This window comes from Phenylobacterium sp., assembly GCF_036495085.1.
Classification (GTDB): Bacteria; Pseudomonadota; Alphaproteobacteria; order Caulobacterales; family Caulobacteraceae; genus Phenylobacterium.
Window position 1 is genome coordinate 1 of the sequence record NZ_DASXNL010000087.1, and the last position, 55954, is coordinate 55954.

57 protein-coding genes (1 of these 57 cut by a window edge) are annotated in these 55954 nt (G+C 65.9%); 33 read left to right on the forward strand and 24 right to left on the reverse strand.

Features of this window, described 5'->3' with window-relative positions; all coding sequences use genetic code 11:
- The first annotated feature begins 24 nt into the window (after positions 1-24).
- The 3 genes from VGI62_RS10055 (at position 25) to clpA (ending at position 4108) form a co-directional block, all read left to right on the forward strand.
- Positions 25-1299, forward strand: a complete 1275-nt coding sequence (locus VGI62_RS10055; RefSeq protein WP_331504347.1) for a DNA polymerase IV — start codon at positions 25-27, stop codon at positions 1297-1299.
- A 148-nt stretch (positions 1300-1447) separates the two neighbouring features.
- The gene (clpS, locus tag VGI62_RS10060) at positions 1448-1777 is read left to right on the forward strand and encodes an ATP-dependent Clp protease adapter ClpS (RefSeq protein WP_331504348.1); all 330 of its coding nucleotides are present in this window, start codon (positions 1448-1450) and stop codon (positions 1775-1777) included.
- A 6-nt stretch (positions 1778-1783) separates the two neighbouring features.
- A complete protein-coding gene (gene clpA, locus VGI62_RS10065) occupies positions 1784-4108 on the forward strand; it encodes an ATP-dependent Clp protease ATP-binding subunit ClpA (protein WP_331504349.1) in 2325 nt (774 codons plus the stop codon).
- A gap of 172 nt (positions 4109-4280) precedes the next feature.
- Here the strand turns inward: clpA and VGI62_RS10070 are convergent, their stop codons facing one another.
- The gene (locus tag VGI62_RS10070) at positions 4281-4718 is read right to left on the reverse strand and encodes an HIT family protein (protein WP_331504350.1); all 438 of its coding nucleotides are present in this window, start codon (positions 4716-4718) and stop codon (positions 4281-4283) included.
- Positions 4719-4773: 55 nt separating this feature from the next.
- On the opposite strand from VGI62_RS10070, the gene VGI62_RS10075 reads away from it, so the two are divergent.
- The gene (locus VGI62_RS10075) at positions 4774-5373 is read left to right on the forward strand and encodes a DUF4287 domain-containing protein (RefSeq protein ID WP_331504351.1); all 600 of its coding nucleotides are present in this window, start codon (positions 4774-4776) and stop codon (positions 5371-5373) included.
- A 15-nt stretch (positions 5374-5388) separates the two neighbouring features.
- Here the strand turns inward: VGI62_RS10075 and VGI62_RS10080 are convergent, their stop codons facing one another.
- The 4 genes from VGI62_RS10080 to VGI62_RS10095 all read right to left on the reverse strand — a co-directional run bounded on the left by VGI62_RS10080 (position 5389) and on the right by VGI62_RS10095 (position 8379).
- On the reverse strand, positions 5389-6555 hold the full coding sequence (locus tag VGI62_RS10080; protein ID WP_331504352.1) for a GNAT family N-acetyltransferase: 1167 nt from the start codon (positions 6553-6555) through the stop codon (positions 5389-5391).
- A 14-nt stretch (positions 6556-6569) separates the two neighbouring features.
- Positions 6570-7322: a glycerophosphodiester phosphodiesterase family protein gene (locus VGI62_RS10085; protein WP_331504353.1), complete on the reverse strand. Its 753-nt coding sequence runs from the start codon at positions 7320-7322 to the stop codon at positions 6570-6572.
- Entirely contained in the window at positions 7319-7780 is a 462-nt protein-coding gene (locus VGI62_RS10090) for a RidA family protein (RefSeq protein ID WP_331504354.1), read from the reverse strand. Before VGI62_RS10090 ends, VGI62_RS10085 begins: the two co-directional genes overlap by 4 nt.
- A 161-nt stretch (positions 7781-7941) precedes the next feature.
- On the reverse strand, positions 7942-8379 hold the full coding sequence (locus VGI62_RS10095; protein ID WP_331504355.1) for a TIGR01841 family phasin: 438 nt from the start codon (positions 8377-8379) through the stop codon (positions 7942-7944).
- A gap of 275 nt (positions 8380-8654) precedes the next feature.
- On the opposite strand from VGI62_RS10095, the gene VGI62_RS10100 reads away from it, so the two are divergent.
- Positions 8655-9941: a D-alanyl-D-alanine carboxypeptidase gene (locus tag VGI62_RS10100; RefSeq protein WP_331504356.1), complete on the forward strand. Its 1287-nt coding sequence runs from the start codon at positions 8655-8657 to the stop codon at positions 9939-9941.
- 19 nt (positions 9942-9960) lie between these two features.
- Here the strand turns inward: VGI62_RS10100 and VGI62_RS10105 are convergent, their stop codons facing one another.
- From VGI62_RS10105 to VGI62_RS10120, 4 genes are all read right to left on the reverse strand, one after another.
- Positions 9961-10383, reverse strand: a complete 423-nt coding sequence (locus tag VGI62_RS10105) for a J domain-containing protein (protein WP_331504357.1) — start codon at positions 10381-10383, stop codon at positions 9961-9963.
- A 7-nt stretch (positions 10384-10390) separates the two neighbouring features.
- Positions 10391-11224 (reverse strand): division plane positioning ATPase MipZ, encoded by an 834-nt coding sequence (locus VGI62_RS10110; protein WP_331504358.1) that lies wholly within the window; start codon positions 11222-11224, stop codon positions 10391-10393.
- Between the two features lie 121 nt (positions 11225-11345).
- Entirely contained in the window at positions 11346-11753 is a 408-nt protein-coding gene (locus tag VGI62_RS10115) for a DUF1489 domain-containing protein (protein WP_331504359.1), read from the reverse strand.
- A 47-nt stretch (positions 11754-11800) separates the two neighbouring features.
- Positions 11801-12649, reverse strand: a complete 849-nt coding sequence (locus VGI62_RS10120) for an enoyl-CoA hydratase-related protein (RefSeq protein ID WP_331504360.1) — start codon at positions 12647-12649, stop codon at positions 11801-11803.
- A gap of 103 nt (positions 12650-12752) precedes the next feature.
- Here VGI62_RS10120 and VGI62_RS10125 point away from each other — a divergent pair, with 103 nt between their 5' ends.
- On the forward strand, positions 12753-14540 hold the full coding sequence (locus VGI62_RS10125) for a patatin-like phospholipase family protein (RefSeq protein ID WP_414695669.1): 1788 nt from the start codon (positions 12753-12755) through the stop codon (positions 14538-14540).
- Positions 14541-14991: 451 nt separating this feature from the next.
- Here the strand turns inward: VGI62_RS10125 and VGI62_RS10130 are convergent, their stop codons facing one another.
- A complete protein-coding gene (locus VGI62_RS10130; RefSeq protein WP_331504361.1) occupies positions 14992-15849 on the reverse strand; it encodes a CPBP family intramembrane glutamic endopeptidase in 858 nt (285 codons plus the stop codon).
- 95 nt (positions 15850-15944) lie between these two features.
- Positions 15945-16784: an SDR family NAD(P)-dependent oxidoreductase gene (locus VGI62_RS10135; RefSeq protein WP_331504362.1), complete on the reverse strand. Its 840-nt coding sequence runs from the start codon at positions 16782-16784 to the stop codon at positions 15945-15947.
- Between the two features lie 596 nt (positions 16785-17380).
- On the opposite strand from VGI62_RS10135, the gene VGI62_RS10140 reads away from it, so the two are divergent.
- Entirely contained in the window at positions 17381-17980 is a 600-nt protein-coding gene (locus tag VGI62_RS10140; protein ID WP_331504363.1) for a hypothetical protein, read from the forward strand.
- A 205-nt stretch (positions 17981-18185) separates the two neighbouring features.
- Complete coding sequence (locus VGI62_RS10145; RefSeq protein ID WP_331504364.1) at positions 18186-18713, forward strand: hypothetical protein; 528 nt, start codon at positions 18186-18188, stop codon at positions 18711-18713.
- Between the two features lie 42 nt (positions 18714-18755).
- Here VGI62_RS10145 and VGI62_RS10150 read toward each other — a convergent pair whose 3' ends face one another.
- On the reverse strand, positions 18756-19658 hold the full coding sequence (locus VGI62_RS10150; RefSeq protein WP_331504365.1) for an alpha/beta hydrolase: 903 nt from the start codon (positions 19656-19658) through the stop codon (positions 18756-18758).
- Between the two features lie 185 nt (positions 19659-19843).
- On the opposite strand from VGI62_RS10150, the gene VGI62_RS10155 reads away from it, so the two are divergent.
- Positions 19844-20572: a class I SAM-dependent methyltransferase gene (locus VGI62_RS10155; protein WP_331504366.1), complete on the forward strand. Its 729-nt coding sequence runs from the start codon at positions 19844-19846 to the stop codon at positions 20570-20572.
- A gap of 274 nt (positions 20573-20846) precedes the next feature.
- Here the strand turns inward: VGI62_RS10155 and VGI62_RS10160 are convergent, their stop codons facing one another.
- Positions 20847-21302 carry a hypothetical protein gene (locus tag VGI62_RS10160; protein ID WP_331504367.1) on the reverse strand — a complete coding sequence of 152 codons (456 nt, stop codon included), beginning with the start codon at positions 21300-21302 and terminating at the stop codon, positions 20847-20849.
- Positions 21303-21633: 331 nt separating this feature from the next.
- A complete protein-coding gene (locus VGI62_RS10165; protein WP_331504368.1) occupies positions 21634-22230 on the reverse strand; it encodes a YdeI/OmpD-associated family protein in 597 nt (198 codons plus the stop codon).
- Positions 22231-22478: 248 nt separating this feature from the next.
- On the opposite strand from VGI62_RS10165, the gene VGI62_RS10170 reads away from it, so the two are divergent.
- The 5 genes from VGI62_RS10170 to VGI62_RS10190 all read left to right on the forward strand — a co-directional run bounded on the left by VGI62_RS10170 (position 22479) and on the right by VGI62_RS10190 (position 29739).
- A complete protein-coding gene (locus VGI62_RS10170; protein ID WP_331504369.1) occupies positions 22479-23519 on the forward strand; it encodes an ATP-dependent DNA ligase in 1041 nt (346 codons plus the stop codon).
- Between the two features lie 209 nt (positions 23520-23728).
- Positions 23729-24682 carry a magnesium transporter CorA family protein gene (locus tag VGI62_RS10175; protein ID WP_331504370.1) on the forward strand — a complete coding sequence of 318 codons (954 nt, stop codon included), beginning with the start codon at positions 23729-23731 and terminating at the stop codon, positions 24680-24682.
- Positions 24683-24984: 302 nt separating this feature from the next.
- Positions 24985-27015, forward strand: coding sequence for a hypothetical protein (locus VGI62_RS10180; protein ID WP_331504371.1), 2031 nt, complete (start codon positions 24985-24987; stop codon positions 27013-27015).
- Between the two features lie 580 nt (positions 27016-27595).
- Complete coding sequence (locus VGI62_RS10185) at positions 27596-29194, forward strand: PASTA domain-containing protein (protein ID WP_331504372.1); 1599 nt, start codon at positions 27596-27598, stop codon at positions 29192-29194.
- Positions 29191-29739 carry a hypothetical protein gene (locus VGI62_RS10190; protein ID WP_331504373.1) on the forward strand — a complete coding sequence of 183 codons (549 nt, stop codon included), beginning with the start codon at positions 29191-29193 and terminating at the stop codon, positions 29737-29739. The genes VGI62_RS10185 and VGI62_RS10190 overlap by 4 nt, the downstream gene beginning before the upstream one ends.
- A gap of 276 nt (positions 29740-30015) precedes the next feature.
- On the opposite strand, the gene VGI62_RS10195 is transcribed toward VGI62_RS10190, so the two are convergent.
- The 6 genes from VGI62_RS10195 to VGI62_RS10220 all read right to left on the reverse strand — a co-directional run bounded on the left by VGI62_RS10195 (position 30016) and on the right by VGI62_RS10220 (position 35755).
- Positions 30016-30789, reverse strand: a complete 774-nt coding sequence (locus tag VGI62_RS10195; protein WP_331504374.1) for an SDR family NAD(P)-dependent oxidoreductase — start codon at positions 30787-30789, stop codon at positions 30016-30018.
- On the reverse strand, positions 30786-32045 hold the full coding sequence (locus VGI62_RS10200) for an acyl-CoA dehydrogenase (RefSeq protein ID WP_331504375.1): 1260 nt from the start codon (positions 32043-32045) through the stop codon (positions 30786-30788). The genes VGI62_RS10195 and VGI62_RS10200 overlap by 4 nt, the downstream gene beginning before the upstream one ends.
- A gap of 12 nt (positions 32046-32057) precedes the next feature.
- Positions 32058-33191 carry an acyl-CoA dehydrogenase family protein gene (locus VGI62_RS10205; RefSeq protein WP_331504376.1) on the reverse strand — a complete coding sequence of 378 codons (1134 nt, stop codon included), beginning with the start codon at positions 33189-33191 and terminating at the stop codon, positions 32058-32060.
- A 452-nt stretch (positions 33192-33643) separates the two neighbouring features.
- Positions 33644-33862 (reverse strand): hypothetical protein, encoded by a 219-nt coding sequence (locus VGI62_RS10210; RefSeq protein ID WP_331504377.1) that lies wholly within the window; start codon positions 33860-33862, stop codon positions 33644-33646.
- 75 nt (positions 33863-33937) lie between these two features.
- Positions 33938-34891 carry a S1/P1 nuclease gene (locus VGI62_RS10215; RefSeq protein ID WP_331504378.1) on the reverse strand — a complete coding sequence of 318 codons (954 nt, stop codon included), beginning with the start codon at positions 34889-34891 and terminating at the stop codon, positions 33938-33940.
- Positions 34892-35101: 210 nt separating this feature from the next.
- Complete coding sequence (locus VGI62_RS10220) at positions 35102-35755, reverse strand: glutathione S-transferase family protein (RefSeq protein ID WP_331504379.1); 654 nt, start codon at positions 35753-35755, stop codon at positions 35102-35104.
- Positions 35756-36125: 370 nt separating this feature from the next.
- On the opposite strand from VGI62_RS10220, the gene VGI62_RS10225 reads away from it, so the two are divergent.
- Entirely contained in the window at positions 36126-36545 is a 420-nt protein-coding gene (locus VGI62_RS10225) for a hypothetical protein (protein WP_331504380.1), read from the forward strand.
- Between the two features lie 635 nt (positions 36546-37180).
- Here the strand turns inward: VGI62_RS10225 and VGI62_RS10230 are convergent.
- Positions 37181-37777 carry a helix-turn-helix domain-containing protein gene (locus VGI62_RS10230; RefSeq protein WP_331504381.1) on the reverse strand — a complete coding sequence of 199 codons (597 nt, stop codon included), beginning with the start codon at positions 37775-37777 and terminating at the stop codon, positions 37181-37183.
- Between the two features lie 101 nt (positions 37778-37878).
- Here VGI62_RS10230 and VGI62_RS10235 point away from each other — a divergent pair, with 101 nt between their 5' ends.
- The 17 genes from VGI62_RS10235 to VGI62_RS10315 all read left to right on the forward strand — a co-directional run bounded on the left by VGI62_RS10235 (position 37879) and on the right by VGI62_RS10315 (position 53424).
- Positions 37879-38697 (forward strand): SDR family oxidoreductase, encoded by an 819-nt coding sequence (locus VGI62_RS10235; RefSeq protein WP_331504382.1) that lies wholly within the window; start codon positions 37879-37881, stop codon positions 38695-38697.
- Positions 38694-39452 (forward strand): VC0807 family protein, encoded by a 759-nt coding sequence (locus tag VGI62_RS10240; protein WP_331504383.1) that lies wholly within the window; start codon positions 38694-38696, stop codon positions 39450-39452. The genes VGI62_RS10235 and VGI62_RS10240 overlap by 4 nt, the downstream gene beginning before the upstream one ends.
- Positions 39453-39526: 74 nt before the next feature.
- A complete protein-coding gene (locus VGI62_RS10245; RefSeq protein WP_331504384.1) occupies positions 39527-39886 on the forward strand; it encodes a hypothetical protein in 360 nt (119 codons plus the stop codon).
- 175 nt (positions 39887-40061) lie between these two features.
- Positions 40062-40577, forward strand: a complete 516-nt coding sequence (locus VGI62_RS10250; protein WP_331504385.1) for a hemerythrin domain-containing protein — start codon at positions 40062-40064, stop codon at positions 40575-40577.
- A 5-nt stretch (positions 40578-40582) separates the two neighbouring features.
- The gene (locus VGI62_RS10255; protein ID WP_331504386.1) at positions 40583-41797 is read left to right on the forward strand and encodes a DUF2252 family protein; all 1215 of its coding nucleotides are present in this window, start codon (positions 40583-40585) and stop codon (positions 41795-41797) included.
- A gap of 625 nt (positions 41798-42422) precedes the next feature.
- The gene (gene ccoN, locus VGI62_RS10260) at positions 42423-43907 is read left to right on the forward strand and encodes a cytochrome-c oxidase, cbb3-type subunit I (protein ID WP_414695672.1); all 1485 of its coding nucleotides are present in this window, start codon (positions 42423-42425) and stop codon (positions 43905-43907) included.
- Positions 43908-43918: 11 nt separating this feature from the next.
- Positions 43919-44656, forward strand: coding sequence for a cytochrome-c oxidase, cbb3-type subunit II (ccoO, locus tag VGI62_RS10265; protein WP_331504387.1), 738 nt, complete (start codon positions 43919-43921; stop codon positions 44654-44656).
- Positions 44653-44829: a cbb3-type cytochrome c oxidase subunit 3 gene (locus VGI62_RS10270; RefSeq protein WP_331504388.1), complete on the forward strand. Its 177-nt coding sequence runs from the start codon at positions 44653-44655 to the stop codon at positions 44827-44829. Before ccoO ends, VGI62_RS10270 begins: the two co-directional genes overlap by 4 nt.
- Positions 44822-45688, forward strand: coding sequence for a cytochrome-c oxidase, cbb3-type subunit III (gene ccoP, locus VGI62_RS10275; protein ID WP_331504389.1), 867 nt, complete (start codon positions 44822-44824; stop codon positions 45686-45688). Before VGI62_RS10270 ends, ccoP begins: the two co-directional genes overlap by 8 nt.
- Positions 45689-45693: 5 nt before the next feature.
- A complete protein-coding gene (ccoG, locus tag VGI62_RS10280) occupies positions 45694-47190 on the forward strand; it encodes a cytochrome c oxidase accessory protein CcoG (RefSeq protein WP_331504390.1) in 1497 nt (498 codons plus the stop codon).
- On the forward strand, positions 47187-47675 hold the full coding sequence (locus tag VGI62_RS10285; RefSeq protein WP_331504391.1) for a FixH family protein: 489 nt from the start codon (positions 47187-47189) through the stop codon (positions 47673-47675). Before ccoG ends, VGI62_RS10285 begins: the two co-directional genes overlap by 4 nt.
- Positions 47672-49846 (forward strand): heavy metal translocating P-type ATPase, encoded by a 2175-nt coding sequence (locus VGI62_RS10290; RefSeq protein ID WP_414695673.1) that lies wholly within the window; start codon positions 47672-47674, stop codon positions 49844-49846. The genes VGI62_RS10285 and VGI62_RS10290 overlap by 4 nt, the downstream gene beginning before the upstream one ends.
- The gene (gene ccoS, locus VGI62_RS10295) at positions 49843-49998 is read left to right on the forward strand and encodes a cbb3-type cytochrome oxidase assembly protein CcoS (RefSeq protein WP_331504392.1); all 156 of its coding nucleotides are present in this window, start codon (positions 49843-49845) and stop codon (positions 49996-49998) included. The genes VGI62_RS10290 and ccoS overlap by 4 nt, the downstream gene beginning before the upstream one ends.
- Before the next feature lie 165 nt (positions 49999-50163).
- Entirely contained in the window at positions 50164-50817 is a 654-nt protein-coding gene (locus tag VGI62_RS10300; RefSeq protein ID WP_331504393.1) for a helix-turn-helix domain-containing protein, read from the forward strand.
- A gap of 123 nt (positions 50818-50940) precedes the next feature.
- Positions 50941-52389 (forward strand): PAS domain S-box protein, encoded by a 1449-nt coding sequence (locus tag VGI62_RS10305; protein WP_331504394.1) that lies wholly within the window; start codon positions 50941-50943, stop codon positions 52387-52389.
- Positions 52382-52996 carry a response regulator FixJ gene (gene fixJ, locus VGI62_RS10310; protein WP_331504395.1) on the forward strand — a complete coding sequence of 205 codons (615 nt, stop codon included), beginning with the start codon at positions 52382-52384 and terminating at the stop codon, positions 52994-52996. The genes VGI62_RS10305 and fixJ overlap by 8 nt, the downstream gene beginning before the upstream one ends.
- 44 nt (positions 52997-53040) lie before the next feature.
- Positions 53041-53424: a response regulator transcription factor gene (locus VGI62_RS10315; protein WP_331504396.1), complete on the forward strand. Its 384-nt coding sequence runs from the start codon at positions 53041-53043 to the stop codon at positions 53422-53424.
- A 27-nt stretch (positions 53425-53451) separates the two neighbouring features.
- Here VGI62_RS10315 and VGI62_RS10320 read toward each other — a convergent pair whose 3' ends face one another.
- The 3 genes from VGI62_RS10320 to VGI62_RS10330 all read right to left on the reverse strand — a co-directional run bounded on the left by VGI62_RS10320 (position 53452) and on the right by VGI62_RS10330 (position 54852).
- A complete protein-coding gene (locus VGI62_RS10320) occupies positions 53452-53769 on the reverse strand; it encodes a hypothetical protein (protein WP_331504397.1) in 318 nt (105 codons plus the stop codon).
- Positions 53770-53832: 63 nt separating this feature from the next.
- A complete protein-coding gene (locus tag VGI62_RS10325) occupies positions 53833-54663 on the reverse strand; it encodes an OmpA family protein (RefSeq protein ID WP_331504398.1) in 831 nt (276 codons plus the stop codon).
- A gap of 21 nt (positions 54664-54684) precedes the next feature.
- Positions 54685-54852 (reverse strand): hypothetical protein, encoded by a 168-nt coding sequence (locus tag VGI62_RS10330; protein WP_331504399.1) that lies wholly within the window; start codon positions 54850-54852, stop codon positions 54685-54687.
- 245 nt (positions 54853-55097) lie between these two features.
- Here VGI62_RS10330 and VGI62_RS10335 point away from each other — a divergent pair, with 245 nt between their 5' ends.
- Positions 55098-55954: the 5' portion of a penicillin acylase family protein gene (locus tag VGI62_RS10335; protein WP_331504400.1), read on the forward strand. 1318 nt of this gene lie beyond the right edge of the window; the window shows 857 of its 2175 coding nt (coding positions 1-857); its start codon is at positions 55098-55100; its stop codon lies off the right edge, out of view.

Here is a 55954-nt window from a genome sequence, read left to right on the forward strand (position 1 = left end):
TCCCCCCGGAGGGGGGAGATTCAAGTGACCGCGCTCTGCCGCGATTGCCTGGCGATGGGCGATCAGGCCGTCCGCCGCTGCCCGCGCTGCGCCTCGCCGCGGATCGTAAGCCACGACGAACTAGGCCGGCTGTCGATCGCCCACATGGATTGCGACGCCTTCTATGCCTCGGTCGAAAAGCGCGACCGGCCGCAATTGCGCGATCAGGCGGTGATCGTGGGCGGCGGCAAGCGTGGCGTGGTCACCACCTGCTGCTACATCGCCCGCATCAAGGGCGTGCGCTCGGCGATGCCGATGTTCAAGGCGCTCAAGCTCTGCCCTGAAGCTGTGGTCATCAAGCCGGACTTCTCGAAGTACCGGACCGAAAGCAAACGCATCCTGGGCATGGCGGGTGAACTCACCCCCCTGATCCAGAACCTTTCGCTCGACGAAGCCTGGATGGATCTGTCCGGGACGGAGCGCCTGCACGGGGCGCCGCCCGCCGTCACCCTGGCCAGGCTGCAGGCGCGGATAGAAGCCGAGACGGGACTCACCGTGTCCATTGGGCTCTCAACCAACAAGTTCCTGGCCAAGATCGCCTCGGACCTCGACAAGCCGCGCGGATTCTCGGTGATCGGCGGCGCCGAAGCCCAGGCCTTCCTGGCGCCGCGCCCGGTAGGCCTCCTTCCCGGCGTTGGCCCGGCGATGGTGGCGAGCCTCGCGACGGCGGGCTTTCGCACGGTGGGCGACCTGGCCCGCGCCGACCTCAAGGACCTGGCGGGACGATTCGGATCGCACGGCCTCCGGCTCTCGCGTCTCGCCCATGGCGAGGACCACCGGGCCGTCGACCCCGCTGAGGTGCGCAAAGGGATCAGCGCCGAGACGACCTTCAACAATGATCTGAGCGACCTGGGTGATCTCGAAGACGTGCTGGCTGAACTCTGCGAGAAGGTCGCCCGCCACGCCCGGGCAGATGGATTGGCCGGCCGCGTCGTGACGCTGAAGCTGCGCGCCACCGACTTCCGGATCCTTACGCGGCGCCGCACCATTGCGGTTCCCACCCAGACGGCAAAGACCCTGTTTGCGGTGGGGCGCGAGTTGCTCTCGCGCGAAGCCACAGGCAAGTCTTATCGGCTTATCGGGATCGGCATGGCCGAGCTTCTTGATGCAGGCTGCGTCGAGGACGATTTCTTCGCAGGCGAGGAGCGCCGGGCGCTGGCTGGCGAAAAGACCGTTGACGCGATCCGCGCGAGGTTCGGCGCCGGAGCCCTGACTTCGGGCCGCATCCTGCGCGCCAAAGCCGCCGGAAAGGGCGACTGACCCGTTCTGACTGCCACAGGCGCCTTTAATTTCACGCCATAGGGGGTTTCCCGGGTTGGCGTGACGATTTCAACCCTTTCAAATGGGTTTGGTTTGCATATCTAATCGAGTGGCGGCGATACGGCAGCGCCGCCAGGAGATGGTTTCGATGGCCGAACGTAAAATGGGCGATGAGGACACCGGCGTTCGGTCGGCGGTCGTCACCCAGACTAAGCCCAAGACGCAAAAGCCCTCGATGTATCGAGTGCTGATCTTGAACGACGATTATACCCCAATGGAATTCGTCGTTTATGTGCTTGAGCAATTCTTCAATAAGTCGCGCGAAGACGCGACTCGTATAATGCTCCATGTCCATCAACACGGCGTGGGAGTCTGTGGGGTGTTCACCTACGAGGTGGCGGAAACAAAAGTGGCCCAGGTCGTTGATACGGCGCGGCGGCATCAGCACCCGCTGCAGTGCACCATGGAAAAGGATTAAGGGCCTTTGCCTTCATTTTCGCGCCCCCTCGAAGAGTCGCTTCATCGCGCAGTTGCCTATGCCAACCAGCGCAAGCACGAATACGCGACCCTAGAGCATCTTCTGCTTTCGCTCGTCGATGACGAGGACGCCGCGGGCGTCATGCGCGCCTGCGACGTGGACCTCGGCGCCCTTCGCACGACGCTCACCAACTATGTCGACACGGAACTGCGTTCCCTGGTGGTCGACGACGGCGAAGACGCCAAACCCACCGCCGGGTTCCAGCGCGTGATCCAGCGCGCGGTGATCCACGTGCAGTCCTCCGGCCGCGAGGAAGTCACCGGCGCCAATGTGCTGGTCGCGATCTTCTCGGAACGCGAGAGCCACGCCGCCTACTTCCTGCAGGAGCAGGACATGACCCGCTATGACGCGGTGAATTACATCGCCCACGGCATCGCCAAGAAAGCCGGCGCCACGGAGTCCAAGCCGGTCAAGGGCACAGGCGAAGACGACGACAAGCCGACCGTCAAGACCGGCGGCGAGGCGCTCGAAGCCTACTGCGTGAACCTCAACGAGAAGGCCAAGCAAGGTAAGGTCGATCCGCTGATCGGCCGGTCCGCCGAGGTGGAGCGCTGCATCCAGATCCTGTGCCGCAGGACCAAGAACAACCCGCTCCTGGTCGGTGACCCCGGCGTCGGCAAGACCGCCATCGCAGAGGGCCTGGCGCGCAAGATCGTCAACCACCAGGTCCCCGAGGTGCTGGCCGGCTCGACGATCTTCTCGCTCGACATGGGCTCGCTTCTGGCCGGCACGCGCTACCGCGGCGACTTCGAAGAACGGGTGAAGCAGGTCGTCAAGGAACTTGAGAACCACGCCGACGCGATCCTCTTCATCGATGAGATCCATACCGTCATTGGCGCTGGTGCGACGTCGGGCGGGGCGATGGACGCCTCGAACCTGCTGAAGCCGGCGCTCGCCTCAGGCACGCTCAGGTGCATGGGCTCGACAACCTACAAGGAATTCCGCCAGCACTTCGAAAAGGACCGGGCGCTGGTCAGGCGGTTCCAAAAGATCGACATCAACGAGCCGACCGTCGACGACACGATCAAGATCCTCAAGGGGCTGAAGAGCTACTACGAGGAGTTCCACAAGCTGCGCTACACCAACGACGCCATCAAGGCGGCGGTGGAGCTCTCGGCCAAGTACATCAATGACCGGAAGCTGCCGGACAAGGCCATCGACATCATCGATGAGGCCGGCGCCAGCCAGATGCTGCTGCCGGAGAGCAAGCGGAAGAAGACCATCGGGCTGAAGGAGGTCGAGGCCGTCGTCGCCAAGATCGCCAGAATCCCGCCGAAGTCCGTCTCGAAGTCCGACACGGAGGCGCTGAAGCAACTGGAGACCGACCTTAAGCGGGCGGTCTACGGCCAGGACGACGCACTTGATCAGCTGTCTGCGGCCATGAAGATGGCCCGCGCCGGCCTGCGCGACGCCAACAAGCCGATCGGCTGCTATCTGTTCTCCGGCCCCACCGGCACCGGAAAGACCGAGACGGCGCGCCAGCTCGCCTCGACGCTGGGCATCGAACTGCTGCGCTTCGACATGAGCGAGTACATGGAGCGCCACACCGTGAGCCGCCTGATCGGCGCGCCTCCGGGGTATGTCGGGTTCGACCAGGGAGGCTTGCTGACCGACGCCGTCGACCAGCATCCCCACGCTGTCGTGCTGCTCGACGAAATCGAGAAGGCCCACCCGGACGTCTACAACATCCTCTTGCAGGTCATGGACCATGGGGCCCTCACGGACTCCAACGGCAAGAAGATCGACTTCCGAAACGTGGTCCTGATCATGACCACCAACGCCGGCGCCTCGGACGCCCAGCGAAACTCCATCGGCTTCGGGCGTGGCAAGGCTGACGACGAGGCGGAAGAGGCGATCAAGCGGGTGTTCACGCCGGAGTTCCGCAACCGCCTCGACGCGGTGGTCGCGTTCAAGGCGCTGACGCCGGAAATCATCCGCCAGGTGGTGCAGAAGTTCGTGATCCAGCTGGAAGCCCAGCTCGCCGACCGTCACGTGACCATCGAGACCTCGGACGAAGCCGCCGACTGGCTGGCCAAGAACGGTTTCGACGAGCTCTACGGCGCCCGGCCGCTGGCGCGGGTCATCCAGGAGAACATCAAGAAGCCGCTGGCCGACGAGATCCTGTTCGGCAAGCTGGTCAAGGGCGGCCACGTCAAGGTGGTGCTCAAGGATGGCAAGCTGGCCTTTGAGATCGAAGGCGACGACCGGGAGCCCGGCGCGCCAGTTATCGAGACCCCGGCTGAAGAGGCCGAGGTGGCGCCCGTCGATTAGGGTCAGCGAAACGACTGACTTCGGAAAGCCCCGGGTTCGCGCCCGGGGCTTTTCTTTTGGGCGTTCCTGAGGATATCGCCGCGGTTCACTGGAAATGACGCAACCTCGTCACATCCCTCGGACGAGGTCGCCGCCCTGATCGACGAGGCGGCGACGGCGCTTTCTGGGGGACCTAGCTTATCTGCGCCGAGATCTGCTCGGCGAGGGCCTTCAACTCGGCCGGATCGGCCATGGCCCCGCCGGCATGCCGGCCAAGCGCAACGCCTTCCCACCGGGGGATGATGTGGAAGTGCAGGTGAAAGACGGTCTGGCCGGACACCGCCCCATTGAACTGGGTGATGACCAGACCGTCGGGTTTCAGGGCCGCGCGAACGGCGCGCGCGACCCGCTGCACCCCAAGGATCAGCTCCGAGAGCACCTGCGGTTCCTCCTCCAGGAGATTTCGCGCGTGCGAATGCTTGGGGATCACCAGGGTATGGCCCTTGGCCTGCGGGAAGACGTCCATGAAGGCGAAGACGTGTTCATCCTCGAAGACGCGTGAACAGGGCATTTCGCCCCGTAGGATCTTGGCGAAGATGTTGCCGTCGTCGTAGGTCCCGTCCAAGCTCATGGCGCGCTCCTGATCTCAAGGAACCTCGTAGCAAATCGGTCTGAAGGGTGGAACGATGGGCGTCAGCGGATCCGACAGCCACGGTCGCACGGGACTGACACCGCGGCAGCAGAAATGGTTCGCCTCGGTCAAGGCGAGCCTGGAGCGCGACACCGGACGATCGATGGATGAGTGGGTGGAGATCGCCAGATCATGCCCGGAAACCAAACCCAAGGCGCAGGTGGGCTGGCTGCACGAAAACTATGGGCTCGGCGTCAACCGCGCGGCCCAGATCCTGTCGGCCGCCTTTCGCTCTCGCGGGTCCTGGGACGATGACCCCGACAAGCTGCGCGCGAGACTGTGGACCGATCGGGACGCGGCTGCGATTTTCCAAGCCGTGGAAAAGCTGGCGCTCGCCCTCCCCGACACCATCGTCGGCCAGCGAAAGGCCTTCACCGCATTCTCGCATGAGTTCCAGTTTGCATCGATCAAGCCGGTCAAGGGCGGAAAGGCGATCTTGGGGTTGGCGCTCACGCCGGATGCCGACTCGAGGCTTCAGGAGCCGAAGAACGAGGGCTGGTCAGAGCGGTTGAAATCCAAGCTGTTGTTGGAAAGCCCGCACCAGGTGGACGCTTCGGTGGCCGCGCTCTTGAAGGCCGCACGGGATCGGTCCTAGCGGCAAGGCAGGCTTCTACGAGCCTTGCTGGCGGAACGGGGAATACTCCTCCGCAAGCCACTCCATCTCATGCTCGACGCCCTCGCGTTCCTGGGCGACGAACCGCTCGACGGGCCCGCGCAACGCCGGGTCGGCGATGTAGTGGGCGGAATAGACGGGCTTTGGCAGATAGCCTCGTGCGATCTTGTGTTGTCCCTGCGCGCCAGCCTCGACACGCGACAAGCGCCGTCCGATCGCCCATTCAATGGCCTGATAGTAGCAGAGCTCGAAGTGCAGGAACGGCACGTCCTCAACGCAGCCCCAATTGCGCCCATAGAGGCAATCGTCGCCGATCAGGTTGAGCGCGCCTGCGATCCAGCGACCTCCCCGCCGCGCCATGATCAGCAGCACCCGGCTGGCCATTCGCTCGCTCAGCAGCGAGAAGAACGGCCGCGACAGGTAGGGTCGCCCCCACTTGCGCGAGCCGGTGTCCATGTAGAAGCGGAAGAAGGCGTCCCAGTGGGCTTCGGTAAGCTCATCGCCGGTCACGCAGGCGATTTCCAGGCCCTCGACGGCGTCACGGCGTTCGCGCCGGATGGTCTTGCGCCGGCCCGAGGACAGTGCGGCAAGGAAGTCCTCAAAGGTCGCGTAACCGCGGTTCTCCCAGTGGTACTGCTGGCCCTCGCGCAGGGCGAGGCCCTGGGCGCCCATCCAGCGCCACTCATCCTCGCTCGGAAAATTCACATGGAAGGACGAGGAGCCATATCGCTCGCAGAGCGTCAGCGCGCCACCCAGCAGAAAGCGCCGGGCCTCGCCGGCGTCCACGTCCGGCCGGGCCAATAACCGCGCACCGGTGGCCGGCGTGAACGGCGCCGCTGACAACAGCTTGGGATAATAATGGCCCCCTGCCCGCTCGTAGGCGTCGGCCCAGGCATGATCGAAGATGTATTCGCCCTGGCTGTGGGACTTTCGGTAGAGCGGCATGACCGCGGCCACCTGGCCCTGCTCGTCCTCGACCGCCAGGTGCTGTGGTCCCCAGCCGGTCCGTTCCACGGCGCTGTTCGACTGCTCGAGGGCGTCCAGGAAGTCATAGCGGATGAAGGGATTGCCGGCGTAGGCCGGATTGCTGGCGCAGGCGTCCCAGGCTTCGCGGCCAATCTCGGAGATCCGGCGGCTGACCCTGACCGCCGGCTTCAGGATCAAGGCTGCGCGTTCCTTCAAGGAATGAAGCCCTCGAAGATCAGGTTGTCGCAGCAGTCGCGGATAGCCGCCCATTGCTGGGGCTCGCGCACGGTCCAGGCGACGATGGGCAGGCCCTGGGCGCGAAGCTCCGCCCCTCGCTCACTCGGCAGCATATCGAGACCGAGCGCCAGGAAGTTCGGCTTGGCGATCGCCACGTGCTCAAGTCTGGCGAAGCTCTCCCGCTGCGCCTCCGACATCTGCGGCGCACTCTTGTAGGAGTAGCTGTCGAGGCCGCGCAGCACGCCAGGGAACCGCTCTGCGAACCAGGCGTGGGAGTAGGGGTTGAAGCCGATCACGCAAACTGGACCGACGTGGTCGATCAGCACCTCGTGCGTACGCAGTTCCAGCGGACCAACATGTCCGTAGGGCGTCTTCAGCTCCACATGGACCATCGCCCGGCGGCCGACCAGCGCCAAGGTTTCCGCAAGCGTCGGGATCCTTTCATCAGATCCCTTGAGCCGAAGCTCGGCCAGTTCTGCGGTCGTGCGATCGGAGAGGCGTCCGGCCACGCCGGTCATCCGCTCAAGGTCCTCGTCATGGAAGACCATCGCCTCGCCGTCGGCCGAGAGTTGAACATCGAGCTCGATGCCGTAGCCCGCCGCACAGGCGGCCTGGAAGGCGCCCAGCGAGTTCTCCGGCGGACCGTCGGGGGTCCACAGCCCCCGGTGCGCAATCGCCGGGTGGAAGAGCCGTTCCCACGCCTCCCCGAACCTGGCCCCGGCTTTCACGATATCGCCACCACCGCGTCGACCTCCACCGCGAAGTTGAGCGGCAGGCGATAGACCCCGACCGCGGAACGGGCATGGCGGCCGACATCGCCGAACGCCTCGACCATGAGGTCCGAAGCGCCGTTCACCACCTGCGGGATCTCGAAGAAGCCGGCGCCGGCCTGCACGAACCCACTCAGTTTCACAACGCGAACCACTCGGTCGAGGTCACCTTCGCAGGCGGCTTTCATTTGAGCGATCAGGTTGATTCCGCAGAGCCTCGCGGCCTTCCGCGCAGTCTCGGGATCCACGTCGTCGCCGACCACGCCGCGGATCCCGCCCGAGGCGTCCATGGAGACCTGGCCGGAAATATGAACCAGCCCGCCCTGCCTGACGAACGGGACGTAGTTGGCGACGGGCGGGTTGGGCTTCGGCAGGACGATGCCAGCGGCGGTGAGGCGATCTTCGATCTTGGACATGCAGGAACGTCTAACCTCCCGCTCCGGCGGAATCTACTCAGGCGAGCCCTATGCTGGCGAACACCGCGATGGCCTCAACGACAAAAGGCCCGGAGCATCGCTGCTCCGGGCCTTCGAATGCCCATCGGCTCCGCGAGGCGGGGCCGTACGCGGGTAATTGCTTAGCGGGCGGCCTGCATCCGCTCGACCATTGCGGTCATGCGCTCGTTCAGGGGCTTCACGCTGTCCTTCACCGAGGCGGAGACGGTCTCGGACATGCGGCCGACCTCGGCCATGTAGCCTTCGAGCGCGCTCTTTGCGAAAGCCGTCTGGAGTTCGACGACTTCCTGGACGCTCTTGGCGCTGGCCAGCGACTTCGCCGCAGCGACCTGGTTCTCAAAGGAGGTCTTCGAGAAGGCCATGGCCTGGGCGCCCAGCGCCTCGGCGCCTTTGGTGGCGGCGGTCACCGAGGCGACAACGGCTTCAAGGTTCTTCTTCGAGACGCCATTGGCTTCGTTCAGGGCGGCGAGGGTCTTCTCGACACCGTCCTTGAAGGCGACATTCGAGGCGGCGGTGAATTGATCGACGGTGGACTTCACGGCTTCAGCGGCGGGGGCCATGGCATTGAACTCCTGGATGAGGCGGCGAGCAGCGCCGCGGCAGGGGATGGTTAGGAGGGCAGGTTAGGTAAACGCAGGGCCTTCTCCCATGTTGCAGTGCAGCAGTCAATTGATTTTTGTGCAGTGCAGCATGACGGTAATTTGAAGCCCTCGGCCACCGCGACAATTCGCTCTTCAACTCCTGTTTACTCTCAAGCAAGGGTCAGGCTGTCATGGTAGGTAGATTCACGGGACAGCGGGCAGCTGTCTCAAGCCACTGATTCGACGGACGAAGCATGATCAAGCACGCCCGCCGCCTGTTCCTAGCGTTAGGTCTGGCCGCCACCACTGCGTTCGGCTCCGTCGCCACTCCGGCGAGCGCGCAGCTTCCCTCATTCCAGAACCTCCTGGCCTCGCAGACGAAGTACGCTGCGGTCGTGGTCGACGCGAAGTCGGGCGAGATGCTTTACGCCAAGCACGAGGACAGCCCGCGCTACCCGGCGTCGATCACAAAGGTCATGACGCTCTATCTGACCTTCGAAGCGCTGGCCGCGGGAAAGCTGCACCCGGACGACCAGGTGCTGTTCTCGCCGCATGCCGCGGCCCAGGCCCCGTCGAAGCTGGGTGTGCGATCGGGGGACTCGATTACGGTGACCGAGGCGATTGAGGCCATGACCACCTTGTCGGCAAACGATGCCGCGGTCGCCATGGCTGAAAAGCTTGGCGGAACCGAGAGCCGGTTTGCCGCCCTGATGACCCTGCGCGCCCAGGAACTGGGCATGCAGAACACCCACTTCGCCAACGCCAACGGCCTGCCCGACAGCCGCAACATCTCGACGGCGCGGGACATCGCGATCATGTCGCGCGCAGTGATGCGCGACTACCCGCAGTACTATCATTACTTCAGCCTCGAAGGGTTCGGGTTCCGCGGCCGCCAGATCACCAGCCACAATCACCTGCTGGGTCCGGGCGTGGACGGTCTGAAGACCGGATTCACCAACGCCTCGGGCTTCAACATCGCGATCTCCGGCGTACGTGACAATCGCCGCCTGATCGTCGTGGTGCTGGGCGGTCCGACCCGCGTGGCCCGCGACCAGAACGCCGAGGATCTTTTGCTTACCGGCTTCAGCGTCATGCAGCGCCGCGCCATGGGCGAGAAGATCACAGTCGCGCAAAATCTTTTCGAGCCGGAGCTCAGCGGGCCGGTGATCCGACCTCCGGTGGAGCAAGGCGACGGCGACCAGGATGGCTTGCGGATTCAGCTCGCCTCGGCGCCGCCCGGGCGAGCCGGCAAGATCGAGGTCGCACCGCCGGCGCCGGCCCGCGGCAAGGCGCCCAAGGCCACGAAAGCCAAATGGGCCGTCCAGGTGGGCGAGTTCCATTCACCGACGGACGCCCGCCATCAGATCGCCCTCGTCGAGAAGCGCTTTGGCGAACACTTCGACGGCGCAACCGGCGCAGCCGACAAGCAGGGCCGCCGCTATAAGGCGGTGTTCACCGGCTTCAGCGAAAGCGACGCCAGGGACGCCTGCCGGGCGCTCAAGGCCAAGCGGCTGGCCTGCATCGTGATACAGCCGGCCTGACCTGCAAGCCGGCCGCCACCTATTCCTTGAGTAGACGATCGCGTGCGGCGTTGAGTTGCGCGGCCAGACCGCTCGTGCCGCCCTTGTCGGGATGGGCGAGACGCATCAGCCGCGTATAGGCTTCCTGGATCTCCTCCGATGTGGCGTCCGCTCCGACGCCGAGTACGGAACGCGCATCCTCAAGGCTCATGCGGCCGCCGGCCCTAGGCCGGACCGTGGGTCGGTTCAGTCGGGAGGTCGTCACCAGCCATAGACCCAGCACGACCAGGACGATGGAGATCTCCCAGCCGCCGCGCAGTCCGACGTAGGCGGCCGCGGCGAAGGCGGCCACAGCGAAGGCCGCGCTCATCAGGCGCCATTCCCGGCGTTTGAATATCCGTTGCCCGCGACCAAGGCCCACCAGGAACCACAGCAGCGCGGCCCCGAGGGCGAGATAGAGCACGGCTCGTCTACTCTGCGGCGATCTGCTCGCCGTCCGAGAAGCCCGACAGGCCAAGCGCCGTCATCAAGGCGCGCAGTTCCTGGCGCGCGGCCACATGCTGCAGCGACATCGCAACTGGCCGGATAACCGGTGACAGGTCCGCCACCGTCAGGCCGAACGGGAACAGCTCACGATAGATGACCCGGTCGCGCAGCCCCGGCCCGATACGGAACCCGACCTTGCGTGACAGCGTCTCTACCCGCTCCTCGAGACGCTTGCGGTTGCGGGCCTCGGTGGGCGCCAGCCTGTTGCGCAGCACGACCCAGTCGATCGTCTTGCGGTCCTTGAGCGCGCGCGCCTTGCGGCTGTTCCAGACAGTCTCCGAATAGAGGCTGTGGCGCTTGAGCTCGAGGGTCACCGGGTCAACCACCCCCAGCATGTCGAAATCGACGAAGCTATCGTTCATCGGCGTAACGATGAGGTCGGCCAAGCCGTGGGCTGCGCGGCTGATTGCCGTGTCGCTGCCTGGCGTGTCGATCAGCACGAACTCCGCCGCCTCACTCGCCTCGGCGAAGGCGTCGTGAAAGCGCGCGAGGGCTTCCTCGTCGGTGGCCGTGGAAAGCGCCGCGGCCTCGGCGCTCAAGCGGTTTTCAACGGGCATGGGGGCGGCTAGGCCGTTGGCCTCGAGCCAGGCGCGGCGATGGGCGAAAAAATGCGCCGTAGTCTGCTGGCGCACGTCAAGGTCGAGCACGGCGACCTTCGCCTCGGCGTGGAGGAGAGCCGTGGCTGCGTGGATGGCAATGGTGGACTTGCCGGCTCCGCCTTTTTCGTTACCGACGACGATGACACTGGCCTGCGGCATACCGGAGACTCCCAAGAGAGCAGCGTATTCGCGACTCAGATGACGTTAAGGTAGCGTTAAGGGAGCGCTTTGACCCCTCCAGCGTCAACGCGCGGATCGTCACCGCCTGTGGACGGAAGCGCTACCAGGCGCCCACTTCGCGCAATTGGCGTGCGAGTTCGGTCGGGATATCGCCGAAGGCTTCGTCCGGAAGGTCCGACGGCGCGTCCTTGGGATCGAGGTAACGCCACCCCTGGAATGCCCGTCGCGGCGTCGGCGCAACGCGCACCGGTTCAGGATCCAGGGTGACCTCGCAGCGCGCACTGCCCCCCTCGCCCACGGTCGCCACAGCCAGGATCGCCTGGCGGCAGAGGATTACGCCCTTGAAGACCCGGTAGAGCGAACCGCCGTCGATGAGCTCGGCTGTGCGCTTGGGTGTCTGGCGGGTGCGCATGATCCAGGGGCCATCGGGCTCGCGCGTGCGCTGCCATTCGAGCAGTTCCTCGACGCTCGCCGCGCCGACGCAAAGCTTGATCATGTGGAGCGCCATGCCCTGGATTACGGCCCGCCCGGCCGTTTGGCCAGTGCGGCGAAGGATCAATCCGCGCCCGGCGCCCAGACGGGCCTGCGGCGCTCCAGGAACGCGCGGACGCCCTCCTGTCCCTCCCCGCCGACACGCGCCTGGGCGATGCGCTTGGCGGTCTCCTCCAGCAGGCCGTGGTCGATCTTCTGGGCGAAGACGTCGGAGACCAGGCGTTTTGCATCGGCCACCGCGCCGGGCGCGCAATCCAGGATGTCGGCGGCGATCCGCGTCTGGGCGGCCGCAAGCCCAGTCGCGTCGGCGACCACCTCGTTGATCAGCCCGATGCGCAGGGCCTCGTCCGCGTCGAACACCTGGCCGGTGGCGAACAGGCCGCGGGCCGCCCGAGGGCCGATTGCGGCCACCACATAGGGGCTGATCGTCGCCGGGATCAGGCCAAGCTTGACCTCCGAGAAGCTGAACCGCGCCTCCGCCGTGGCGACGGCCATGTCGCAGGCGGCTGCGACCCCGGCCCCGCCGCCGAACGCACCCCCCTCGACCAGGGCCACCGTCAGGGCAGGCAGATCCCAGAGCTGCTTGAGCATGTGGGCCATGGCGTAGGCGTCTTCGCGGTTGTCGCTCTCGGTCCGCTCGACGGCGGAGCGCATCCAGTCGAGGTCAGCCCCGGCGCTGAAGGTCCCACCCTCGCCGCGCAGGAAGATCACTCTTACGCCCTCGGCCCCGCGTAGCGTCTCGAAGGCCTCCGAGAGGGCGGAGATCAGGTCGGCGTTGAACGCATTTTTCCGCTGTGGACGGTTCATCACCACCGTCACGGCGCCGTCCTGCGTTGCTTCGATACGCACGAACTCGGTGGTGGGACTGGTGTCCGGGACCTCGACCAAGGGATCGGCGATGGGATTCGACATGGAGGAGCTCCTCTTTCGCCCTAGCCAAACGCCTTACTCAACCCGACAGGGCCACACAGCGAACCCATAGCTCCGACTCTTCGGCCAAGCTAGGCTCCGGGGCGTGCACATCTTGCCTGACATCCCCGAGGACTCCGCGCTGGCGCGACTGTTCGGGCAGGACCGCGTGCAGGCTGAATCGGTGTGGTTCTCACTGCCGGGCGGCGAGACGCTGTTTTCCGCCGGCGACCGGTCCGACCAGCTCTTCTACGTCCGCGCAGGCCGACTGGGCGCGTTCCGTCGCGAGCCGAACGCCGAACTCCAGTTCCTGGGCGTGATCCGCCCTGGTGAGCCGGCGGGCGAGATGTCGCTGATCGCAGACGCGCCGCATTCGGCCGACGTGGTCGCCCTGCGAGACACTGAGATCATAGCTGTACCGCGCGATGTCTTCCTGGAGGCCTGCGAAGCCGACACCGCGGTGATGATTGAACTCGCCAAGTTGATGATGTTGCGCAGCCGCCAGGCGGTGACGCACCGCAGTATGGGCGAACCCTCGGTGTTCGGCTTTGTCGCGCTCGGCCAACCGGGACAACTTCGCCCGCTGGCGGATCGACTGGCGCGTGAGATTCGCAAGGCCGGCTACTCGGCCACCACGATCGGCGCCGAAGCCCACAGCGCCCCCACCGAGTGGTTCTCGGACGTGGAGCGCAACCACGACTTCGTACTCTACGTCGCCGAAGCGGCCGACGGCGGCTGGCGCCAAGCTGTGGCGCGACAGGTCGACCGATTGTTCCACGTCGGCCGGGGTGACCGCACGCCACCCAAGGCCGGCGCGGCGGGCGCCCTTTCCTCCCCGCTACAGGCCCAGCGGCTTGTCGACCTGATTTTGCTGCACCCGGCGGAAACCAGCCGGCCCTCTGGGTCGGAGGCGTGGCTCGACGCCGCCCAGCCTGCGCGCCTCTTCCATCTGCGGCGCGACCACGACATGGACATCGAACGGATCGCCCGCGTCCTGACCGGCCAGTCGGTCGGGCTGGTGCTGTCCGGTGGCGGCGCTAGGGCCTATGCCCACATCGGTGCGGTGCGGGCTTTGCGCGAGCGCGGGGTGCCGATCGACTTCGTGGGCGGCGTTTCCATGGGCGCGATCATCGCCGCCGGCGTCGCCATGGGCTGGGGTGACGCCGAGATGGAGCGCCGCATCTGCGAGGCCTTCGTCAACACCAGTCCACTCGACGACATAGCGATACCGTTGCTGGCGATGACCCACGGCATGAAGGTAAACGATCGGCTGGAGCACCACTTTGGCGAGACCCAGATCGCCGACCTGTGGCTGCCCTTCTTCTGCCTGTCGTCAAATCTGACTACCGGCGCCTACCAGATGCATCGACGCGGACTGCTGAGGAAGGCTCTTCGGGCCTCAATATCGCTGCCAGGCATTCTGCCGCCGGCGACGGACCACAACAATGTGCTCGTGGACGGGGCGGTGATGAAGAATTTTCCCGCCGACGTGATGCGCGCAAGCCAGCTTGGCCCGATCGTCGGCATCGATGTCACCACCGGCCGCAGCATTACCGCCGACGACGTGGCCCGGCCGGCGTCGGTATGGCGGTGGCTATGGTCAGGGCGGTGGCGCAGGGGACCGCCGATCGTCTCACTCCTGATGCGCGCAGCCACCGTTTCCACCGCCCGCGACGTCACTGCCGCGCGCGAAGCTACCGACGTCCTGGTGATGCCGGACGTGTCGAAGGTGGAAATCCGCGACTTCAGCGCCTATGAGCCTGCCGTCGCTGAAGGCTACCGCGCGATGATCGCAGCGTTGGACAAGCTCGACCGCCCCGTCCAGGACCTGCGCCGCAGGCCCAGCCTCGCGGAGTTGCAGACCCAAAAGTCACAGCTCGCTGCGGCCGGTTGATAAACCGATGGCAGCCATTTGCGTGGCGCTGCGAACGGACCCATATTGAGGACCTTGCTCAGCAACCGAAAGGAGGTGATCCAGTGTCTCATTTGTCAATCGCCCGAGTGCTGGAAATCTCCGTGAAGAATCAAGGTCTCGGCTGACCCCAGCGCTCTCGCGGACAAATGCTGGGTGCCAGCTGGGTGTCGAGGGTGACACCGGGCCAGCAGCCCAACAAAGCGGAAGCCCCGACCGAAAGGTCGGGGCTTCTTGCATTGGGGCCAGGTGAGATGTCGGATCGGATGGGGCAGCAGATAAAATCAGTGGCTTTTGGCCCGCCATTCGCCGCGGGCCAGTTAGGCGCTTGAACTCGCGCTGGGGCTCACTCTCGGTGATTTCAGCTCTCGGAGCGCCTTTTCCGAGCTCGTACCGCGGACCCACAAGGGCGGCTGAACTACGCTCTTGGACCCTAGCAGATCTCCCCGAGGTCGTTCTTCGCCCGGGCTTCGCGCGCCAGCCTGGTGAGATAGGTGAAGGCCGCCAGGCTCAGGGCCCCGCAGACCGCCGTCTGGCCGAGGCGGACCCAGAACCATAGGTCCGGCCCGCTGGCCGAGATCAGGGTGCGCCCGGCGTCGCGGGGCCAGATGAAATAGAAGAAGACGAAGAGGCCGATGGTGTGGGTCGCAATGCCTGGCCGGATGGACCTGGTGACGAAGGTGATAGCCCCCTGCATGCCGTCGAAAAGGAAATAGAAAAGCATGTTGGGCCAGACAAAGCCTTGGCTGAGAGCGTGCTGCGGAGCCATCACCAGCGCCGCCAGCAGAACCGCTGAGCGTCCAAGGCCAGCCCGTTCCAGCGCACTCAGGAAGTAGCCGCGATAGGCGGCCTCTTCGGAAACGGCGCCGGAAATAGAGGCCATGGCGAGGGCGACGACCCCGGTGACGGCGGGATACTCCGAGAGTGCGGGAAGCGGGTTGGTTTGCACGGGCATGAGCCGATGGAGGACGATCCATAGGCCAGCGAGCGAGCCCATCCAGAGCAAGCCAGCAGCGAGGGCCCAGAAGAGCACTGGCCTCGGCAGCCGCCGGGAGCGCAACAATCTGCGCCGCGCCGCCTGGGATCTCGGCAGGCCCCACCGGCCGCCGAGAAAGGTCCACACCATCCACAGTACGAGCGCCATCGGCGCGACCGCCCACGGAAACGCGCCGCCGGTTCTCAAATTGAGGGTGAGCAGTACTCCCCAGACGAGTGAGATCGCAGCCGTCAGTATGACCGCGAAGCAACCGGTCCACACAACTCGAAGGACCGCGTCCGCACGCTCCGACATGGATCTTGGCTCCTCTCCAAGCCTGGCTGACCGATATCCTGCCTCCGCGGGCGTGCTGCCTGCCCTCTCTGTTGGAGCGTCGACCGTCTTTGGCCTCAACCGACCTCGAAACTGGGGCCTGCGAACGTGCGCTGTCCTCTCGCGGTTGCTTGGCCGCGCTTGGGGGCGGTGTTCAGGGCGCCGGCTGTGGCGCCGCCATCGACGACGAGGGTGTGGCCGGTGATGAACTGAGCGGCGTCGCTGGCCAGGAAAAGGGCGGCGTTGGCGATGTCGAGCGGCCGACCCACCCGAGGCAAGGGCTGAGCGTTGAGGAGGAAGCCCTCGACCGCCTCTCGGTTGGCGGCGCCGTTCCAGACGATGGGTGTAGAGACGCCGCCGGGTGCGACGGCGTTGACCCGGATGAAATCGCAGGCGAGTTGCAGAGATGCCGAGCGCGTCAGGTTCACGACACCAGCCTTCGCGGCGCAGTAGGCGTGAAGGCCGGAGTAACCGTCGATGCCGGCTGTCGAGGCGGTGGAAACGATGGAGCCGCCCCCGTTCGCGCGCATCGGTGCGATGGCGTGCTTGATCCCCAGGAAGACGCCGCGCAGGCACACGGCCTGGGTGCGGTCCCAGTCGTCGACGGCGATGTCTTCCAACGGTCCGACCGCGCCGCCTATGCCGGCGTTGTTGAACAGGATGTCGAGCTTTCCGAACTCGCCGACGGCGCGCGCGATGAGCGCCTCGACGTCGGCCTCTTTGGCGACATCGGCGCGCTGGAAGACACAGGCAGGACCTGCTTGCGAAGCCTCTGCGGCGGCAGCTTCACCGCCTATGACGTTGAGATCGGCCAAGACCACGTTGGCGCCCTTCTGGGCGAAGAGGACAGCCGCGGCGTGGCCCATCCCGCTGGCAGCGCCGGTAATGACAGCGACCTTTCCGGTGAGATCATACATGTGGGTCTCCGCCTGGGCTCGAGTGGACTTACTCAAGGCGCAGGCGAGGCCAGGGGCAAGGGTAACGTAGGGTCAGGAGCCTCACCGGCCCCGCGCCGCTAGACGCCGATGCCGGCAGGGTGTGCGACCAACCCGTGAGAATATCCGCGAAGCGCTGCGGATCGGCCTGGTGCATGCTGTGGGCGGCGTCGGGGGCCTGGACCAACTCGAACGGCTGGTTGTCCGGAGCGCTTTTCGGCGCCATCTCCGACTTCCAGGTCCGGATCGACGAAGCGCATGTGGCGGGTGAACAGCATCGGCGTGCGGGGCCTCGGCAAGCATCCGTTTGTGCGGGCAATTGAGCGCCACAGAACCCTGAACGAAGGCGCGGCCCCGCTCTGGATCATATTCCTTCAACGTCCGCGGTGGCGTCTCGGCCGCCGACATCATGCGGTTCGCCGGATACAGATCCTGCGCAACGTCCGGGCCTGATCCTGACCCCCCAATGGTCGGCAGATGGAAGACAGATCGCGGTCGGGTTCGGTCAGTTCTCGTCCTTCCTTGATTTTTCTGTCGGCGATCAAAAGCCGAGCGATCCGGTGAACGGGGGCAGCCAGGTGGCTGTGTTGAATAACGACGGCAGCGGCTTCCGGTGGCTGACGTCCGGTGCGAACAGCAATGCCTTCCCCTCCTTTGCCCCGGACGGTGGCCAGATCGTGTTCCGCACACAGGGACCCGAGGGACAGGGCCTGCGGATCCTGAACCTGACGGACCACTCAATCAGGAAGCTGACCGACAATTGGGACAACTTTCCAGTGTGGTCTCCGACGGGCGACCGCATCGCCTTCGTGCGCCGCACCGGCCAAGACTTCCAAGTGCTCACCATCCGGCCTGGCGGTACGACGGCCAAACAGCTCACCCATGGGACCGGCAACAACGCACACCTGGCTTGGTCGCCGGATGGATCCCACCTGTTGTTCACAGACTCGGCCAAGGGCTTCAAAGACGAGGCTCAGTACACGGGGTCGCCGCAGCCCTATGGGGAAATCTTCCTGATGTGTGCGGACGGCGGTGGGCTCGAACAACTGACGGACGACCAGTGGGAAGAAGGGGTCCCCCCTGGTTGCCCGCCTCGCTACCGGGGGGGCCCGCTCACTGGCGCATCCGGATCGAGGGAATTCGCGCTGTTAGACCTCGGCCACGATGGTGGGGCCTAGCCAAACGCGCTCAACGACCTCCGACATGACTGCTCTCTGGGCGTCGCCGTCCATCGTCTCGGCGCGAGGCGAACGTTTGCTCCCGCCCCCGGCAACCTTGAGACCGGGCGTATGGTGTCTTAGCCATCATAGTCGCGCCGGCGCGAGAGGGCTTCCAGGCCGTCTGCGCTACCCCTACCATTCGCCGGAGAGTTGGGGGTGGCGCATGGCGGAAACCTTTCCATCTGCGGTCTGGCGCGAGCTGTTCGTGATGATCGGCGGGTCGGCGGCTTCGCTCGTCGGGCTGCTGTTCATCGTCATGTCGATGCACTTCAACGCCTTCCGCGAACACCTCGACTACAAAATGAGCGCGACTATCCAGGCGGCGCGCAACAACACCTTCCACTTGCTCACGGCACTGGTGACGGCCGTGGTCATCCTCGTGCCCCAGCCGCCCGCACTGCTGGGTGGCGAACTCATTGCCATGCACCTTTTCGGCCTGCGCCTGCCGATATTTTTCACGTGGCGCCACTTCGTCGCCAATCATGGCGGCTTCCCGATAAGCATGATCGTTACGATCAGCACGGGCTACCTGCTGGGCGCGGCCGCCGGCGCCGCCCTGATCGTCCACAGCCCCGCCGGTCTGTACCTCGCCGTCGCCTCGTGCACGGTGATCCTGGTGAGGTCGGTGCTGACCGCTTGGATCCTGATGTTCGAGAGTCGGCAGACCGCCCCGGCCCAGCCGCACGTATAGTTGGGAGCCTAAATCCGGCTAACCGATACTGATCGCTGCCCCCTAACCGAATCCTCTATCCGCCAGCCACGCGCCCAGAAGATCGATCCAGCGGTCGGATGGCAGGCCCTGTCGAACCATGCCGAAGCCGTGGGCGCCGCGGGCGAAGATGTGCAACTCGGATGACTGGTCGGCGGCCGACCAGTCGAGATAAAGCCTCTCCACCATGTGGAACAGCAAGCGATCGTCGTGGGCGATCACGGTGAAGAGCGGCGGAGCGTCGGCGGGCACGGGGCGACCGCGCGTCTCGCCGCCGTAGATCGGCGCCAGGAAGGCGGGCGGCGAGCCCCGAGGGTCCATCGCCACGTCCACAACCAGGAACGCTCCGGCGGAGAAGCCGATCATCCCAACCCGGTCGGGGTTCAGCCCGTAGGCATCTGCGCGCTCGCGCACAATCGAAAGCGCGCGCCGGCCATCGTCGGCGGCGATCTCGCGGGCGTAGATTAGTTGCTCATCGCGCACGATCTGGCCCATCGCGGTCGGCGCGTTGGCGGCTGTCAGGGGCTCGGTTAGCAGGCCCTCGTTCCGCGCCATTTGCTTGGCGAAATGGGCCGGGTCCTCAGGCGTCGCCGAGACCCGGTACTTGAGCAGGAAGGCCGTATAGCCGCGGCGGGCGAACCAGTCGGCAACGTCGGTTCCCTCGTGCTCCCAGGCCAGGATGCTCCAGCCGCCGCCGGGGCAGACGATGACGCTGCTGCCGTTGGCCTTGCCGGACTCGGGTCGGTAGACCGCCACTGTCGGCTTGGAGACGTTGCGCAGCATCTTGGTGTTTGCGGCGAGGCCGGCCGGCGGCCTGAACGAGCGCTCCTCCGGCACGCTGTCAATGGTTCGCGGCGGGCCAGCGGGCCACAGGTCGATCGCTTCGCCGGTGGAGAATTGCGACTCCACCTTCAGGTCGTCGGGCATGAAGATATCCTCCGTTGTACGCAGTTTATCAGCGGATCAACGACGCAATCAGGCCGTTCTTCTCGGCGACGAAATCAGCGAGTTTGAGGTCATAGCGATGGCCAACCATCGCCCGTAGCGGCCGAAGGATCACATCAGGGCGCTCGACCCGTTGCTACCAACGCATTCCGGGAGAATGCTGCGCCGTGGTCGCAAAGTACGACAGCATCGGGATCAACTATTCAGAGCTTCGCCGGCCAGATCGGCGAATAGCGGCAATCATCGAGAGCGCGCTTGGCTCGGCGCGAACCGTTTTAAATGTCGGCGCGGGGACCGGTTCCTACGAGCCGGCTGATCGGTCGGTCATCGCTGTCGAGCCTTCGCCTGAGATGATCCGGAATCGGAGTTCGGCGGCGGCCAAGGCGATTAAGGCCACAGCTGACGATCTCCCGTTCCCCGATGGCAGCTTCGATGCCGCCATGGCCATCCTGACCATCCATCACTGGCCGGACAAGCAAGCGGGCTTGAGCGAGATTCGTCGTGTCACGCGCGGGCGGATCGTCCTCCTCACCTTCGATCCTTCGCACCGCCCGTGGTTGACCGACTATCTTCCAGAACTAGCGGCATTGGACGAAGCACAGATGCCGGCGATGTCGGACTATGAACGATGGTTGGGGCCGGTGCACGTCAGGCCCGTCCTGGTGCCACACGATTGCAGCGACGGATTCCTGTATGCTTACTGGCGTCGACCCACGGCCTATCTTGACGCGCGTGTCCGTTCTGGCAGCTCGTCCTTCTGGGCTATAGGCGACGCTGAATCCGGGTTGAAGAAACTGAGGCGCGACCTCGAAACCGGGGAGTGGGAGCGGCGCTACGCTGAATTGCTCAGCCTCGACGAATATGACGCGGGCTACCGGCTCGTGGTCGCGGACTGATCGCAAATGGCCGCTCGCCACCCTGCCCCGTCATCTGTTGCGTCCGCTTTCCGGCCCTAAATGAGTGGACGAGGTTGAACCGGCTTGCGCCCCGAGCGGCCGTCGGGGTCAGCTCCAGTTCCACGGACGGAGAGTTGCCGGCGCTGACCCAACGGGGAGAATCGACCCCGAGCGGACGGTGCGTCCTCCGGCCTCGGAAGCCCGGGCGGCCTGTAGCCTGCGGATAGGACGGGGGTCGGCGCAGGCATCGCGCCAATCCCCGCCACGAGCTTGTCTATTTCAGCGGGTCGAGCGTCTGGTACAGAATGGTCCCGACCTGGGTCGCATATTCACTGCGTTTCGCCGCGGCCTGGGCGGCCTTATCCAACGAGCCGTAGACGGAGATGGCCCGCTTGTCCCCCGCTTCGTACGAACCGTCCAGGGCCGCCAGGTCCTTAAAGGTGATGCGGGTGATGACGTTGGGCTCTCCGTCGCGGCGGGCAATGACCGTCGCGGCGCCATAGCTCAGGATCAAGCCGGCCTTCTTGCCGATCTCCAGGGCAGCGGTCTGGTTGGTCGTGTAGTCCTGCATGAAGGCATTCAGCTTGCCCGGCGCGACTTGCCATTGCGTCACCTGAACGACCGGACCCTTCTGGTAGGTTCTCGGCACGACCTGGGCGGTGGCAGATATCGCACTGACTGAGAACAACGCAGCCAAACCAATGGCGGCAACACGCGTTGAGATCGACATGTCTTCGTTTCCTCGATGATCAGCCAATCTTCGTTGGCTGATATCAACATGAGAACAATTCAGACATCGGCAATCGAATTCTCGATTATTGCATCCTGCGGGTGTGCGCAGTGAACATGCACGTCCATGGCTCGGCTCATCTGTCAAAGTGAGAGGATAGCCAAGGGACCGGGAGCGCTGCAAAGCGAGGAGCGCCTGACATCGCCGCGATGAGCGTCTGAATTCCGCTCCCCAGCGGAGTTTCAGCGGGTCCGCTCGCGACGGGTGAGCCTAAGGCCGACTCCGACCCTCAACGGATAGGAGGAGAGCGGCTGGCCGCCCTGACGCTCAGCTAGCCGCGGCGCTTGCCACGGGGATGAAAAGCCTCGCCTGACGCGAGCCGCGCCACGATTTCGGCGATCTTCGCGGCGCGACGGTCCGGCCCCTTCGCCTGATGCACGCGATAGAGCACCGCGTAGCGGTTCGCAGCGTCAAGACTGTCGAAGAACCGGCGCGCATTGGGCTGCGCGTCGAGCGCGGCCGCCAGGTCCGGGTCGGGCGTCGCACGCCCCTGGGGCGCGTACGCGGCGTCCCAACGTCCGTCGGCCTTCGCCCGCGTCACCTCAGCCAAGCCTTCAGACTTCATTCGACCATCGGCGATCAGGCGCTCCACGCGCTCCCGGTTCACCTGGGACCAGGCGCTGCGGGCTCTACGCGGGGTGAACCGGACCTTGTAGTAGTGCGCGTCCACGCGCCCGAGCTGCCCGTCGATCCAGCCATAGGCGAGCGCGCTGTCGATCGCATCCGACTTGCTTAGAGTCACCTCCGGTGCGCCCGGCTTGCCGAATGTCAGCCAAGCCCCACGGGCTGTTTGCGGCTGATCTGCGAGCCAAGCCTCGAAGGCGCCGGCGTCTCGAAAGGTCAGGAGCGGAAGTTCTGGCGAAGGCACGCGAACTCCAATTGCGACGGGGACCGCCTCGGTCGATGGGATGGGAGCAAGTGCAACGCAGATTGCAGTGACCGCAACACACCCTCTCCGGTCCTTTGGCGCATCCGCTTTCGGGCCCGCGTTGGACCGCTCTGCGCAGCCAGCAGCAGACATTCAATCCTATGCCGAAAGGCGACCCGCAAATCGAGTTCCTGGGATGCTTCGGGCGGCTTCGGAACGGCCGCCCGCCGCGAGGATTGAGTCAAACCATGACCACGCTGGCCGACCTGCCGCTCCCCCTCGACTTTCGGCCCATGGAGGCGAAGCTGGTCCAGGCGTTGCCGACCGGTCCGGGCTGGCGGTTCGAGCCCAAGTGGGATGGCTTCCGCTGCATAGCCTTCCGAAGCGGGGAAATCGTCGACCTGCGGGCCAAGTCCGGCAAGCCGCTCGCCCGCTACTTCCCCGATGTGGCCGCCCTCCTGCAAGCCTTGCCCGTAGAGCGCTTCATCCTCGATGGCGAACTGACAATCCCGGTGCATGGTGAGCTCTCCTTCGACGCCCTGCAGATGCGGCTGCACCCGGCGGAGAGCCGCGTGCGGAAGCTGGCGGCCGACACTCCGGCGACCTTCGTGCTTTTCGACTGCCTGGCGGACGCCCGCGGCCATAGCCTCGCCGAGGCGCCGCTGACCCGTCGCCGCGCAACTCTCGAGGCGCTGTTCGAACGATTCTCCGGCGCGGCCCGCCTGCGCCTCACGCCCGGAACCGATGACGTCGACGAGGCCCGGGCCTGGCTCGCCCGGACCGGCGCTGCGCTAGACGGCGTCGTCGCCAAGCAGCTGGACGGACCCTACGCCTCGGGCGAACGCGCCATGCTGAAGATCAAGCGCCTGCGCACCGCCGACTGCGTGGTCGGTGGCTTCCGCTACGAGGCCAACAGCCAGGAAGTCGGCTCCTTACTGCTCGGCCTCTACGACGAGGCCGGCCGGCTCGATCACGTGGGCTTCACCTCAGCGATTTCCGACGCCGAACGGCCGGAGCTGACCAAGCGGCTGGAGAAGCTCGTCGGCGGCCCGGGCTTCACCGGCGACGCGCCGCGCGGCCCCAGCCGCTGGAGCAACGGCCGTTCCGCCGAATGGACGCCTTTGAAGACAAAACTGGTGGTCGAGGTCCGCTACGACCACGTCACCGGCGAGCGCTTCCGGCACGGGACGACGTTGCTGCGCTGGCGGCCGGACAAGGCCCCGCGTCAATGCACCGTGGCTCAGCTTCGCTCGGAGTCGACCAGCCTGCTGGGGCAAGGCCTGTCCTAGGCATCGCCCCGCTGCGCTGGGAGCGCAGCTGGCCTTTGGCGGACATTCCAACGCCCCTTGAATTGGTCAGGCCGTCCCTCAAAGTGCAAAAATCGCGATTACGGCTAAGGCGGCGCCCCCGCCAATTGAGCCCTGGCCGGAGTATCGCTTACTTGTGCCCGCCCTTCAGGTAGAGCCGGGGCGTCGCGAGAAATCGGGGTCCTGAGGTCATGCTGAACATCTACCCCAAGCCGAGCGACGGTGGCGCGGCCGCTTCAGCTCCGGTGTGGCTGGACCTATTCCCGACGACGGATGACGAAATCGCGGCCGTGGAAACCCAGATCGGCGCTTCTCTGCCCCGGCGCGGCGCGCTCAGCGAAATCGAGATGTCGAGCCGGCTTCGGCAACGCAAGGGCGTGCTGACCATGAGCACGCCCATGGCGCTACGCCCCAGCCCGGACGCATCGACGGCGCCGCTCGGGTTTGTGCTGTCCGCAGAGCGCCTGGTGACGATCCGCTTCGCCGACAGCCCCGCCTTCGAAGCGGTGATGGCGCGGCTCAATGCCGCCGAGGCCATCAAGGGGGGCGGCCCAGAGGTGTTCACTGAGCTCTGCGAAGAGATCGTCGACCGGATCGCTGACGGGCTCGAGCACCTAGCCGAGGAACTGACGGCCGTGTCGACGGCGGCCTTCCGTGTCGACGACCGCGAAAACCATGCGTTGAAGTCCAACCGGGCGCTGCGCGCCAAACTGCGGCAGGTCGGACGCCTCGGCGATCGCTTGTCAGAGGTGCGCGACAGCCTGCTAGGGCTAACCCGCATCGTCGCCTTCACCGAACAGTTCGGGTGTTCGGCCTCGGAACCCGACATCAAGGCGCGCCTGGCCAGCTTGCGTCATGACCTAACGTCGCTGTCCGACTACGACGAGCATCTGGCCAACAAGGTTCAGTTCGTTCTCGACGCCTTGGTCGGCCTCATCGGCATCGCCCAGAACGACATCTTCAAGGTGCTGACGATCGTCTCCATCGTCGGGATTCCGCCCACATTGATGGCCGGCGTCTATGGCATGAACTTCAAGAACATGCCCGAATATGACTGGTCGTTCGGCTACCAGTACGGCCTCGCCGTGATCGTCCTCAGCGCGGTCCTGCCGCTGATCTGGTTCAAGGTGAAGGGGTGGTTCTGAGCGCCTTGGCGGCCGCCTCGCGCCGAGCTTTTCCCACCGCAGTGCGCCAGATGCAGTCCTTGGCTCTGCTCCCCAAGCTCGACATTCAAGCAGGCGGTCGACGGGCGCTGTTCGGCCCCTATCGATTGACGCGCTTGTGAAGTGACATTCGAAACCCGATGGTTATTCTACCTAAAGTTGTGAGCAAGGTCGCAAGAACTTTAATGTTCGGCGGCGGCGTGCGCTCTATTTGACCTGAAAAGCTGCGATCCCGTTGAAATCCATCTCCGGATGGAAAAGGCGCCTCTTTGAGGAAATAGCCCGTGACCAACCCCGCCGCGTCCCCCGAACTCGTACCCAATCTGAGCCAAACCGGCGTCGCGATTGGCGCCCTGGCCCAGAACGACACCAATTTTCGGGCCGCCGTCGATGCGTTTCGCGCGGCCGACGCTGAATCGTTCCAACGCATCCTTCGGGTGTCAAAGGTCGATATCGACTGCGACCTGGTTTGCCGATGGATCCGCGTCAAGGAATGCGTCCTGCGCTGCATCGAGTTTTGCGGCCCGCCAACGGGCGACCCGGTCACCGTGGCCAACATCCCGGAATTCGCCGACATCATTGCCCGGATCACCGGCGACGAGGAATTGATCGAGCGCCTCGTCGACGCCATTCAGGATCGGGACCCGGAGGCTTACCGACGGCTCGTGGGCGAACTGAAGATCGAGCGGTTCTGCCATTTGCTGTGCTTCTGGGCCTGTCAGGTCCACGCCCGCCTGCTGTGCGAAATTGTTTGCGCCACCGAACCTCCGCCGCCCCGGCACTTCATCAACGAACTGGCCATCGCCGGGGCGGCCATCGGCAGCTTGGCCAAGGATCGCGAAGTCCTGGCCCAGGTCATAAAGGGGGCGGAGGCGGTCGACTGCGAGATCCTTGCAGGTCTTCTCGGACGAGGCGGCAGCTGCATCTACATCTGTGAATGGATCTGCAGCTGGCATTGTGTGCTCAATTGCCTGCGCCTTTGCGCCCAATTCCCCTTCGCCCTGGAAAGCTCGATCGAGGAAATGCGGGCCTTCGCGGCGGCATGCGAGAAGCTGGCTGCGACCCCGGGCGCCATCGCAAAGCTGGTCGACGCAGTCGGCGCTGAAAACGGCGAGGCCTACGCAGCCCTGGTCAAGGAATTCCAGCTGGAGCGGTTCTGCATCCAGCTCTGTCATTGGATCTGCTTCGAGGTCTGCCGGATATTCTGTTTCTGCGTTTGTCCGCCGCCGGAAACCATTCCCCTGTTCACCCATGTTGGCTCGTACCGGGTCGATCCGATCTGGGGAGATTTCACGGGCGATGGGACCACGACAGCCGGAGGCCTGGCCTTCACCTCCAATATTCCCCTGATCGGCATACTCCCCGACGGTACGACGCCCACGGCGATGGAATATCGGTTCCTGACCGAAAAATATCCGCTGGGCGGCGGGCCTGTCGTGATGTCGGCGGCGCAGATCGCGCCGACGGTGATCGGTCAGCTGGAGTATTGGTATTGGGACTCCGTAGCGCTGGCCTGGAAGCTCACCTCAGCCAACTACTGGGTGAACCAACCTGACCCGGCGCAAAACACCATCACCATCAATCAGCCGGGGCCGCCCCTCACCGTATCAGTTAACAAGACCGTCTCTGCGCCCGATGGCTGGATCGCGGTTCCGCGCGAGAACAATCTGGTGTTCGGCGGGGTGGGTCGTTTCGTTCCGACCGGCGGTCTCGCCAACCTGATGACCACGACGCTGACAGACGAGGTTTTCGGCTCCGTCGCCGTGCCCCTGCCCATCCTGGCCGGCGACTCGGTCCCAGCAGCAGATCAATCGGAGAAGCCGCACTACAAGATATCGTTCGAATCGCGCAACGCCGTGTCTCATGCCGCGATCAGCGCCAACGACCGGGTGAAGATCGCGCTTAGCAACACCACCTATGCCTACAACTTGCACCCCGACTGGGCCGGCAATCCGCCGGCGCCTGTGAACCCCAGGACGGCGCTGGTGTCGCTGGACATTCAGGAGTTGATCACTGGCGGCGGGTGCAACCACTTGCACGGGCACATCCATGTTCTGTTCACCGCCTATCACCCCTACCTGGGAACCTGCGAGGTCTACATCCAGGGGCCGGGCGTTCCGCCGCCGGCGGCCGTCTTCCCAGCAATCTCGGCGATTGGCGAAGCGACATCTCCCGCCGGCGGCCAGGATTTCGACATGTCCGCCGCCAAGCCGTGCGCCTATATCGCCTGGATCACCACCACCCTGAACCTGACCGAAGGATACGGTAAGCTTGGCGGCGAGTACGACGATTGGATCGCCTTCTGCACCGAATAGCGCCGAACGGCGGGAGCGGCGCCAGCGCATCCCGCTCGCCAGTCTGCTCTGCCTGCGAGGCGATGCGGCCGGGAGCGAACGTTCGCAACGGCAGAGATGAGCCGGAAGCAGACGTGGGGACACCCCTGACGTCTCCGACGAGTCGCCTGCCCACCGCTTCCGGCGCAAGACCCGTTTACTCGGGTCCGCATGCAACGGCCGCTGACGCCGATCCAGACGATCCGTGGTGATCGTCTCGGGGTGAATCCCTTGGTCTTTTAGCAGCCGCCTCAGCAGCTTCAGCCGCATGCTTGTTGCGCCGCTTCTGGACCAAGATATCCAGCACCTCGCCCTCGTCGTCGTCGACACGCGCCGGAGATACACGCGCCGGCCGCCGATCCATATTCGCCACGCAACCCAGGGTTTTTCACCCTGAAGTGACCACAAGGTCAGTCTCGCGCCGCCGTCTGCGCCGCGGCGGTCACGATGGCGGAGCCGGCGGTTCGGGCAAGCTGGTCCTTACAACCCTACGCTGCTAAGCTGGAGGTGGATCCAAGGCTTCCCCCGGCGGTTGGCCGGGCGGGCTGGGGAAGATGCGGCGATGCTCAAGCTCGCCCACGGCCGCAAGGCTTCCACCGTCGCCAGATGGGTGGCGATCGGCGGTTCGATCGTGACGCCCCTGTGTCTTCTGCCGACCCGCGGGCTGACGCAGACGCCACCAAGCCGAGTCTCGCCGGCGGCTCTAGAGGAGCGGCGCACCGCCCCGCTCGCCGCGCCGGCTCGCGTCACGACAGCTCCGGCGGCTGCGGTAAGCCCGGCTCCACCGGAAACCCAGGCTAGTCCCTCCGTCTTCACGGCCGCGACCATGCCGAACCTTGTCGGCCGCAGCATAGGTGAGGCGCGCAAGCTGATCGCGCCCCTCTATCGGCTGAAGATGGTGCGCGAGACGTTCAACCCCTCGGACCAGCCGGCCAACACCATTGTCGACCAGTCGCCCCGCGCCGGATCGCCGGTGACGCGGGAGACGACGATCGTGCTGGCGGTGTCGCAGGCCCCGGCGCCGCCGGCAGCTGCCGTGACCCGGGCGCCGACCGGAACCCGGGACGGGGTGTCCGTCCCCGTTGGCTCCCAGGTCGAGGCCCCGACGATGCCGTACCTGGTAGGCCGCAACATAGCTGAGGCGCGCAGACTACTCGCGACCCCTTACCGGCTGAACAGGGTGCGCGAGGTGTTCCATCCCTCGGACCGCGCGGCCGACACCATCGTCGACCAGTCGCCCAGCGCTGGATCGCCAGTGACACGGGAGACGACGATCTCGCTGTCGGTCTCGCAAGGCCCTCCAAAGCTGCCGGCGGACTCCAGCCGAGGCCAGCAGACCATCCCAGGCGTCGTGACGGGACGCGTGACCGGCCCGCCCGGTGACAGCGGGCCGCCGCATGCAGGGCACAGTTCCGGCTCGATGCCCAAGCTGATCGGCGAAAGCTTGGAGGTGGCCCGTCAGGACCTGGCGGGCGTCGACCTCGCGGCGCCCAACCCGCTCCACGTTCCCTCGGGCAGGCCCCTCGATGAAGTCGTCGAGCAGTCCCCGGCGCCCGGGGCGCCCCTGGAGGGCCATCCTCAAGTCAGGATCTGGGTTTCCGATGGGTCCTATGCGAGGCCGGCGGAGCCGGCGCCGGTCGCGACACTGGCGGAGCCGCACGTTGCCGCGCCGCCGCCCCCTCCACCCCGCGGCGTGGAGCCGCCGCCCGCGGCCCCATCCCCGCGCGCAGCGCCGAACCCGGCAAAGCCTGCCCTCCCCGCTGCGCAGGCTGTGCCGCCAGCCGAGACCCCTGGGGCGCCCCCAACGGGGGACTCCACGCGGCTGACCGCGCCGCCGCCTGCGGCGCTTTTGCCGCCGGCGCCGGCCGCCAAAGTCCAACCTCCCCAACCGCCGCCGCGGCAGATCGACGTCGCGCGGACGGCGGCCCTCGGGGCGCTGCTGCTGGCGCTCGCCGGAGGGGTCGTGATCCTGGCGTTGCGGCGCCTTCTTGGGATCAAGGCCTTACTGGGGCCCATCGAGTACGCCGGCCAGTCGGACGCCGCTGCGCTCGCCGGCCCGGACGTGCGCCTGAACTGGACTGTGCAGCTTGAGCCGCCGGCCTCTGGCGACGGCCTGCGCGACCCCGGCCCCGGCCGCATCGAGGAGGCGTCCCCCTTATGAGCGAACCCGCACGGCTGACGTTCAGCGACCTGTTGCCGAAGGAGGTCGAGGGCCTAGGCGCAGAGATCAAGAAGCACGTCGGCGAACAGTCGGGCGCCATCGCCTGGCCGCTGGTGGAGGACCGCGCGCTGGAGGGTCTGCGCAAGGCGCTGAGCGGGATAGACCTCTGCGAACAGCTGGCGCAGGCCTGGGTGACCGTCGCCGCGCTCCGGGCCTACCGCGATCCCAAGCACACCGCGGGCGGGGAGGCGGCCGTTGTGCCGCTCGGCCAGCATCACCTCAGCCTCAAGGCCAGCCCGGCGTTGCAGCTCACCTTCGGCGGCTGGAAGGCGCCGCCGCTGAAGCTCTCCTATGCGGTGACTGCGGCGTTCGACAACGCCTCGCTCTCGATCGCGGAAGGCGCCCTCGTTGCCGTGGCGCCCGGCGACTGCGCCACCACGGTCATCCTGAGCTGCGGTGCGGTTCCCCTCCATGCCCCCTGGACCCTGGCGCATCTGAACCTGCCCGGTCGTCTCAGCTTTACGCCGGGCTGGAAGATCCCGTAGTGCCCAGGCGCAACCGCGACATCATCAGGCCGGATGGCCGCTCTCCGCCATCCCCAAGTTCGCCGTCCTATGGGCGCCCGGCGTCCTGCTGTGCTTCGGCATCGCCGCGCCTCTGGCCCGCCGTCCGCCTCTGATCGGTCAGGGCCTAGCCTCGGCCGAGGCTACTCGGCTTTCGACCATGATCACGGTTGGAGACTGCGAGTTATCTTACCGCGGCCACGCGCTATTACCGTGCGGCGTGTACGGCGACTGGCGGCCGGACAACGGCCTCCCTAGCTAGCGTCGGCCCTGGCCGTCATCCACGCGGATCGACGTGCCGGTCACCGCCTCCGACGCAGGCGAGACCAGGTAGAGCAGCGTCGAGTCGAGTTGCGCCGGATCGCCAATGCGCTTGCGGGGGAAATGCTGGGAAATGTCGCCCACGCGCTCGAGCATGCCGGCCATCATCTCCGAGGCGAAGGCGCCTGGGGCGATGGCGTTGACGTTGATGTTGAACCGGGCCCATTCGACCGCGAGCGCCTCCGTCATCCGGACGACGGACGCCTTGCTAACCGAATAGAGGGCTGCGCCCCCACCGGAATAGTCGTAGGCCGCCGAGGAAGCGATGTTGACGATGCGCCCGGGTTGCTTGTTGTCCAGCAGCCGTCGCGCCACCTCACAGGACAGGATGAATGGGGCGCGGACGTTGACGTCCAGCACCCGGTCGATCAACTCAGTCGACATCTTGTGCGCGCGCTGAGCGTCAGGGATGCCGGCGTTGTTGACCAGGATGGTCACCAACCCCAGCTTGGCCTCAGCTTCCGCGACGGCCGCGATCAGCTGATCTGCGTCGGTCGCATCCATTTGGATTGCGACCGCCTGGCCGCCGTCCGCCCTGATTTCCGCAGCCAGGTCTTCGAGCCGATCCAGTCGCCGCGCCGCCAGCGCCACTTTGGCGCCACTGCTCGCAAGGACCTTGGCGAACCGCAGGCCCAGGCCAGACGAGGCGCCGGTGACCAGGGCGGTCTGGCCGCTAAGATCAGTGGAAGCATTAGGCAGGGGAAAACTCATGCCTTGCTCCGACCGCTGGTCGGGATGTCCTTGAACGCCACCGTCTTGTCGACCCGGATGTCGCCGGGCAGGCCGAGCACCCGCTCGGCGATTATGTTTCGCAGGATCTCGTCCGAGCCGCCTTCGATCCGGGTGGCCGGTGAGCGCATCAGCATCCCCTGAAACCGGGCATTCATCGGACTGTCGGCATCCTGAACCACGCCCGCCTGCCCCTGAAGATCGAGCGCGAACATGGCCAGTTCCTGCATGGTCGCGCCTGCAACCAACTTTCCGATGGAGTTCTCGGGACCCGGCGTCTGCCCCTTCGAGAGCGCCGTGATCGCCCGCATGCCGGTGTACTTCAGTCCGCTTTGTCTGACTGCGAACTGCGCCAGCCGAGAGCGCACCGCGCTATCATCCACCGCCGGGCGCCCGTCGATCTTTGCCTCCAGGCAGAACCGGAAGAGCTCGGGAAAGCCCGTCGACATCCCTGACCCGATCGATAGCCGCTCGTTCATCAGCGTGGTCAGAGAGACCTCCCACCCCTGCCCCACCGCGCCCAGCCGTTGCGAATCCGGTATCCGCACGTCGTTGAAGAACACCTCGTTGAAGCCCGACTGCCCGTTCGCCTGCTTGATCGGCCGGACCTCGACGCCCGGCGAATCCATGCTCAGGAAGAACATGGTCAAGCCCTTGTGCTTCGGTACGTTGGGATCGGTTCGCGTGATGAGGAGGCCCCACTGAGAGTGCTGGGCGCCGCTCGTCCATACTTTGGACCCGTTGACGATCCAGTCGCCTGAACTATCGTTCGCGGGCACGGCCTTGGTGCGCAATCCCGCAAGGTCCGAGCCGCCCGCGGGTTCCGAGAAGAGTTGGCACCAGATTTCCTCGCCGGACGCGAGCGGCGGCAGCAGACGCTGCTTATGCTCCTCCGAAGCCCAGGCCATGACGGTGGGCCCACACATTCCATGACCGATGATGAAGGGGCCGGAGAGCGCGCCGTACACTCCCTCCTCCTGGCCCCAGATCACCCGCTCGATGGGCGAATAGGCGCCGCCGCCATATTCCTTCGGCCAATGCAGACAGGCCCAGCCGGCGCCGGCCTTCTTCTTCTGCCAGGCCTTGGACGCCGCCATCGGGTCCTCGCTTTCGACGCCGCTGGATGCGAAGCCGGCGCGCTTGAGCTCGGCCTCCAAATGCTTGGGCGCATTGGCGTCGATCCAGGTGCGAGCCTTGGTGCGGAAAGCGGCTTCTTCGGGTGTGTCTTCGAAATCCATGGTTCTGCTCCCTCAGGCCGCTTCGGTGTTGGAATCGCGCATGCGCTCGATCAGCAGGTTTTCCCAGGTGCTGAGCGAGCCCAACGCCAAGGCGAGCGCGTTCGAGCGCCGGTAGAACAGGTGGCAGTCGAATGCCCAGGTGAAACCCATGCCGCCATGCACTTGGATGTTGTTCTTGGCGCAATGCTGAAAGGCTTGGGTGGCCGAGACCCGCGCAGTGGCCGCCGCCAACGGCAGCTCCGCCGCGCCCGCCGAGAGCGCCCAGGCGCCGTAGTAGGCGTTGGACCGCGCAAGCGTGGCCGAGACGTACATGTCGGCCAGCATGTGCTTGATCGCCTGGAACGAGCCGATCTGGCGGCCGAACGCCATGCGGTCCAGGGCGTAGTCACGCGCCATTGCCAGCGCCCGGTCTGCCCCGCCGATCTGTTCAAACGCCATGAGGATCGCGGCCCGATCCATCACCGTCTCGGCGATCCGCCAGCCATCGCCCTCGCCGCTCAGCGGATCTGCAGGGGCGCCTTCGAAGCTGATCCGCGCCTGGCCCCGTGAGGGGTCGATCGTCTCCAGGGTTTCGCGTTTGACCCCGGGCCCGCGCAGGTCGACGATGAATAGGGAAATCGCCGCCTCCCCCCTGCCCGCACCCGAGCGTGCGGCCACGATCGCCACGTCCGCGCAGCCGCCGTCGGGCACCGGCGACTTCACGCCGCTCAGCCGACCATCCTTCACGACCGCCGAGATCTTGCCGGCGTCCATCCGCCCCTGCCCCTCCACGAAGGCGAACGTCCCGATCAACTCGCCGCTCGCCAGTTTCGGCAGCCACGCCTGCTTCTGCGCCTCAGACCCGGCCTGCAGCAGGAATTCCGCCGCCAGGTAGATCGACGACGACACGGGGACCGGCGCGAGAGCGCGGCCGAGCTCCTCGGCCGCCAGGCACAGCTCCAGATGGCTCATTCCGGCCCCGCCGTATTCCTCAGGAATCGCCGCCCCCAGCACGCCCATGTCCGCCAGGCCCTGGTAGAGCGCCCGATCGAACAGTTCCGGTCCCTCAAGGATCGCCCTCGGCGTCGAGGGCGGGCAGCGCTCAGTGAGGAAGCGGCGGATCTGGTCCTGCAACCCCTTCTGCTCGTCGGAGAAGTCCAGGTTCATGGCGGCGTTTTCCTAGGGATGCCTCGGAAGTAGGCGCCCACTTGAGCGGCCTGACGCAACGCCAGTCCAGCCCCGTTTGACAATCGCAATCGTGAACCGCCAGCCGAGCTTGCACCGACGCTTAAGCCCACCGCCAAACGCACGCAGGAATGGACCCAGCTGCTCAGCATTGTAACATTGTTATCTCAACTAATGGGGGCTTCATGCGAGAAGAGATCGATCGGCCTGTATGAAACGCGGACGAGCAGTCGCCGGGGACTAGCCGAAGCGGTTGCAGCCATGTGTGTTGCATCGAGCGCTGCGAGCAGGGCCGCTGCTCAACCCGAAGGGGTAATGCTGGTAAGCACTCGAACCCTGAACCACGTCAGCATAACGACCGCGGACGTCGCCCGATCGAAGGCGTTCTATAGCCGCCTCACGGGCTATACCGTCCAAACCGAGATGCCGGGCCTCTATGCGAGTTCCGCCTGGAGAACGGTTTCCTTGGCCTCTACTCGCAGAAGATCGAACCCGCACACCAATACGGGCTCAATCACGTCTGCCTGGGGGTTGATGGCTATGATCCGCAGGCGCTCCTCGCGGACCTCAAGCGGGCGATCCCGGAGGCCAAGCCCGTCGTGGAATTCGGAAACCAGCTCTACCTCTACGATCCGGATGGCGTGAAGGTCCAATTCGCCGACGTGCGCTACAAGCGTTGATGGCCCTTGGCGCCTGGCCTCCATCCCGCCCAGGGATGCGGGGGCAACCTAGCTGAGCGCCTTGTTCAGGATGAACGCCAGCCGCACGCCCGCCTTCTCCAACTGCAGCTTGGCGGCCGCGGCGGCGTCGCTTTCGTAGTTGGCCGGCAGCATGATTACGGATGCGCCGTGGTTGGGATTGGCGCAGCTGGGCAGCGGCGCGACATTCAGCTTGTAGGCCTTAGCCTTGCCGACCTTAAAGGATTCGATCGCCCAGGCCGTGGCGTCGTCCGTTTCCCAGGCCGCCTTTTGGCCGGGCGTGATCTGGGCCTTCAGTGAATTGGCATAATCGGTGGGCGTGGCGCCGTTCATCAGGATCTCGATGATCCGGGTGTCCCAATAGGCATGCAGGTTTATCTGCTGGCCGTTCGGGCCGCCGTGGATCAGGACGCAGTTGCCGCCGCGGTCATTGTCGTCGGTCGCGTGCAGGGGCTGATGCACGTCGCCCACGAAATGCAGGAGGAACTCCAAAGCAAAGACGCGTTCAGGCTGGGGAACGGTCTTGTCCGCCAGCTCCGCCTCGAACTGCTTGATCTTGTCGACCACACAGTCGTCCGGCGGCGCCCCCAGGCTTGCGGGTCCGTTCAACGTCGGGTGCGGACAGACCTGGGCAAGCGCCGTGGCGACGGCGGCATTGGAGGTCGGGGTGGCAAGCGGCGTGTCGACGAAATGCCAATTACGGGTGCCGAGGTATTGTGGGCCGGTCGGACGGTCCTGATCCCGGTATTTGTCCGCCCAAGTGGCGCGGGTGCTCATGTCCGCAGCGATCGGGACGTTGTCCTGGTGCGCGGCGAGCAGGGCGTTCACCTTCGTCAGCACGGCGGGTTTCAAGTAGCTCTTCGCCAGCGCCGCAATGATTTCGTGGCCTTGATCGCCCCAGGCGCCGGCCGCAGTGGGGCAGGCCGCTAGGGCTGCCGCAACCGCAGAACACCCCAACGCTCGAAAGGTCGCAGATGGCCGCATGATCGCCTCCCGGTCCGGAGCGTCACTATAGGAGGAATGCGACAGATTCACACGTCCCGCGCGAGTTGCGGACTGGACGAAACTTCGGAGGCTGCTTGCGGGTGTGTCGCGAAGGCGTGCTCGACCCCTAGCGCGCCAAAGCCTGGCCGCGCTAACCCAGCGTCTCGATTGGGACCGGTCTCAACCGGTTGGGCTCAAAACGGGCATCCCTCAGCCGGTCGGTGACTTGCCAGTGAAGACCGCCAATTGCGCGGCGAACGCACGCTTGTAGGCAGGCCGAGCTTCGCCGCGGGCCACATAGGCGGAGAGGTTGGGATATTCGTCCAGCATGCCCGATCCGCCCAACCTGAGCAGCACCGACACCATCATGAGGTCACCGGCGCTGAACTCACCATCGAGCCAGTCGGCATCGCCAAGGTGAGCGGCAAGTTCGCCCAACCGGTCACGGATGCGGTCCTCCAGGTCCGGCAGGCGTTGTTCGAACCAGGTCTTGTCGCCCTCCACAAGCCTGGCCATTGAGCGATCAACGATCGGCGGCTCTATCGTGTTAAGCGCGGCAAACACCCACGTGATCGCGCGCGCCCGGGCATTTGCGTCGTCTGGCAAGAGGCCCGCATGGCGCTCGGCTATATGGAACACGATCGCCCCGGACTCGAACAGGACGAGGTCGCCTTCTTCATAGGTCGGAATCTGCCCGAAAGGCTGGAGCGCACGATGCGCGGGCTCCTTCATCTCGGCGAATGAAACGAGTCGAACGTCGTAGGGCTGGCCCACCTCTTCAAGCGCCCAGCGAACGCGCATGTCACGCGCAAGTCCTTTGCCGCCGTCGGGAGACCGTTCAAAGGCGGTGATGGTGGGGGTCATCGGAGAGTTCCGAACTTTTGCGTGACGCCATCGTGACCAACATAGCGACAGACTGGGCTGCCCGACGCCGAGCTTCTCCGTGCGGCAAATCCCACCCCAATGTTCCTTAGAATAGCTCGGGCATCGGTTCGGGCGAAGAGAGGTTGGGCAAGACTGCGCGCCTTTTGCCGATGTGACCAATAACCAGAATGTCCGCACACACGGCCTGGCCCGCCACCGCGGCGTCTGTCTCTTGTTCAATGGCCGGGTTGGACCACTCGGATTGCCGAAAACGAAGGTCTCCGATCAACCCGGCATCGGAACCGGAAAACATCGTTTGGCGAAATGCCTCGGAGGGCTTATTTTTTTACATGGGACCGGGGACGCGCAGATGCCGCGACTGGCCATCACGGACGATATGCTGACCTCCGCGGCTGCTGCGGTGGCGCTCAAGGACTACGACCCGCGCGCCGTGCTCGAAGCTCAAGAGGCGCCGATCTACCTGACCGATGAGGAAGGCGTCGTGGTCTACGCAAACGATGCTTGCGAGCCATTTGCCGGGCGAGCGCCTGCGCTGGGCAAGGACCGATGGTGCGTAACGTGGAAGCTCTACACCAATGACGGAAAATTCCTTCCCCACGATGAGTGCCCGCTGGCCGTGGCGATCCGGGAGCGGAAGCCCATCCGCGGCGCCTCCACAGTCGCGGAGCGGCCAGACGGCACACGCGTACCCTTCAAGCCTTTTCCAACCCCGATTTTCGGGCGCGGCGGACGGCTGGTCGGGGCCGTCAACATACTGATGCTGGCCTGAAAGCCCCCCTTCGACCGGTTTCCCACACTGTCCGGTCACCGGCGGCCTCGGCACCCCCTTGCAACGAGAGTCAAAAGCCGTGGATCCGACCCTTGGCGTAGGTTCGCATCGGGCCTATTCGATCCCTGGGACTGAGGATTTCGCGTGAGATCTTCTTGGAGTTTCGGCTCGTGCCCGACACTCGATTGCACGCCTCGTCTGCCCCGTGCGGATTGGCCTGGCGATGCTGGGCAGCGCTTGGCTTGCCGCCTGTGCCGCGCTGGCTCCTTACAACCCCGATCGCCTGTCGACGCGAAGATGAGCCGCATCGGCGAGATCTGCCACGTTGTCATGGGCCTGCCCACCGGGCCCATCACGCAGTACGCGGCCTGCGTGGAGAGCCTGCCGCACTCGTTCGCCGACCGGCGCGACGGCGGCGTGATGCTCGCCGCTCGCCATGCCTGCGAGGCCCGGGGCTTGAGCCGAATACGATCGAGCTGTCGGAATGCGAACTCACGGCCGCGCCGGACTTGCGGACCCGGACCAGCTTCGCTCCGGGCGGCGACGCCGAGCTGCCGGCAAAGGCGCCGAAGCCATATTTCTCCGCCTCCAATGACCAGGTCCACCGGCGTGCGCAGGCTCTTGCAGGCAATCCGTCAGCCCTCGCCGATCAGCGCCGCCACATGGTCTCTCACGAAGACTTCCCAGCGCGGATCGCCGACCAGCTTCGGATCAAGTGTCTCGAGGTGCATGAGACCCATGATGAAAACCATCACCGCCGAGGCCACCAACCCAGCATCCGCGTTTGCCCCAAGCGCGCCCGTACGCTGAGCCGCCGCCACGTTCTCGCTGATCGCGGCGATCTGCAGATCGACCGAGCGGCGCAGCAGGCGACGGACGGCCGGGTCCCTCGCTGCGGCATAGTGCACTTCGACCGCTATCTGACGGACGCGCAGCAGCCGCCGGCTCGTGTAGGTCGACACGATCTCCGGCAGCGAAGCCTCCGGTGAGATCGGCGCAGTTTCCACCGCCCGCCTCACGACCAGAAAAAACAGCTCAGCCTTGCTCTTGAAATGTCGGTAGATCGCGCCGGCGGTGATCCCGCTGGCTTCGGCGATTGCCGGCATAGTGACCCCGTTGAAGCCGCGGTCGGCGAACAGCCGCTCGGCCTGCACGAGGATGCGCACGCGGGTCGAGTCGCTTCCTCGTCTTTGACGCGCCGGCCTGGCGCTCGTTGCGGTCTTCGTGGGCATCTCACCCTCAGCCACCGATCCAGCTTAGCAAGTGAATTCGCATTTACTTTAATTTGCAGATGATGTAAATCGACATTTACTTCTGTTCCGGGAGAAGGCTCATGGACAGGACCTGCGTCGTCACCGGCGCCGCCTCGGGCATAGGGGCCGCCACGGCAGCGCGGCTGAGAGCGAGCGGCGCGCGGGTCATCTCTTGCGACCTGCACGATGCCGAGGTGATCGCCGACCTGACGACGCTCGAGGGCAGGACAGCCCTGGTCGAGGGCGTCAAAACAGCGTCCGGCGGACGGATCGACGCGATCGTCGCCAACGCCGGCGGAGGCCCCGCCGAAACCAGCCTACAGCTGAACTTCTTCGGCGCGGTCGCCAACCTCGAAGGTCTACGCCCGCTGTTAGCCGGTAGCGTGGCGCCGCGAGCGGTCGCCGTCTCGTCAATCTCGGCATTGCGTTCGCCGCCGCCGAAGCTGGTCGACTTCTGCCTGGCAATGGACGAGGCGGGCGCGCTGGCCGAGGCGCGGCGGGCGTACCGCGCCGGGGAGCTTGGACAAGCCAGCTCCGGGCTCGTGCCCGATGTCGCGCAGCTGTCGCTTGACCTCTACGGCGCGGCAAAGCGCGCGCTGCAGCTCTGGTGCCGTCGGGCGGCGCCCACCCCTGAGTGGGGCGGCGCCGGCATCCCGCTGAACGTTGTCGCGCTAGGCTTCTTCGACACGCCCGCCGCGGCTTACGTACTGTCCGATCCCCAGCACCGCGAAGCGATGGGAAGGATGGTCCCGCTGGCCGGCGCCTTTCCCGGCCGGCCTGAGGAGGCCGCTGCCCTCCTTGCCTGGTGTGTCGATCCCGCCAATTCGCAGATGACCGGCCAGATCCTCTTCGCCGATGCCGGCGTAGAGTGTCTGGCGCGCAGCGATCTCTCGGCATGAACGCGATGGATTATCCAACGTCTAGTCGGTCGCGCGAGGCCTTGGGCCGGATCGGGCAGCAGATACGCGAGAAGGGCCCTGCGACCGTGCTCGAGCTCGCGGTCAACCTTGGCATACCTTTCCTGATCTATCGGCTCGCCCATGCATTCCTCGGCGATGTCGGGGCATTGATAGCCGCGTCCACGCCGCCCATCGGTTGGTCGATCATCCAGTTTGTCCGTCGACGGAGAGTCGATGCGTTGTCGCTGATCGTGCTGGCCGGCATCGCACTGTCGCTGGTCGGCTTCTTCGGTGGCGGAGGGGTGCGTTTCCTACAGCTGCGTGAGCACTTGGTCGCCGCCGCGATCGGCCTGATCTTCCTTGGCTCCGCAGCGATCGGCAAACCTTTGATCTATCAGCTTTCCCGCGCCCGGCTGAACCGCATCGGCGCGGCGTCCGATCTCGAGACGATAGAGGGCCTGCGCGACAGCCCGATCTTCCGGCGCGCGATGATGACTATGACGCTGGTTTGGGGGGTAGGCCTCGTCGCTGAGTCCGCTCTCACGTGCGCCCTCATCTTCGTCACGACCGTCCAGCAGTTCATGCTGGTCAGCCAGGTCATCGGCATCTCGATGGTCGGAGGGCTTACGGCCTGGACCTTCTGGTATGCCAGACGCCGCGTGGCGGTAGCGAAAGCCGTGGCGGACCGAGCGGCGCCCGCTTCGCCTCGCGGCCAGGCAATTGGCGGCAGCGGTTGTAGCCGTACCGATGGATAACACCTTGCGCATCAAGGCGACGTTGGTGCTGTGCGCCGACAGGGACGGGCGCGCCGATCTGCCTCAACCCGGCGGTGGTGCGCTCGGTCCTGCCGGCCTACCTCAAGCGGACCGAATGGGTGTTGGCGGGCGCGTCGAAGGCCGACCTGATCAACCGCACCAAAGCGGCGCTCGCCGCGAAGCAGTTCACGGCCCCAGAGGTCGGCGCCATGGCCTACATGATGTCGAAAGGCGGCTATTTGAGCGACTCGGCCGCAGGCCACTGGCATCCCCACCTCCTGTTCTTCCTGCCGCGGATGGCGACGTCCGAATGGGGCGCGAACGTTCCAAGCGGCGCTGTGATGGGCGGCGCCAGCGAAGTCGAGCCGGTCACCACGTTCTTCGTCCCGTTGCCTCACTGGTCAGATGGCGACGCGGAAAGCATGGGAAGGTGATGGGGGCGCCATCCATCGGCCCGTCGGGTTTGTGACGTCGCCTCTGGCGCAAGTCAGGTGTGCCCTTAGCAAAGGTCCCTCGAAAGAGTTCCGGTCCGGCCGACTCCGGAGCCGGCCGGGCCGGAACCCCTCTTATGTCCGCGACGTTGGGTGGGCGACCTTGAAGGGGCATCCCATGACAACCGCTGCCGGGCCCGACGCTATCGCGCTGCTGAAAGCCGATCACCGCAGGGTGGCTGACTTGTTCGCGAGGTTCGGATCCGCGAAGGGGAATGGCAGGGAGCGAGCCTTGGCTAAGGAGATCTGCCTGGCTCTAACCGTCCGCACCAAGATCGAGGAGGACGTGTTCTATCCAGCCTGCAAGGGCGCGGTGGACGAGTCCCTGCTGGACGAAGCCTGTGTCGAGCACGATGCGGCCGAAGTGTTGATCGCCGAGATCGAGGCCGACGCCCCAGACGCACCTTTCTACGACGCCAAGGTGACGGTGCTCTCGGAAATGATGGAGCATCACGTCGAGGAAGAAGAGCAACGCGTCGAAGGCATGTTCAGCCAGGCCCGAAAGGCCGGTCTGGATATGGAGGCGCTGGGCGAACAGGTGGCCGCCGAAAAGGCGCGCCTGACCCTGGCCTACAAGGTTAAGGGCCTGCCCCAGCCGGAAACTCCAACGCTCACGGGAACCGCGCTCGCCTAAGCCAGATGACCGCTCGACCCGTCAGGCGCGCGATCCGCCCGGCCGACAGGGCCGAGGCGCTGGCGTCCGCGCGAAACCTCAAGATGGCGCGGTCAGCCCATGCCTATGTCCGGGGCAGCACGGCAAAGTTCTACGCCTGGCTGGAAGATAGCGCCGGCAAGGTCCCCGAGGGGCCACCGATCTGGATTTGCGGCGACTGCCACGTCGGAAACCTGGGCCCCTTGGCCGACGCCAAGGGCCGAGTGGCGGTGCAGATCCGCGACCTGGATCAGACCGTGATCGGCAACCCCGCGCATGACCTGATCCGCCTGGGACTTTCGCTGGCCTCGGCCGCTCGCGGCTCGGACCTTCCTGGCGTCACCACCGCCAAGATCCTGGAACACTTGGCAGCGGGCTATGAGGCTGCCCTGGGCGGAGTTTTCGAGGGGGAACGTGACAAGAGCCATCGGCCGGTGGAGATCCAGGCGTTGCTGGAACGCTCCGTACGGCGACGGTGGCGGCACCTGGCGGCCGAGCGCCTCGACACGGTTGAGCCGAGGGTGCCGCTGGGCCGCAAGTTCTGGCATCTGGACCGCAAAGAAACCGCCGCATTAAAGGCCTTGGTTTCGGATCGCGACCTCAGCGCCATGATCAGTGCTTTGAATGGACGCGGCGCCGATGACGCCGTCGAACTGGTCGACGCGGCCTATTGGATGAAAGGATGCAGCTCTCTCGGCCGCCTTCGCTATGCCGCCATGTTGCGGGTCAGTGATGGCGCGTCTTCGAGCCTTTGCTTGATCGACGTCAAGGAAGCGACGGCGGCGGCCGCCCCAAGGGCGGCTGACGAGACGATGCCGCGGGACAACGCGGTACGCGTGGTGACGGGCGCGCGCGCGCTGTCGCCGTACCTTGGCGAAAGGATGATCGCGGCCCGGCTCCTGGACAAGGCCGTCGTCTTGCGCGAGCTGATGCCGCAAGATCTCAAGATCGAGGTGGATCGGCTCAGCCCCAAGAAGGCGACCGCCCTTGCCCGCTACCTTGGCGGTGTTGTCGGCCGGGCTCATGGCCGTCAGATGGACGCCGGAGCGCGCGCGGCCTGGCGCGAGACGCTGAAGAAGGCCGGAACCTCGACACTGGAAGCCCCGGCGTGGCTTTGGTCGAACGTGGTCGAGCTCATCGGAACCCACGAGGCGGCCTACCTAGAACACTGCCGCCGATTTGCGCTGTCCCAGCCAGCCTGATTGCCGGCGCCGGCGCGCCAGGCGGGCGACATGACTTCGGCCGTCCCAGCGCACATTCCGTGAAAAGCGCCGCGGATCGGGTTGACCGATGAGCGGTCCGGTGGGGCCCGGATGAAAGCGGCGACGGCGGAAACGAAGAGCGCCGCGCTCGCGTAGCACGCTGGACAATGCGCTGGGATCCCGGCGCGGGATCCGCAAATCTCGCCGTAGGCCTGCGCAAGACTGCGCATATGCAGCCAAGCCGCTTCGGCGGAAAGCAGGGCCGCGCCAATCAGCACGACACCGGACTTGCGGAGGATTTGCGCGGCGTTCGTAGCAGGCACTCACTCAACTCCCGGCTTTGTCGAACCACCCTGCCCGCTCGTGGCCGCCGGAGCCTTGACCAATATCAAGGTCACGCTTGGCCGGCTGCGGCATCCCCTCGCGCAGCAACGCAGGAAGCCCGGGGGCCATGACAGCCATAACCGCTCAAGAGGACGAGATGCTGTTCGGCTCGGTCCTGCTCTACGCCGCCTGCGGCCTAGGGGCCCTCCTCTGCCTGATGGCGACAGCGTTCACGCAGGACCCGCTCTTCCGCTTGCAGGGCTGGATCTACACGGGGGCCTTCGTCCTCGCGACGGCGACCATGACGATCGGCATGGCGGAAGGTTGGTTCAAGGCGACGCCCGGCCGCTACGAAGACGGCGTGATCCGCGCCGGCGTCATTGCGACCCTGTTCTGGGGCGTTGTGGGCATGCTGGCCGGCGTCGTCATCGCCTGCCAGCTCGCCTGGCCCGACATCTTCTATGTTCCATCGCAAGGCTGGTTGAACTTTGGCCGGCTGCGACCGCTACACACCTCGGGCGTGATCTTCGCCTTTGGCGGCAACGCCCTGATAGCCACGTCATTCTGGGTCGTTCAGCGAACCTGTCGCGCGAGGCTCGCCGGCGGCGTCTGGCCCTGGTTCGTGTTCTGGGGCTACCAGCTGTTCATCGTCTCCGCGGCGATCGGATATCTCTCCGGCGTCACGCAGAGCCGCGAATACGCCGAGCCCGAGTGGTTCACCGATATCTGGCTGACCGTGGTCTGGGTCGCCTACCTGTTGATCTTCCTGGGGACGCTGCTCAAGCGCAAGGAACCCCACATCTACGTGGCCAACTGGTTCTACCTAGCCTTCATCGCGACCATCGCGATGCTGCACATCGTCAACAACCTGGCGATGCCGATCAGCCTGCTGAACCACAAGAGCTACTCGGCCTTCTCCGGCGTCCAGGACGCCCTGGTCCAGTGGTGGTACGGCCACAATGCCGTGGGCTTCTTCCTGACCGCCGGCTTCCTGGCGATCATGTACTACTTCGTACCCAAGCGGATCGAGCGCCCGATCTATTCCTACAGGCTGTCCATCGTCCACTTCTGGGCGCTGATCTTCATCTACATCTGGGCTGGCCCGCACCACCTCCACTACACCGCCCTGCCCCAGTGGACTCAGACGCTGGGCATGACCTTCTCGATCATGCTGTGGATGCCGTCCTGGGGCGGGATGATCAACGGCCTAATGACGCTCTCGGGCGCCTGGGACAAGCTGCGCACCGACCCGGTCGTCCGGATGATGGTCGCTTCGCTGGCCTTCTACGGCATGGCGACCTTTGAGGGTCCGGTCATGTCGATCCGCGAGGTCAACGCGCTCTCGCACTACACCGACTGGGGCATCGGCCACGTGCATTCCGGCGCACTCGGCTGGGTCGGCTTCATCACCTTCGGGGCCATTTATTGCCTGGTGCCGTGGCTCTGGAAGAAGAAGTCCATGTGGTCCATGCGCCTCGTCGAGTGGCACTTCTGGATCGCGACCACAGGCGTCCTTCTCTACATCGCCTCGATGTGGGTCTCCGGCATCATGGAGGGCCTGATGTGGCGTGAATACACGCCCCAGGGCTTCCTCGCCAATACCTTCATCGAGACCGTCGCGGCCAAGCACGTCGAGAACGTCGTCCGGATGATCGGGGGGCTGATGTACCTCAGCGGCACGCTGCTGATGACCCTCAACGTGTGGCGGACGATCCGCATGCCCGGCGCGACCGCGCTCGAAGCCGAGGCCTCAGCGCCCACCCTGCTCGCCCTCGCGGCGCAATAGGAACCGCCGCCATGTGGAAGCATCACGCCAAGTTCGAGCGCAACTCGCTGATCCTGCTGATCGGCATCCTGGTGGTCGTCGCCATTGGGGGCCTCATCGAGATCAGCCCGCTCTTCTACCTAGAAAGCACCATTGAGAAGGTGCAGGGCATGCGGCCCTATACTCCCCTCGAACTCGCCGGCCGCGACGTCTACATCCGCGAAGGCTGCTACCTCTGCCATTCGCAGATGATCCGGCCGCTTCGCGACGAAGTCGAACGCTACGGTCATTACAGCCTGGCGGCCGAGAGCATGTACGACCACCCGTTCCAGTGGGGGTCGAAGCGCAACGGCCCGGACCTGGCCCGGGTCGGGGGCAAGTACTCCGATGAATGGCATCGCCAGCACCTCACCGATCCTCGCTCGATGGTGCCGGAATCGACCATGCCGCCCTACGCCTTCCTGGCCGACCGGGACCTCGACTACCACGACATGGTCGAGCGCCTGGCGGCCCAGCGGAAAGTCGGCGTCCCCTACACCCAGGACCAGGTGGCCCACGCCATCGACGACCTGGAGGCCCAGGCCGACCCGTTCGACGCCCGCGGCACGGCCCTGAAGAAGCGCTATGGCGCCAAGGCCGTCCAGCGTGACTTCGACGGCCATCCGGACCGCATCACCGACATGGATGCGCTGATCGCCTACCTGCAGATGGTGGGCACGCTCGTGGACTTCCGCACCTACCACGCCGAAGCGCCGGATAACCAAAGATGACCGGCATCCGAGAGTACGAGGCCGTGTCCCGCTTCGCCCAGCAGGCCGGCACCGTCTACTTCGTCGCCCTGTTCCTGGCCGGCCTGATCTACGCGTTTTGGCCGCGCAACAAGGAGGCGTTCCAGCGCCTCGCCCGGCTCCCCCTCGAAGACGACGAGAGCGACCATGTCTGAGCGCAGGATCGACGAACCGACCGGGGTCGAGACCACCGAGCACGAATGGGACGGCATCCGCGAGCTGGACAATCCCCTGCCCCGCTGGTGGCTGTGGACCTGGTACGCCAGCATCGCGGTCGCTGTAGTCTACTGGGTGCTGATGCCGGCCTGGCCGGGCCTGCACGGCTACACCAAGGGCATCCTGCATCAGTCCGACCGCGTGAAGGTGATTCAAGACCTCGCCGGCCTGAAGGCGCTCCGCGGAGCCGCGGGCGCTGAACTCCAGGCGGCCAGCCTCGAAGAGATCGAGCGTGACCCGAAACTGCAGGCCTACGCCATGGCCGCGGGCCAGGCGCTGTTCGGGGACAACTGCGCGACCTGCCACGGCCAGGGCGGGACCGGCGGAAAAGGATACCCCAATCTGCGCGACGACGTCTGGCTCTGGGGCGGCTCCCTGGAGCAGATCCAGCATACGATCACCTATGGCGTGCGGACTGGTGAACCCGGCGCGGCGAACACCCAGATGCCGGCCTTCGGCCGTGACCAGATGCTCAAGGACAGCCAGATCGATGACCTGACCGAGTATGTCGTGGCGCTCTCGCACCGCCCCGCAGACAGCGCCGCAGTGGCGCGCGCGACGCAGATCTTCGCCGAGCAGTGCGCGGCCTGCCACGGGCCCGAGGGCAAGGGCGACCAGTCTCGCGGGGTCCCGAACCTGACCGACAGTGAGTGGCTCTACGGGCCCACACGCGACGACATACGCGACCAGATCTTCAACGGCCGCGGCGGGGTCATGCCGACCTGGGGCAAGCGCTTCGACCCCCAGACCATCAAGGCGCTCACCGTCTACATCCATGCGAACGCCGGAGGCCAGTAGCCCCGATGACCGTAGTCATCGACCGCACCAAAGGGCGCGCTCCGGAATCCGGCCCGGAGCCGGTGTCGGCGGCGGCTCGGGTGCGCGCCAAGGCGGCCAACCGCGGGGGCCTCTATCAGGCCCGGGTCCCGATCTACCCGAAGCTGGTGCACGGGCGCTGGCGGGCGATCAAGTGGACGCTGATGATCGTCGCCTTGTCGATCTACTGGATCACCCCGTGGATCCGGTGGCCAAGGCCCAATGGCCTGCCGCAGCAGGCAGTCCTCGTCGATTTCGCCGGCGGCCGCTTCTACTTCTTCGGCATCCAGCTTTGGCCACAGGAGGTCTATTTCATAACCGGCCTGCTGGTTATGGCGGCCATGGCGCTCTTCCTGGTGAGCGCGCTCTTCGGACGGCTCTGGTGCGGCTACACTTGCCCGCAGACCGTCTGGACCGACCTCTTCATCTATGTCGAACGAGCCTTCGAGGGCGACCGCAACGCTCGCATGCGCCTGGACGCATCGCTCTGGTCCTTCGATAAGGCCTGGCGCAAGGCCGGCAAGCACCTTGTCTGGCTCGCAATAGCCTTCGGCACGGGCGGAGCCTGGATCTTCTACTTCCATGACGCGCCCACGGTGATCCGCGGTTTCTGGGTCGGGCAGGCGGCTCTCACAGCCTACGTCTTCTGCGTCCTGCTCACGGCCACGACTTACGTCTTCGCGGGGTTCATGCGCGAGCAGGTCTGCATCTACATGTGCCCCTGGCCGCGCATCCAAGGCGCCATGCTCGACCAGCACTCCTTGCAGATCACCTATCGCGCCGACCGCGGCGAACCACGAGTCCCCCACAAGAAGAACGCCGGGTGGATCGGTCGGGGTGACTGCATCGACTGCAAAGCCTGCGTCGTCGCCTGCCCGATGGGAATCGACATCCGCGATGGCGCGCAGATGGAATGCATCAACTGCGGCCTGTGCGCAGACGCCTGCGACGAGATCATGGTCAAGGTCGGACGGGCGCGCGGCCTGATCGGATATGACACCGACGCTGCGGTGTCCGCGCGCGCCGGCGGCAAGCCCGCGGTCTACAAGCTCGTGCGGCCGCGCACCCTTTACTATGCCGCCGCCCTAACCCTGGTCAGCAGCCTCATGGCCTGGGGCCTGGCGCACCGGGCGGTCCTCGACCTGCACGTCCTGCGCGATCGAAATCCGATCTTCGTGCGGATGCAGGATGGCTCTGTCCGCGACGGCTACATACTGAAGATCGCCAACCGAGGATTCTACCCGAAGACGGTGACGGTGCGCCTGAGCGGCGTGCCGGGCGTGCGCCTGAAGACGCCCGGCGCGCCACCGGTGACGGGCGACCTGGCCGTCAGCCTCGAGCCAAACGCGGTGCGGGCCCTCCGCGTCTTCGCTATCGCGCCGCGCGGCCAGCCGGCCGGCGTCCACGCCGCTGCCTTCACCGTAGGCGACGGGTCGGACGCGGTCCGGGTGGTCACCGCCTTCACCTCTGGAGCCGCGCCATGACCCTCGTCCCGTCGCCCCGCCCGGGCTTTCGCCTGACCGGCTGGCACGTCCTGGCCATTGTGACCGGCTTCTTTGCCGTTGTCGTCGCCGTGGACGTGGCCTTCGTGGTGATGGCGGTGAAGACCTTTCCCGGCGAGGTCTCGGCGACGCCTTACGAGGACGGCCTGGCCTACGACCGCGCCCTCGCCGAGCTCCGCGCACAGGAGCAACTGGGCTGGCGGACGACCGCGGCGGCCGAGCCCGGGGCGGTCGTGGTAGAGCTGCACGATCGTAGCGGCCGACCGCTCGTTGGTCTGGCGGTGAGCGGCGAGCTGCAACGGCCGGCAACCGGAGCCGGGCGGATCGTCCTGGCGTTCCACGAAACTCTACCTGGGCGTTACGTCGCCCATCCGGGGGCCGTCCGTGGCGCCTGGGACCTCACGGCCCACCTGCGTGGCCCGTCCGGCGTGCGGATCTCGGCCGAGCGGAGGCTCATTTGGCCCTGATCCAGGATCTCGCCCGGGCGCCGGACCTGTCCGCGTTCCTGGCGCGGCGCCCCGGAGCCAAGCCCAGCCTCGATCTGCTGGTGACGGGCGCGCGCTGCGCGGCCTGCCTCGGTAAGATCGAACGCGAGACCGCAGGTTTGCCCGGCGTGGCGACGTCACGCCTTAACCTCACCACCGGCAAGCTGACGGTCGCCTTCGATAGCCGCGCGACCGCTGATCCCGGCGCTGTTCTGGCGACTCTCGAGCGGTTGGGCTATCGGGCGTCCCCCTATGATCCTGGCCTCGCCTCCGAGGCGCGCGACCGAGAGGGCCGGCGGCTTGTGCTCTGCCTGGCGGTCGCAGCCTTCGGGGCCATGAACACCATGATGTTCTCGGTGCCACTCTGGGCCGGTCTTTTTGGTCAGGAGCTGGGTCCGGCGAGCCGCCTCGTCATGCAGTGGTGGTGCGCGCTGGTGGCCACCCCCTGCGCGCTCTATGCGGGCCGGCCATTCTTCGAATCCGCCTGGCGCTCGCTTAGGGCGCGGCGATCCAACATGGACGTCCCGATCTCGATCGGCGTCCTGCTCACCCTGGGCATCAGCTTTTCGGAGACCCTCCTGCGCGGTCGCGACGCCTACTTCGACGCCGCGGTCTCACTCGTCTTCCTGCTGCTGATCGGCCGCTGGCTCGACCACCAGCTGAAAGCGCGCGCGCGCAGCGCAGCGGCTGACCTCCTGGCCCTGCAGGCGCCCAGCGCCGCCGTCCTCGACGCTGAGGGGCACGAACACCGTCGCCCGCTCACGGACATCGCAGTGGGCGAGCGGCTGGTCGTCAGGCCAGGCGATCGGATACCCGTGGACGGCCGGGTGGAGTCCGGTCTCGCCGAGCTCGACATGTCGCTGCTCACCGGCGAAACCCGTCCCGTCGCCATGGGCGCAGGCCAGGTCTGTCGAGCCGGCGCGGTCAACCTTTCCGGCCTGCTCGTCCTGACCGCCTTGGCCCAGAGCGAGCACTCCAGCCTTGCGGCCGTCGCGCGGCTCGTGGAGGCCGGCGCCCAGTCAAAGTCGAAATACGTCCGACTCGCCGACCGGGCGGCGCAGATTTATGTGCCGGTGGTGCATGGCGCCGCAATCCTGACCTTTGCCGCCGGATGGCTGCTGCTGGGCCTTGGGCCGCGCGAAGCGCTGCTGCGCGCCGTCGCGGTGTTGATCATCACCTGTCCCTGCGCCCTCGGCCTCGCCGTGCCGGCCGTGCAGGTGGCGGCTTCGGGGCGGCTGTTCCGGCGCGGCGTGCTCGTCAAGTCCGGCGCAGCGCTTGAACGCCTCGCGCAGGTCAATCACGTCGTGTTCGACAAGACCGGTGTGCTGACGCAGGGGCGCCCGCAGCTGACCGATGCGCCGGCCTCGACCGTGGCCATCGCCGCGCCGCTCGCGCGTGCGTCGCGCCATCCGCTGGCGCGCGCGCTGGCGGAGGCGGCCGGTCCAGGTCCGACGGCCGATGAGGTGATCGAACACCCCGGCCAGGGCGTCGAGGGCCGGATTGCCGGGCGCACGGCTCGCCTGGGCCGCGCGGCTTTCGTGGGTGTTCCGAGCGCACCGGGTCCCGAGACCGAGCTGTGGTTCGGCTTCGACGGCGACACCAAAATCCGCTTCGGTTTCTCCGATCGCTTGCGCGCCGACGCCGTTGAAACGGTGGCGGCCTTGAAAGCCATGGGCCTGACAGTCGAGGTGCTGTCGGGCGACACCCCCGATGCGGTAGCCCGATGCGCCGAGGCCGTTGGTGTCTCGCAGCGGCGCGCCGGCTTAACTCCGGCCGACAAGGCCGAGGCGATCGCCGCCCTGCAGTCAGGTGGCCATAGGGTCCTGATGGTGGGCGACGGGCTGAATGACGCCGCCGCCCTTGCGCGCGCCGACGCCAGCATGGCGCCTGGCTCGGCCCTGGACGCCAGCCAGAACGCCGCCGACTTGGTGTTCTCGGGGGACAGTCTCGGCTCCGTCGTGGAGGCGTTGCGGATCGCGCGCCGCGCCCGACAGCTGGCGCTCGAGAACTTCGGATTCGCCGCGCTCTACAACATGGCGGCCGCGCCGGCCGCCATGCTCGGCCTCATCAATCCCTTCCTGGCGGCTCTCGCCATGTCAGGCTCATCGCTTGTGGTGACCCTGAATGCGCTTCGCCTGCGGACCCGCTCATGACGATCTTCGTGATGTTGGCGCCGATGTCGGTCTTCCTGGGGCTGCTCGGCGTGGGGGCGTTCTGGTGGACGCTGAGCCATGGGCAATACGACGATCCGGAGGGAGACGCCGCAAGGATCCTGGTGGAGGATCCCGACGACTGTCCGCTCTGAGTTGTTCTCGCTCCCGGCAGGGACGCTTCCCTCATCCTACCCACCGCCCGCCTCCCCCGCTTGCCGAGGTCGGCGGCGGGCTCCGTAGCACTACTTAGGGGGTTCTCCGAAATGTCGCACTCCGGTGCGTGCGCGTAGCCAAGGTTGCGCGAACTGGAGCCCGCCATGACCCTTGCCTATCCCTTGTCCGATCCTCGTGGCGCGCGCCCCGCGGCAACCCTGGCGGAGACCTTCGAACGTCTCGGGGCGCGTATGCACTTTGCGCGTGACGAGGAGATCTATGCCCAGGACGACGACGCAGATCTGCTGTTCCAGGTTGTCAGCGGCGTCGTGCGCACAAGCCGGCTCACGGCCGATGGCCGCCGCCAGGTTGGCGACTTCTATTATCCAGGCGACATCTTCGGCCTGGAGCCGGGGCCGGACCATCGTTTCGCCGCCGAGGCCTTGAGCGCCTGCGAGCTGATGGCGGTGCGACGCGCCTCGGTGCGCGCGGCGGCGGGCGAGTTCGAGTTCAACCGCGCGATCCTGGAGGCCGCCCGCCAGGAGATGGAACGGCTGCAGGAACACGTCCTGTTGCTCGGCCGCAAGAGCGCCTGCGAGCGGGTGGCGAGCTTCCTGATTTCGCTAGCGCAGGGACGCAGCGACGGACCGGTCGAATTGTCCATGGGCCGGCAGGATATCGCCGACTACCTTGGCCTGACGATCGAGACCGTCTCGCGCATGCTCACCCGGCTGCAGGGAGAGGCGATCGTCGAATTTCCGTCCCTGCGCGCCTTTCGGGTCCGCAGGTGGACGGCGCTTGAAGCGCTCGCGGGGTAGCGCGGCGTCAACGTGCTAGCGGTCGCCATGCCGGCCTTGCCACCTTGCGCCTTCAATCCTACGGCTGCGCCTATGGGTCCGGTCTCGAAACTCCCAGTCCCGCCGCAGGGCCGGGCGCATTGGATGATGGGCTATGTCATCGCCGCGGCCGCGAGCGGGGCCTGCCTGGCCGCTCAGCTGGCGCTGGCGCCGGCGCTGCATGACCGGGCGAACTTCCTTCTCTTCGTGCCGGCCCTGATGGCGGGGGCTCTCGCCGGTGGCCTGGGCCCGGCGTTGTTGGCGACGGCCCTGGCGGTGCTGTTCAACGCCCTGGTCGCCCGCAGCGCATTGACCGGCGACCCCCAGGCTCTGGTCGCCATGGTCGTCTTCCTGCTGCTTGGCGGCGCTTCGGGGCTCGCCGGCGAGCGGCTCAGGCGCGCTGCGGAAACGGCCCGCGCGGCCTTCAGCGACCTCGCCGCGCGCGAAGCGCATCTGAAGTCGATCCTCGACACCGTGCCCGACGCGATGATCGTCATCGACGAGCGCGGCGTCATACAATCCTTCAGCAGCGCCGCGGAGCGGCAGTTCGGCTGGACCAACCCGCAGGTGCTCGGCCGCAATGTCAGCATGCTGATGCCCGAGCCCTACCGCTCCGCCCACGACGGATACGTAGCCCGCTATCTCACGTCGGGAGAGCGGCGGATCATCGGCATCGGCCGCGTGGTGGTGGGGGAACGCAAGGACGGCTCAACGTTCCCTATGGAGCTTTCGGTAGGGGAAATGGTCTCCGGCGAGCGGCGCTACTTCACCGGTTTCGTCCGCGACCTGACGGAGCGCCAGGCCGCCGAACGGCGGATGCAGGACCTGCAGGGTGAGCTGGTGCACGTCTCACGGCTGACGGCGCTGGGCGAGATGGCGTCAGCGCTCGCCCATGAACTCAACCAGCCTCTGACGGCCACCGCCAATTTCATGAGGGGGTGCCTGCTACTGGTCGAGCGGGAGCCGGTCGACAAGGCGCGGCTGAAAGACATGATCTCCCAAGCGGCCGATCAGGCGCTACGCGCCGGCCAGATCATCCGGCGCCTGCGCGGCTTCGTCGCCAAGGGCGAGGCTGAACGGCGGGTCGAGAGCTTGCCTCAACTTCTCGAAGAGGCCGGGGCCTTGGCCATGGTCGGCGTCAAGGAGCGTGATGTCCGGCTCCGTTTTGAGATCGATCCCCGAGTGAACCTGGTGATGGCTGACAAGGTGCAGATCCAGCAGGTGGCCCTCAATCTGATCCGCAACGCGATCGAGGCGATGGAAGGCCGGGCGCGGCGCGAGTTGGTCGTCGGGGCAGCCTGCGCTCCCGACGACATGGTCGAGGTCTATGTCAGCGACACCGGCCACGGCATAAGTCCGGACGTGGCCTCGCAGCTCTTCCAGCCGTTCATGACCACCAAGGCTCACGGCATGGGTATCGGCCTTTCCATCTCGCGGACCATCATCGAGGCCCACGGCGGGCGCATATGGGTTGAGCCAAATCGGGAGGGCGGTGTCACCTTCCGGTTCACTCTGCCGTGCGTGCGCGACGAGGAACTTACCGGCGATGAGTGAGCCGCAGGTCCACCTGATCGACGACGACGAGGCCGTGCGCACGTCTCTCGGATTCCTTTTTGAAATGAACAACCTGCGGGCGCACACCTACGCCTCGGCGATCGAGTTCCTGCAGTCCGCATCCACCCTCGAGAGCGGCTGCGTCGTCACCGACGTGCGCATGCCGGAGATGAATGGACTGGAACTCGTCCGTCGACTGAAGGAACGGGGCGTGGCGCTGCCGGTGATCGTCATCACCGGCCACGGTGACGTGCCGCTCGCAGTGGAGGCGATGCGCGCGGGCGTCGTCGACTTCATCGAGAAGCCGTTCGAAGACGACACGCTCTTGAACTCGGTCCGCCAGGCGTTGAGCGTCCAGGCGCAGACCAGCCGCCACGACGCCGAACGCCACCGGTTCGAACAGATGCTGGCTGGCCTCTCCGGCCGGGAGCGCGAGGTGCTTGCCGGTGTCATCGCGGGCAAGCTCAACAAACAGATCGCCTTTGAACTGGGTATCAGCCCACGAACGGTGGAGGTCTATCGCGCCAACGTCATGAGCAAAACCAGGGCGGGCGGGCTTTCTGAATTGGTGCGGATCGCCCTCATGGCTGGCTTCGGCGATGTTTGACCTGGCTCAAGGCGGCCAGCCGAGATCGCCGACAACGTCTGGCGATGTCGCCAACCGCGCGCGCCGAGCCCCCCGCCACAGTCCTGGTGGTTGATGACGATGCCGCCGTGCGCAGCGCATTGGGGTTCGCCCTCGAGCTTGAAGGCTTCGACGTGGTGACCTGCGAGTCAGGCGAAGCGCTCTTGCTTCAAGACCTGCCGACGCGAAACGCCTGCCTGGTGATCAGCGCCCAACTCCCGGGGATTTCGGGGATGGAAGCGCTCCAGAGGCTTCGCGCGCGCTGCGTCACCCTGCCCGCGATCCTGGTGACCAGCCGCTCCAAGGCCGCAGACCGCGCGGCGGCGACAGCGGCGGGCACGCCAATCCTGGAAAAGCCCCTGATCGGCGATGCTTTGAAGACGTCCATCCTGGACGCCCTCGCCCGCTGACGCCTTCGTCGCACGCCCTCCCGCAGATTAGAGCGCCTTGGCGTGACGGCCGCTCGCAAGGTCGAAATGCCGATCGAACTGGGCGCAGATCGAGCGTACGAGCAGGCGGCCGGCCACGAGAACCTGGAGCTTGCCGTCCCTGAAAGCGAGAAGCCCGTCTTCGCAGAACGGCTCAAGCCGCTGAAGGCAGGGTGTCAGCCCGGACACCTGGCGGTTGTGGCGCGAGCAGCCGGCTTCCAAGTCGACGGACATATCGCACATCAGCCTCTCGATGATCTGCCGACGGAAGGAGTCCTCGTCGGTGACTTTGACGCCGCGAGCGACCGGCAGACGCCCCTCGCCCACGGATGCGCGCCAGCGGGCGCAGGTTCATCGTAGAGCGGTTCTGAGCGGCTGCGATTGCGACAGCTACGGCGTCGACTTCTGCGAAGCCTTGCTGACCATGACGAACACCGTCACGCGGCGATTTTCCGCCTGGCTGGACGACGACACATTGTCCTCGACCGGCACGGTTGCGCCCAGGCCCGTCGCCGACATCATCTTGTTGGGCGGCAGCTTGGCGTCTTTCAGCAGATAGGCCGTCACCGCACTCGCCCGCTGGTCGCTCAGCCTCTGGTTGGCCGCCGCATTCCCCGTACTGTCGGCGTGACCCACGACACGGACAAGATACCCCGGCTCGCTCATCGCCTGTTTGGCGATGTCCTGCAGAGCCTGCTTGCCCTGGTCATTTATGGCCACGCTGCCTGATTTGAACAGGACCCGGGTGCTTGCCTTCGTGTCGAACTGGCCGACCTGCGAGAGGCGCCGCTCATTTTCGGCCTGCCGCTTGTCGGCCTCGGCCTTTTCGGCGAGGAGCTTCTCCTTGGCTTCAGCGGTGCCCGCCTCAACGGCCCTGGCGGTCTTAAGGTCGTCGGGTTTGAAGGTCACGCTGGTGGCGTCGACCACATCTCCGTTCTGCACGGTCTGCATGGTGACCGCGAGGCCCTTGATCAGGTCGCTGGCCGGATGGTCGTCCTTCCTGACACCCACGAGACCCCGCGAAGCCTGGATCTTGGTGGTGTCCGTGAGCGTCACCTTGGTGTCCGCGCCGCCAACCCGAACAACCAGGTGGTTGCCGTCATGGGAAACGATAACGCCATCCATGGTCGTTGGCGTGGTCGTTTGCGCGGCCGCCAGGCCGGGGACGACCAAGAAGAGCGCGGTCACGGTCGACACGAGCAGGTTCGATCTCGAATTCATAGTGCCCTCCTGGCCGTGACCTTACGCGTCGCGGCGGCGATTGAGCTTCACTGCGGCACTATTGCGCTGCAGTATGGCGATGCCATCGGATGAAACCCGGAGGTGGACCTGGGCGCCGGCCCCCGAAGACCAACGGTTGTAGTCGGCGAGCCCCAGAGAAGCCGCTGTGGGCCGCTCTTTGATGTTCATCAAAAGCTTCGTTCTTGCCAAAGACGCCGCCACGGACCCCGGCGACCGTGACCCAGCCCCGAGCCTGCGGCGTCGGCGCCGGACCCCAATGTGTCCAGGGAGCACGCGCAAACCGCTCTGCGGTGCGACCATGGGACGCCGCCCGGCAGCCTCCGACTTTCGGGATATGCGGGACTCCGGGCTTGCATTTCCGCCGGCCGCTGCCCAAGCGTGAACGGCGGGCGCGCGCGCAGTCGGGGATCACAATGCGAAGATTTAGCGGCCTGCTTGTCGCGGGTTTGGCGATGGCGGCCTTTCCGGCGGGAGCTGCGAGCGAAATGGCTCGCCTGAAGGCGGAGGCCGCGCAAGTCGCCATCGTTCGCGACGACTGGGGCATCGCCCACGTCCACGGCAAGACCGATGCACAGGCTGTGTTCGGGATGGTCTACGCGCAGGCTGAAGATGACTTCGAGCGCGTCGAGACCAACTACCTGACCGCGCTCGGCCGCACCTCCGAAGCGGAGGGCCACGCTGCGGTCTGGAAAGACCTACGCCAGAAATTGTTCATCGATCCCCATGACCTGCAGGCGAAATATGCGGCCAGCCCGACTTGGTTGAAGGCATTGATGAACGGTTGGGCCGACGGCCTGAACTACTATCTGGCGACCCATCCGAAGGTGACGCCCAAGGTCATCAAGCACTTCGAGCCCTGGATGGCGCTGAGCTTCACCGAGGGGAGCATCGGGGGCGACATCGAGCGGGTCTCCCTTCCCGATCTCGAAGCCTTCTACGGCCAGCCGCGGACGGCGGCCCTGTCAGACGACGACACCCTGAAATTCAAGGAGCCGAGCGGGTCCAACGGCATGGCCATCTCGCCCTCGATCACCAAGGGCGGTCATGCGCTCCTTCTGATCAACCCGCACACCTCCTTCTTCTTCCGCTCCGAATTGCAGATGACCAGTGAGGAGGGGCTGAACGCCTACGGCGCGGCGACCTGGGGCCAACTCTTCATCTACCAAGGGTTCAACGAACACGCCGGCTGGATGCATACCTCGACCGGCGCCGACACGGTCGATGAGTTCGCCGAGACCATTGCGCGCAAGGGTGGCCGGCTCTTCTACCG

Excerpts from the sequence above, each read along its gene's own strand:
- clpS (WP_331504348.1), top strand. The coding sequence starts at position 1,448 with ATGGCCGAACGTAAAATGGGCGATGAGGACACCGGCGTTCGGTCGGCG.
- VGI62_RS10070 (WP_331504350.1), bottom strand. The coding sequence starts at position 4,718 with ATGAGCTTGGACGGGACCTACGACGACGGCAACATCTTCGCCAAGATC.
- VGI62_RS10075 (WP_331504351.1), top strand. The coding sequence starts at position 4,774 with ATGGGCGTCAGCGGATCCGACAGCCACGGTCGCACGGGACTGACACCG.
- VGI62_RS10090 (WP_331504354.1), bottom strand. The coding sequence starts at position 7,780 with ATGTCCAAGATCGAAGATCGCCTCACCGCCGCTGGCATCGTCCTGCCG.
- VGI62_RS10095 (WP_331504355.1), bottom strand. The coding sequence starts at position 8,379 with ATGGCCCCCGCCGCTGAAGCCGTGAAGTCCACCGTCGATCAATTCACC.
- VGI62_RS10100 (WP_331504356.1), top strand. The coding sequence starts at position 8,655 with ATGATCAAGCACGCCCGCCGCCTGTTCCTAGCGTTAGGTCTGGCCGCC.
- VGI62_RS10110 (WP_331504358.1), bottom strand. The coding sequence starts at position 11,224 with ATGCCGCAGGCCAGTGTCATCGTCGTCGGTAACGAAAAAGGCGGAGCC.
- VGI62_RS10115 (WP_331504359.1), bottom strand. The coding sequence starts at position 11,753 with ATGGCGCTCCACATGATCAAGCTTTGCGTCGGCGCGGCGAGCGTCGAG.
- VGI62_RS10120 (WP_331504360.1), bottom strand. The coding sequence starts at position 12,649 with ATGTCGAATCCCATCGCCGATCCCTTGGTCGAGGTCCCGGACACCAGT.
- VGI62_RS10130 (WP_331504361.1), bottom strand. The coding sequence starts at position 15,849 with ATGTCGGAGCGTGCGGACGCGGTCCTTCGAGTTGTGTGGACCGGTTGC.
- VGI62_RS10135 (WP_331504362.1), bottom strand. The coding sequence starts at position 16,784 with ATGTATGATCTCACCGGAAAGGTCGCTGTCATTACCGGCGCTGCCAGC.
- VGI62_RS10145 (WP_331504364.1), top strand. The coding sequence starts at position 18,186 with ATGGCGGAAACCTTTCCATCTGCGGTCTGGCGCGAGCTGTTCGTGATG.
- VGI62_RS10150 (WP_331504365.1), bottom strand. The coding sequence starts at position 19,658 with ATGCCCGACGACCTGAAGGTGGAGTCGCAATTCTCCACCGGCGAAGCG.
- VGI62_RS10160 (WP_331504367.1), bottom strand. The coding sequence starts at position 21,302 with ATGTCGATCTCAACGCGTGTTGCCGCCATTGGTTTGGCTGCGTTGTTC.
- VGI62_RS10170 (WP_331504369.1), top strand. The coding sequence starts at position 22,479 with ATGACCACGCTGGCCGACCTGCCGCTCCCCCTCGACTTTCGGCCCATG.
- VGI62_RS10175 (WP_331504370.1), top strand. The coding sequence starts at position 23,729 with ATGCTGAACATCTACCCCAAGCCGAGCGACGGTGGCGCGGCCGCTTCA.
- VGI62_RS10185 (WP_331504372.1), top strand. The coding sequence starts at position 27,596 with ATGCTCAAGCTCGCCCACGGCCGCAAGGCTTCCACCGTCGCCAGATGG.
- VGI62_RS10190 (WP_331504373.1), top strand. The coding sequence starts at position 29,191 with ATGAGCGAACCCGCACGGCTGACGTTCAGCGACCTGTTGCCGAAGGAG.
- VGI62_RS10195 (WP_331504374.1), bottom strand. The coding sequence starts at position 30,789 with ATGAGTTTTCCCCTGCCTAATGCTTCCACTGATCTTAGCGGCCAGACC.
- VGI62_RS10200 (WP_331504375.1), bottom strand. The coding sequence starts at position 32,045 with ATGGATTTCGAAGACACACCCGAAGAAGCCGCTTTCCGCACCAAGGCT.
- VGI62_RS10205 (WP_331504376.1), bottom strand. The coding sequence starts at position 33,191 with ATGAACCTGGACTTCTCCGACGAGCAGAAGGGGTTGCAGGACCAGATC.
- VGI62_RS10215 (WP_331504378.1), bottom strand. The coding sequence starts at position 34,891 with ATGCGGCCATCTGCGACCTTTCGAGCGTTGGGGTGTTCTGCGGTTGCG.
- VGI62_RS10220 (WP_331504379.1), bottom strand. The coding sequence starts at position 35,755 with ATGACCCCCACCATCACCGCCTTTGAACGGTCTCCCGACGGCGGCAAA.
- VGI62_RS10225 (WP_331504380.1), top strand. The coding sequence starts at position 36,126 with ATGCCGCGACTGGCCATCACGGACGATATGCTGACCTCCGCGGCTGCT.
- VGI62_RS10230 (WP_331504381.1), bottom strand. The coding sequence starts at position 37,777 with ATGCCCACGAAGACCGCAACGAGCGCCAGGCCGGCGCGTCAAAGACGA.
- VGI62_RS10235 (WP_331504382.1), top strand. The coding sequence starts at position 37,879 with ATGGACAGGACCTGCGTCGTCACCGGCGCCGCCTCGGGCATAGGGGCC.
- VGI62_RS10240 (WP_331504383.1), top strand. The coding sequence starts at position 38,694 with ATGAACGCGATGGATTATCCAACGTCTAGTCGGTCGCGCGAGGCCTTG.
- VGI62_RS10250 (WP_331504385.1), top strand. The coding sequence starts at position 40,062 with ATGACAACCGCTGCCGGGCCCGACGCTATCGCGCTGCTGAAAGCCGAT.
- VGI62_RS10255 (WP_331504386.1), top strand. The coding sequence starts at position 40,583 with ATGACCGCTCGACCCGTCAGGCGCGCGATCCGCCCGGCCGACAGGGCC.
- ccoN (WP_414695672.1), top strand. The coding sequence starts at position 42,423 with ATGACGATCGGCATGGCGGAAGGTTGGTTCAAGGCGACGCCCGGCCGC.
- ccoO (WP_331504387.1), top strand. The coding sequence starts at position 43,919 with ATGTGGAAGCATCACGCCAAGTTCGAGCGCAACTCGCTGATCCTGCTG.
- VGI62_RS10270 (WP_331504388.1), top strand. The coding sequence starts at position 44,653 with ATGACCGGCATCCGAGAGTACGAGGCCGTGTCCCGCTTCGCCCAGCAG.
- ccoP (WP_331504389.1), top strand. The coding sequence starts at position 44,822 with ATGTCTGAGCGCAGGATCGACGAACCGACCGGGGTCGAGACCACCGAG.
- ccoG (WP_331504390.1), top strand. The coding sequence starts at position 45,694 with ATGACCGTAGTCATCGACCGCACCAAAGGGCGCGCTCCGGAATCCGGC.
- VGI62_RS10285 (WP_331504391.1), top strand. The coding sequence starts at position 47,187 with ATGACCCTCGTCCCGTCGCCCCGCCCGGGCTTTCGCCTGACCGGCTGG.
- ccoS (WP_331504392.1), top strand. The coding sequence starts at position 49,843 with ATGACGATCTTCGTGATGTTGGCGCCGATGTCGGTCTTCCTGGGGCTG.
- VGI62_RS10300 (WP_331504393.1), top strand. The coding sequence starts at position 50,164 with ATGACCCTTGCCTATCCCTTGTCCGATCCTCGTGGCGCGCGCCCCGCG.
- VGI62_RS10305 (WP_331504394.1), top strand. The coding sequence starts at position 50,941 with ATGATGGGCTATGTCATCGCCGCGGCCGCGAGCGGGGCCTGCCTGGCC.
- fixJ (WP_331504395.1), top strand. The coding sequence starts at position 52,382 with ATGAGTGAGCCGCAGGTCCACCTGATCGACGACGACGAGGCCGTGCGC.
- VGI62_RS10315 (WP_331504396.1), top strand. The coding sequence starts at position 53,041 with ATGTCGCCAACCGCGCGCGCCGAGCCCCCCGCCACAGTCCTGGTGGTT.
- VGI62_RS10325 (WP_331504398.1), bottom strand. The coding sequence starts at position 54,663 with ATGAATTCGAGATCGAACCTGCTCGTGTCGACCGTGACCGCGCTCTTC.
- VGI62_RS10330 (WP_331504399.1), bottom strand. The coding sequence starts at position 54,852 with ATGAACATCAAAGAGCGGCCCACAGCGGCTTCTCTGGGGCTCGCCGAC.